This is a genomic window from Paenibacillus paridis, from assembly GCF_006345825.1.
In the GTDB taxonomy this organism is placed as follows: domain Bacteria; phylum Bacillota; class Bacilli; order Paenibacillales; family Paenibacillaceae; genus Pristimantibacillus; species Pristimantibacillus paridis.
Genome location: NZ_VCIX01000071.1, coordinates 1 through 57,671 on the forward strand (window position 1 = coordinate 1; position 57,671 = coordinate 57,671).

General features: G+C 50.2%; 39 protein-coding genes and 1 pseudogene (1 of these 40 running past the window's edge). 8 read left to right on the top strand and 32 right to left on the bottom strand.

The window, feature by feature from the left end; all coding sequences use genetic code 11:
• Positions 1-348: 348 nt before the first annotated feature.
• The 4 genes from FJQ58_RS04770 to FJQ58_RS04785 form a co-directional block, all read right to left on the bottom strand.
• Positions 349-2,541, bottom strand: a complete 2,193-nt coding sequence (locus FJQ58_RS04770) for an MMPL family transporter (RefSeq protein ID WP_139991292.1) — start codon at positions 2,539-2,541, stop codon at positions 349-351.
• Positions 2,542-2,611: 70 nt separating this feature from the next.
• On the bottom strand, positions 2,612-3,988 hold the full coding sequence (locus tag FJQ58_RS04775; RefSeq protein ID WP_139991293.1) for a sensor histidine kinase: 1,377 nt from the start codon (positions 3,986-3,988) through the stop codon (positions 2,612-2,614).
• Entirely contained in the window at positions 3,985-4,665 is a 681-nt protein-coding gene (locus FJQ58_RS04780; protein ID WP_139991294.1) for a response regulator transcription factor, read from the bottom strand. The genes FJQ58_RS04775 and FJQ58_RS04780 overlap by 4 nt, the downstream gene beginning before the upstream one ends.
• A gap of 109 nt (positions 4,666-4,774) precedes the next feature.
• Positions 4,775-5,593, bottom strand: a complete 819-nt coding sequence (locus FJQ58_RS04785; RefSeq protein ID WP_139991295.1) for a protein-glutamine gamma-glutamyltransferase — start codon at positions 5,591-5,593, stop codon at positions 4,775-4,777.
• A gap of 134 nt (positions 5,594-5,727) precedes the next feature.
• Here FJQ58_RS04785 and FJQ58_RS04790 point away from each other — a divergent pair, with 134 nt between their 5' ends.
• Both FJQ58_RS04790 and FJQ58_RS04795 read left to right on the top strand, forming a co-directional pair.
• The gene (locus FJQ58_RS04790; RefSeq protein ID WP_139991296.1) at positions 5,728-7,113 is read left to right on the top strand and encodes a copper amine oxidase; all 1,386 of its coding nucleotides are present in this window, start codon (positions 5,728-5,730) and stop codon (positions 7,111-7,113) included.
• Between the two features lie 63 nt (positions 7,114-7,176).
• On the top strand, positions 7,177-7,812 hold the full coding sequence (locus FJQ58_RS04795; RefSeq protein WP_139991297.1) for a class F sortase: 636 nt from the start codon (positions 7,177-7,179) through the stop codon (positions 7,810-7,812).
• A gap of 174 nt (positions 7,813-7,986) precedes the next feature.
• Here FJQ58_RS04795 and FJQ58_RS04800 read toward each other — a convergent pair whose 3' ends face one another.
• The 3 genes from FJQ58_RS04800 to FJQ58_RS04810 form a co-directional block, all read right to left on the bottom strand.
• A complete protein-coding gene (locus FJQ58_RS04800; RefSeq protein WP_139991298.1) occupies positions 7,987-8,370 on the bottom strand; it encodes a GNAT family N-acetyltransferase in 384 nt (127 codons plus the stop codon).
• Positions 8,371-8,451: 81 nt separating this feature from the next.
• Positions 8,452-9,729 (bottom strand): ABC transporter permease, encoded by a 1,278-nt coding sequence (locus FJQ58_RS04805; protein ID WP_139991299.1) that lies wholly within the window; start codon positions 9,727-9,729, stop codon positions 8,452-8,454.
• Positions 9,730-9,742: 13 nt separating this feature from the next.
• On the bottom strand, positions 9,743-10,477 hold the full coding sequence (locus tag FJQ58_RS04810) for an ABC transporter ATP-binding protein (RefSeq protein WP_139991300.1): 735 nt from the start codon (positions 10,475-10,477) through the stop codon (positions 9,743-9,745).
• A 170-nt stretch (positions 10,478-10,647) separates the two neighbouring features.
• Here FJQ58_RS04810 and FJQ58_RS04815 point away from each other — a divergent pair, with 170 nt between their 5' ends.
• Positions 10,648-11,328, top strand: a complete 681-nt coding sequence (locus tag FJQ58_RS04815) for a hypothetical protein (RefSeq protein WP_238403815.1) — start codon at positions 10,648-10,650, stop codon at positions 11,326-11,328.
• Between the two features lie 89 nt (positions 11,329-11,417).
• On the opposite strand, the gene FJQ58_RS04820 is transcribed toward FJQ58_RS04815, so the two are convergent.
• Positions 11,418-12,191: a Cof-type HAD-IIB family hydrolase gene (locus FJQ58_RS04820; protein WP_139991301.1), complete on the bottom strand. Its 774-nt coding sequence runs from the start codon at positions 12,189-12,191 to the stop codon at positions 11,418-11,420.
• 198 nt (positions 12,192-12,389) lie between these two features.
• A complete protein-coding gene (locus FJQ58_RS04825; RefSeq protein WP_139991302.1) occupies positions 12,390-12,839 on the bottom strand; it encodes an SRPBCC family protein in 450 nt (149 codons plus the stop codon).
• Positions 12,840-12,983: 144 nt separating this feature from the next.
• Here FJQ58_RS04825 and FJQ58_RS04830 point away from each other — a divergent pair, with 144 nt between their 5' ends.
• Both FJQ58_RS04830 and FJQ58_RS04835 read left to right on the top strand, forming a co-directional pair.
• Positions 12,984-13,781, top strand: a complete 798-nt coding sequence (locus tag FJQ58_RS04830) for a helix-turn-helix domain-containing protein (protein WP_139991303.1) — start codon at positions 12,984-12,986, stop codon at positions 13,779-13,781.
• Positions 13,782-13,955: 174 nt separating this feature from the next.
• On the top strand, positions 13,956-14,768 hold the full coding sequence (locus FJQ58_RS04835; protein ID WP_139991304.1) for a hypothetical protein: 813 nt from the start codon (positions 13,956-13,958) through the stop codon (positions 14,766-14,768).
• A 111-nt stretch (positions 14,769-14,879) separates the two neighbouring features.
• On the opposite strand, the gene FJQ58_RS04840 is transcribed toward FJQ58_RS04835, so the two are convergent.
• From FJQ58_RS04840 to FJQ58_RS04855, 4 genes are all read right to left on the bottom strand, one after another.
• On the bottom strand, positions 14,880-16,460 hold the full coding sequence (locus tag FJQ58_RS04840; protein WP_139991305.1) for an ATP-binding protein: 1,581 nt from the start codon (positions 16,458-16,460) through the stop codon (positions 14,880-14,882).
• A gap of 229 nt (positions 16,461-16,689) precedes the next feature.
• The gene (locus tag FJQ58_RS04845) at positions 16,690-17,817 is read right to left on the bottom strand and encodes a copper amine oxidase N-terminal domain-containing protein (RefSeq protein ID WP_162341308.1); all 1,128 of its coding nucleotides are present in this window, start codon (positions 17,815-17,817) and stop codon (positions 16,690-16,692) included.
• 125 nt (positions 17,818-17,942) lie between these two features.
• Positions 17,943-19,079 carry a bifunctional cystathionine gamma-lyase/homocysteine desulfhydrase gene (locus FJQ58_RS04850; RefSeq protein WP_139991307.1) on the bottom strand — a complete coding sequence of 379 codons (1,137 nt, stop codon included), beginning with the start codon at positions 19,077-19,079 and terminating at the stop codon, positions 17,943-17,945.
• Between the two features lie 13 nt (positions 19,080-19,092).
• On the bottom strand, positions 19,093-20,004 hold the full coding sequence (locus tag FJQ58_RS04855; protein ID WP_139991308.1) for a PLP-dependent cysteine synthase family protein: 912 nt from the start codon (positions 20,002-20,004) through the stop codon (positions 19,093-19,095).
• 281 nt (positions 20,005-20,285) lie between these two features.
• On the opposite strand from FJQ58_RS04855, the gene FJQ58_RS04860 reads away from it, so the two are divergent.
• Positions 20,286-21,767 carry a DHA2 family efflux MFS transporter permease subunit gene (locus FJQ58_RS04860; protein ID WP_238403817.1) on the top strand — a complete coding sequence of 494 codons (1,482 nt, stop codon included), beginning with the start codon at positions 20,286-20,288 and terminating at the stop codon, positions 21,765-21,767.
• A gap of 135 nt (positions 21,768-21,902) precedes the next feature.
• Here the strand turns inward: FJQ58_RS04860 and FJQ58_RS33380 are convergent.
• The 13 genes and pseudogenes from FJQ58_RS33380 to FJQ58_RS04925 all read right to left on the bottom strand — a co-directional run.
• Positions 21,903-22,139: pseudogene (locus FJQ58_RS33380) on the bottom strand (transposase); the annotation flags it as partial.
• A 600-nt stretch (positions 22,140-22,739) separates the two neighbouring features.
• Entirely contained in the window at positions 22,740-24,809 is a 2,070-nt protein-coding gene (locus FJQ58_RS04870) for a hypothetical protein (RefSeq protein ID WP_139991309.1), read from the bottom strand.
• A complete protein-coding gene (locus FJQ58_RS04875) occupies positions 24,796-27,021 on the bottom strand; it encodes a GH92 family glycosyl hydrolase (protein ID WP_139991310.1) in 2,226 nt (741 codons plus the stop codon). The genes FJQ58_RS04870 and FJQ58_RS04875 overlap by 14 nt, the downstream gene beginning before the upstream one ends.
• Positions 27,022-27,136: 115 nt before the next feature.
• Positions 27,137-27,790, bottom strand: coding sequence for a hypothetical protein (locus tag FJQ58_RS04880; RefSeq protein WP_139991311.1), 654 nt, complete (start codon positions 27,788-27,790; stop codon positions 27,137-27,139).
• Positions 27,791-27,867: 77 nt separating this feature from the next.
• Complete coding sequence (locus FJQ58_RS04885; RefSeq protein WP_139991312.1) at positions 27,868-29,901, bottom strand: right-handed parallel beta-helix repeat-containing protein; 2,034 nt, start codon at positions 29,899-29,901, stop codon at positions 27,868-27,870.
• Between the two features lie 339 nt (positions 29,902-30,240).
• Positions 30,241-32,403: a beta-galactosidase gene (locus tag FJQ58_RS04890; protein WP_162341310.1), complete on the bottom strand. Its 2,163-nt coding sequence runs from the start codon at positions 32,401-32,403 to the stop codon at positions 30,241-30,243.
• A gap of 204 nt (positions 32,404-32,607) precedes the next feature.
• Positions 32,608-37,242, bottom strand: a complete 4,635-nt coding sequence (locus tag FJQ58_RS04895; RefSeq protein ID WP_139991314.1) for an S-layer homology domain-containing protein — start codon at positions 37,240-37,242, stop codon at positions 32,608-32,610.
• 78 nt (positions 37,243-37,320) lie between these two features.
• Positions 37,321-38,436 carry a peptidylprolyl isomerase gene (locus FJQ58_RS04900; protein ID WP_162341312.1) on the bottom strand — a complete coding sequence of 372 codons (1,116 nt, stop codon included), beginning with the start codon at positions 38,434-38,436 and terminating at the stop codon, positions 37,321-37,323.
• 948 nt (positions 38,437-39,384) lie between these two features.
• The gene (locus FJQ58_RS04905) at positions 39,385-40,842 is read right to left on the bottom strand and encodes an ABC transporter substrate-binding protein (RefSeq protein ID WP_139991316.1); all 1,458 of its coding nucleotides are present in this window, start codon (positions 40,840-40,842) and stop codon (positions 39,385-39,387) included.
• A 147-nt stretch (positions 40,843-40,989) separates the two neighbouring features.
• Positions 40,990-41,874: a carbohydrate ABC transporter permease gene (locus tag FJQ58_RS04910; RefSeq protein ID WP_162341314.1), complete on the bottom strand. Its 885-nt coding sequence runs from the start codon at positions 41,872-41,874 to the stop codon at positions 40,990-40,992.
• Positions 41,875-41,888: 14 nt separating this feature from the next.
• On the bottom strand, positions 41,889-42,821 hold the full coding sequence (locus FJQ58_RS04915) for a carbohydrate ABC transporter permease (protein WP_202915213.1): 933 nt from the start codon (positions 42,819-42,821) through the stop codon (positions 41,889-41,891).
• A 188-nt stretch (positions 42,822-43,009) separates the two neighbouring features.
• Positions 43,010-45,640 carry a glycoside hydrolase family 2 protein gene (locus FJQ58_RS04920; protein ID WP_139991318.1) on the bottom strand — a complete coding sequence of 877 codons (2,631 nt, stop codon included), beginning with the start codon at positions 45,638-45,640 and terminating at the stop codon, positions 43,010-43,012.
• Between the two features lie 22 nt (positions 45,641-45,662).
• The gene (locus tag FJQ58_RS04925; protein WP_139991319.1) at positions 45,663-46,691 is read right to left on the bottom strand and encodes a serine hydrolase domain-containing protein; all 1,029 of its coding nucleotides are present in this window, start codon (positions 46,689-46,691) and stop codon (positions 45,663-45,665) included.
• Between the two features lie 194 nt (positions 46,692-46,885).
• Here FJQ58_RS04925 and FJQ58_RS04930 point away from each other — a divergent pair, with 194 nt between their 5' ends.
• Both FJQ58_RS04930 and FJQ58_RS04935 read left to right on the top strand, forming a co-directional pair.
• Positions 46,886-48,142, top strand: a complete 1,257-nt coding sequence (locus tag FJQ58_RS04930) for a response regulator transcription factor (protein ID WP_162341316.1) — start codon at positions 46,886-46,888, stop codon at positions 48,140-48,142.
• Positions 48,123-49,910, top strand: coding sequence for a sensor histidine kinase (locus FJQ58_RS04935; protein WP_139991321.1), 1,788 nt, complete (start codon positions 48,123-48,125; stop codon positions 49,908-49,910). Before FJQ58_RS04930 ends, FJQ58_RS04935 begins: the two co-directional genes overlap by 20 nt.
• Here FJQ58_RS04935 and FJQ58_RS04940 read toward each other — a convergent pair.
• The 6 genes from FJQ58_RS04940 to FJQ58_RS04965 all read right to left on the bottom strand — a co-directional run.
• The gene (locus FJQ58_RS04940; protein ID WP_139991322.1) at positions 49,898-50,878 is read right to left on the bottom strand and encodes a cache domain-containing protein; all 981 of its coding nucleotides are present in this window, start codon (positions 50,876-50,878) and stop codon (positions 49,898-49,900) included. The two genes, FJQ58_RS04935 and FJQ58_RS04940, sit on opposite strands and share 13 nt — an antisense overlap.
• 402 nt (positions 50,879-51,280) lie before the next feature.
• Complete coding sequence (locus tag FJQ58_RS04945; RefSeq protein WP_139991380.1) at positions 51,281-51,940, bottom strand: methionine ABC transporter permease; 660 nt, start codon at positions 51,938-51,940, stop codon at positions 51,281-51,283.
• Between the two features lie 4 nt (positions 51,941-51,944).
• Positions 51,945-52,973 (bottom strand): methionine ABC transporter ATP-binding protein, encoded by a 1,029-nt coding sequence (locus FJQ58_RS04950; RefSeq protein ID WP_139991323.1) that lies wholly within the window; start codon positions 52,971-52,973, stop codon positions 51,945-51,947.
• 74 nt (positions 52,974-53,047) lie between these two features.
• Positions 53,048-53,872, bottom strand: a complete 825-nt coding sequence (locus FJQ58_RS04955) for a MetQ/NlpA family ABC transporter substrate-binding protein (protein WP_139991324.1) — start codon at positions 53,870-53,872, stop codon at positions 53,048-53,050.
• Between the two features lie 185 nt (positions 53,873-54,057).
• Entirely contained in the window at positions 54,058-55,827 is a 1,770-nt protein-coding gene (locus FJQ58_RS04960; RefSeq protein WP_139991325.1) for a right-handed parallel beta-helix repeat-containing protein, read from the bottom strand.
• Between the two features lie 102 nt (positions 55,828-55,929).
• Positions 55,930-57,671, bottom strand: partial view of an endo-alpha-N-acetylgalactosaminidase family protein gene (locus FJQ58_RS04965; protein WP_139991326.1) — the 3' portion only. The gene runs 298 nt beyond the window's last position; only the last 1,742 of its 2,040 coding nucleotides appear in the window; the start codon falls outside the window, past its right edge — the gene reads right to left on this strand; its stop codon occupies positions 55,930-55,932.

Sequence of the window (57,671 nt, forward strand, 5' to 3'; positions counted from 1 at the left end):
TGTTGGTGTTGGTGTTGGTGTTGGTGTTGGTGTTGGTGTTGGTGTTGGTGTTGGTGTTGGTGTTGGTGTTGGTGTTGGTGTTGGTGTTGGTGTGTATGAATTCAGCAAAAACTCCCTTATCTTGTTTAAAGCAAGATAGGGGAGTTTTCAATTGTGTTTATTTGTTGCTTCACAGGCAGCCTGTTTAAGCTAAATTTACATATTTGAAGTTAAAGCGAAGCGAGAAGATTGTTCTGGAGAAACGAAGTGGTCGCCTTTGCAGTCAGATTCTTACCTTATCCTGTCTAATCAATGAATCTGGCTGCAACCGCGATCGTAAGAATGATCTACTCGCGCAGCGACCTTAACTTAAATGTTTCTTGTCTTTCCGCCCATAAACAAACTCATCAAAGCAGGAAGCAGCATGCCGCGAACGAGGAAGGTGTCCATCAGGATGCCGACAGCCATCATAAAGCCGAATAGAAACAGCTCCTGAAGCGGCTGGGTCATGAGCACGGCAAAGGTGGCTGCCAGAATAATGCCTGCCGATGAGATAACGCCGCCCGTTGATGCCACCGCACGACGTATGGCCTCTCGCCAAGGGTGACGCACTGCTTCCTCCTGCACCCGCGAGACGAGCATAATATTGTAGTCCACGCCCAAGGCCACCATAAAGACAAAGCCATACATCGGAAGCCGGTAACTGATCGTTTCATAGCCCAGCAAGCTGTGGAACACCCCCCAGCTTAATCCTAGCGCAGCCGCATACGATAGCAGTATCGTAGCCATCATGAACATCGCCAGCTTGATGCTGCCGGTTTGCCAAGCAAGCATGATCGCAATTAGCAGGGCGATTAACGCGAATACAACCAGCGTATCCTGTTTGTTCATCTCTCGTACATCCACTTGGGCAGCCGTCTGACCTGCAAACTGCAAGGAATGGAGTCCGGGATCAAAGCCACTGTCCTTCAGCCAAGCAGCACTCTCCTTCTTCCATCCTTCAACCGTATTTAAGGCTTCCGAATCGTATGGGTTTATTTTTAAAACCATTTGCAGCTTCACAGAATGCTTATCTGTAGACAATGCCTCAATCGGCCATTCCGTCCCCTCCGTCAATTCAGGGCTAACCGAAGCAACCTTGCCTTCCTTCATCATTAGCTCCGTTAATGCGCGAAGCTTATCCGTAAACGCAGGGTCTGCCTCAATGTCACTCGCACTACTCAGTATCATTGTCACGGGAGCAAGCTCGCCCGGCGGATAATGTTTCTCTAACAGCTCGAACCCTTGGCGGGAGGCTAACTTCTCAGGAAAGGAGTTCATGAGATTAAACGAAAAGCTGATGCCCAAACTATTAACCGCAGCTAGCACCAGCAGTGTGAGTAGAATACCAGCCACACGCTTTGGCTTATTTGTAACAAACGTACCAATTTTTGTCCATAACCGTTGACGACCGCCACCCGTTTGCGACGGCTGCCGCTGAAGCTTTGGCACAAACGGCCAAAATGCCTTGCGGCCCAGTAGCGCAAACACCGCTGGCACAAGCGTAAGGCCCGCCAGCAATATCACAGCGACCGCAGCCGAGAATACTGGCGCAAAGCCGCGATAAGGCTGGAACGTTGCCGCAAACAACGCCAGCATTGCAAGCAGCACCGTGCCGCCGCTGAACAGAATCGGCTCAGCAACCTGCTTCATCGCCGCTGCCATCGCCTGATGTTTGTTGTCCATCTGCAGAAGCTCCTCACGATAGCGCGAGAACACGAACAAGCAATAATCGGTAATGACCGCGAACAGCAAAATCATCATAATCGATAGGGATTGTTTATCGATGAGAAACAATCCCGCTTTGCCCGCAAGCCCGATTAGCCGGTCAACTACAGAATAAACGAGCCCTGCCGCCGCTAGAGGTATAATGGCCAGCAGCGGTGATCGATAAATAGCGACGAGCAGAACTAAGATCAACACCACCGTCGCCAGCATAAGCACAATATCCGCATTTCGAAATAGAGTAAGCGTATCGGCGGAAATGGCTGCTGGTCCAGTCAGCTCAAGCCTCACATCGGCTGTGCCGAATTGCTCCCATTTCTTCCTAATTTCATCTATTGCGGTCAGAATCTGATCCGATTCCGCATGCTCATTCACCGTTACAGCTAGGAGCAAGGTAGTGCGATCCTCCGACAGCAGTTGCTGCTGAGCCTGCATAGGCATCTGATGGAACGGCATCGCTTTATCGATTTCTGCTGGCTTAGAATCCGAGGACAACCACGCGCTGAACGCCGAGATTTCTTTCAGCTGTTCCTCCGTCATTCCTTGCTCGTGGTGGAATACGAGCAGCGCCGGCAGCCCTTCCACTGAGGGAAACTGCTCCTCCAGCAAGCGCTGCGCCTGCGCCGCTGCGTTATTCCCGCTGGCGCTGCCTTCCCCTGCGCTTACTGCATGTTCCTTGGCTCCGGGAGCTGCTATCGTTAACGCAATCGCGAGCAGCACCCAGCATACCAGCGTTATTTTCGCCCCTCTGGGGCTGCTTACATATTGAATCACCTTTTGCAATGGTTTCACGTTCATGTTCGAACCTCCTGTTCTGTCCTTCCCCTGCATTATTGAACAGGAACATGAACGAACGATGAACGGAGCATTACAATCTCGGCAGTTGCACCTTAACCGACGTGCCCGCTTCCGGGCGGCTCTCTACTTTAATGCTGCCTTGATGCAAAGAAACGAGCTTGTGCACGATAGAGAGGCCAAGCCCGCTTCCCGTAGAAGAAAGGTCACGCGTTTTGCTCGACTTATAGAAACGGTCAAAAATATAAGGGAGATCCGCTTCCGGAATGCCTATCCCCTCATCACAAATTTCAAGTACAATCATTTCTCCGCCGGTAATGGTTATGCGAATGGTCTGGCCCGAATCCGAAAATTTAATGCTATTGGCAAGGAGATTCAGCCACACCTCGTGAAGCAGCTGCTGATCCGCACAAATAACCGTATCCGGAAGCTCCAGCTCCAATTGCAGCTCTTTCTCCGTCCATTGCCATTCGAGCGTTATCAAAATTTGGCGAATTTGCTCATCGAGGCGATAGGAGGTTTTACGCAGCGGCTTCTGCTCTTTATCTAGCGCTGCCAGCGTCAGAAGCTGCTTGCTAAGGCCGGAGAGACGTTTGCTTTCCTTCTCAATTATAGTCAAATAGTTTGCTTTCTGCTCTGCTGTCGTTTCCTTATCTAGAGCAGCCCGTGCCAAGCCTTGCATGGAAGTCAGCGGCGTCTGAAATTCATGGGAGACATTGGCGACAAATTCTTGCCGCATTTGGTCAAGCTGCTTTATCGCTTGCGTCATCACGGAGAAATTACGCGCCAGCTCGCCAATCTCATCCTTTCGGGAGAGCTCTAGCCCCGCATTAAAATCACCTGCGACCATTCGCTTAGTCGCGCTCGTCAGTTGGTTCACCGGCTTGACGATCAGCCGCGACAGCACGACAATAAGCAGCAGGCTAATCATGAAGGTAAAACCGATTAAGATCGCCGCAATAATACGAATTTCACCAATCTGCTGCTGTAGATCAGGCCTAATAAACAGCGCTGCCGTGCCTTTATCTGTCTGAAGCGGCAAACCTGCTGTATTCAGCACGCTATTTTTGAAATACGAGAAAAGCGCCAGCCGCTCCTTCTGCTCCTCCATTCCGAGATAAGCATTTCCTTCCAACACGGACTGAATCTGCTGCTCGGACAGCTTTCCGTGCTTAAACGGAGAGCCGTAAGCTTGTCCTGCCTGATCAGCACGGGCCAAATAAATTTGAAAGCCTAATGCCGCAACATGGGTTAAATAGCCGTCCAAATCCATTCCGGGATTTTGCTCATACTGCTCTTTAATATTTTGCGCAATGCCAAGCATTTTCTGTTCATTGCCGGACTGCTGCTTGTCCTGGTAATAGAGTCCGGTTAAGAGCAAGCCAACAATGCCGCTAACCATCGCGACCATTACAAACGTGAAGACAATGCGGACATATAAGGACTTCATGCCTCATGCACCTCCAGCTTATAGCCCAATCCCCGAATCGTCGTAATCGTAAAATCATGCTGATAGTCGGCAAAGCGCTCGCGCAGCCTTTTGACATGGACATCAACCGTGCGGCTGTCTCCTTTAAAATCCGCGCTCCAAATCAGTTGGATCAATTGCTCCCGCGTATAAATGCGCCCCGGATGGCTTGCCAGTTGTGACAACAGCTCAAATTCCCGCAGCGGTAGCGTAAGCACGTCATTCCCTGCTTTAATTTCATAACCTCGACGGTCAATCGTAATGCTCCCCAGACGAATAACCTCGGAGGAAACGAGCCGATACCGGCGAAGCAGCGCTTTGATACGGAATAACAGCTCCTTGGGCTCAAAGGGCTTTACCATATAATCGTCAGTTCCCGCATCAAACCCTTTTTCTTTGTCCGCCATTTCCGCTCTCGCCGTCAGCATGATAACCGGAATATCATAATATCGCCTAATTTCCTCGCAAAGCTCGAAACCATCCTTGCGGGGCATCATAAGGTCGACAACGGCCAAATGAACCTGTTCCTGCTCCAGCAGCCGGGAGGCAGCCTGTCCATCGCCCGCTTCCAGCACCACATACCCTTCCTTCCGCAGCACGAAGCGCAGCAGCTCCCGAATAGCAGGATCATCATCAACAATCAGTACATGCATTCTCATTAACCTGCCCCAGTCTCATTTCGGAATAAAAGAAACACCAGTACGGCAAGCCGCGACGCTTACGCTACAGGTGCTTCTTTGCTTATGTTACTTTTTATCATAATACTTATTAGAAAAGAAAGGTACCTTCCCCTACTTTTGCCGCAATGCCATAGAACTCATTCGTCCGGTTTACTTCCTGCACACCATTCCGAACCGATAAGCTGCGCAAATATTCAAAGTCGGGATGAACGACCAGATCCTGCAAATATGCCGAAATCGTGCTTCCTGGCGTCCTCATCCGGTTGAGCGCGGCAATAATATCCTGTCCTGACTCAATGCCAATGCCATGGCCAAAATATAGGTTGTCATCCAGCATAACCACATTCTCTCCCTGCCACTCCGGCGTTTCCGGATCATGCTCAGGATTTTTGAAATAGAGGACATCCCCGGGGTAGGCTTCATTTTTATCATAGGTGGTAATAAGGCTTAAATCGCGGTCATACTGCCAATCCCTCAGAAACAGATTTTGAAAATACGCATTGAACACCGCTTCGCCTACCGTATCCAGCACCGCTTTGTACAAAATAATGATGATGGCGCCCGCGCACTCAAAACCATACAAATGCCCATTTTCAAAAATATCGTTAATGCCTACCGAAGGCAATACGCCGCCTCTCAGCTGGAACCCGCCATTTTCCGTCCTGATCCAATACTCCTCATTGCATTTCGATCCAGCAAAGGTTGCAAAGTTGGCTCCACCCGCATAAAGCGCTTTGGCCGCCTCGACAATATGCGTACGCATTTTCATCTCAAACTCCAATGCCTCGACAGAGGGGTAGCGGTAGACAACCTGACTTCTCTGCTTCGCCTGCAGTATTCTTCTTTCCAGCTCTGACAGCGTTAGCGGATTTAGCTCAAAGGTATTCGTGCCCGAAACAAGTATCACTGTCGTTCTCCTCCATGTCATCGATTTTCTATAGGTTATTGTACGTACGAAAACTTTTTTTGTGAGAAGTGATCCAAGGAAGCAAAGCATTCGTGCTACTTAACAAGAACAAAAATTAAAGGGAGTGTTCACACATGAAAATGAAAAAATATTTGGTTGCCTTGCCTCTTAGCCTTGCTCTCCTTCTTCCGACAGCCGGACTTGCAAGCGCAAGCGATCATTCGCACGGAGGAGGCACAATGACAACGACGGCGGCCGGTGCTGCTGAAGCATCCAACAAAGCGGTAGATTTGCGGGCTGCTTTGGACTCTTTGTTATCCGAGCATGCTTACTTAGCGGTGGTAGCCATGCAGAAGGGCATTGATGGAAAAGGGGATTTTGATGCTGCCGCGGGAGCTTTGCTCCAAAACGCCGATGATTTGAGCAACGCAGTAGCTTCCGTCTATGGAGAAGAAGGCGGCGCGGCTTTTAAAGAAATTTGGACCAGCCATATTGGGTACTTCGTGGATTATGTGAAGGCGACTGGCGCCAAGGATGATGCAGCGAAGAAAAAAGCGTTGGCTGATCTGGATGATTATCGCGTGAAGCAAGCTGCTTTTCTCGATACAGCCACTGGAGGCCGTTTAGTAGCAAAGGAACTAGAGGAAGGATTAAAAGTCCATATTAATCAGCTTGTTTGGGCTTTCGATAACTACGTAGCCGGAGATTTCGACAAGACGTACGACAGCCTGAGAGAGTCCATTCATCATATGTATGGTGTAGGCAAAGGATTGTCATGGGCCATAACCGATCAATTCCCTGACCAATTCGACAGCAAAACGGTGGATACCCCAGCCGCCGAGCTCCGCGCAAGCTTAAATCATTTGTTCTCCGAACATGCCGCACTAGCCATACTTGCGATGCAGAAAGGCATTGACGGCGCTAAGGACTTTAATGCTTCTGCTGCTGCTTTAAATGAAAATACCGATGAGCTTTCCGCAGCTATTGCATCAGTATACGGCAAGGAAGGCGGAGAAGCCTTCCACAAAATTTGGAGCTCACATATCGGTTACTTTGTTGACTATGTGAAAGCGACTGGCGCCAAGGATGACGCTGCCAAAGCCAAGGCAATCGCAGACCTAGATAAGTACCGTGCCGAGCAAGCAGCTTTTCTCGATACAGCAACGGAAGGCCGCTTGAAGGCAGCCGACATGGAAGCAGGCCTGAAAATCCATGTGGATGAGCTATTAAAAGCTTTCAACAGTTATACTGAAATGGACTATGCCACGACATATCCGACCGTTCGTGAGGCTTATGCGCATATGTATGAAGTCGGACTCGGCGTGACGAGCGCCATTGTGGACCAATTCCCAGACCAATTTGCCGGAAAAATGCCCACGGAAATGCCACAAACCGGCATGGGCGGCATGAGCCATTCAAAATCCTCAACATCGGATATTCTGATGATATCCCTTGTTATTATGGCATTGGCTGTGCTAATCCCGTTCTTTATCGCTCGCCGGAACGCTCCCAAATCATAATATCGAAGAGGAGGGAGCTTCCCTCCTCTTTTCCTGTCGAAAGTACCGGAGGTGTATGCCTGTATGATGAACAGAATGAAAATATGGTTCTTCCTAGTCATGGTAGGCATGATTGCCATGGCTCTCACGCTAACTTCATGCTCCAAAGAGGTTTCCCCTGCTGTAAATGATGCTCAAACCGCCGCCTCTTCCCCCTCACCCACTCCTACAAAGTCTGTACTTCAGACGCCTAGCCAGTTAAAAGAAGAGGATCTTGGCATCGTGCCCGTTTCCATTTCTATTCCTGCTATTGGCGTGGATGCGGCAATTGAAGAGGTAGGCACCATGAAAAATGGGCAAATGGGCGTCCCTCAAAATATAGACGGAGTTGGCTGGTTTGAGCCCGGCACGAAGCCTGGAGAACGAGGCAACGCCGTCATGGCTGGACATGTAGACAGTCTGACTGGGCCTGCTGTCTTTTATAAGCTAGACCGACTAAAGGCTGGGGACGAGGTTGTTTTGAAGGACAAGGACGGTGTCACCCGCGCTTTTATCGTTACGGGCACAGCGAGTTATCCCCGTAAAGATGCGCCCTTAGAAAATATCTTCGGCTTTTCCTATCAGAGGCATTTGAATTTAATTACGTGTACAGGAGAATTCAATAAGGAAGCGAAGACGCATGAGGAGCGTTTAGTTGTGTTTACCGAGCTTCAGAAGTAATTAGATGCCGGATGCGCTTAGGAGCTGAACCACGTTTCGGCTCTTTTTTCCCCTATACTATCTTCTGCAAAATGAACAATCCCGTTTGACTGCAACAAAATAACTTTATTTATTCAAGCAAAGAAGAGAGCTGCGGACGACGCGTCCGCGGCTCTCTTCTTTGCTCGTACACTGCTATTTTCGTATATTCCCACCCGCCGTGCCTGCTCCGCTTGAGCTGTACGGATCGGAATACTCCGTGTTGGTCTTCTCCCATACGTCCGCATAAGAGGGATGCCGCTTGAATTGTGCCAAGGCGTAGGAGCATGACGGTATGATTTTCCTGCCTTTTTCCCGCGCCTCATCAACGACAAAATCTAACAATTGCTTCGCCAGTTCCCGTCCTCGATATTCACCGTCCACATACGTATGGTCGATCGCCCATGTATCCACGTCCACCATCGTATACGTAATTTCACCAATCGTACCTTTCGTTGTCGTCAAAATATAGCTGTTTCCTTGCTTCTGTGCCAAAATCTCTTCATCTACTGTGCCATATAAGTCCTTATCCGTACTCATGCCTGCTTGCACCTCCTGGAAAATAGTGAACCCTCTTCCGGTCAAGCTGCGGGTCTATTCTTTCTTACCCCAATAAGCAGGTCATGAACCTTTTCGGAAAGGTTGTCCTTTGCTCTCCGTTACATTCACATCCATCTCTAGCTTGCGCTGGTCAAACAGGCTAAGCCCGATCCAGATAGCCGTGCATAATAATGTAGCGCCAATAACACCAACCGCACCGGCAAGCTTATAGCCTGCAATCGCTGACCAAATCAGCATTAGCGGCAGCAGAAGCCAGAACCGGGAAAGAACCGCTCCTCTTTTGGCAGCAGCCTTGGACCAGGGAAACTGAGCAATAAACGCTTCCGCAAACCATTGCTTCCATTGTATATGCAGCCATGACATGCCAATGACCGTTAGAGCGGCAACGAGAAATAACGCTATCGGCCCGGGAACAAGCGACACGGCATAGGTCGTGGCAGACATAAAGCCAAGCCATACCCGAATATGCGTCATGCCCCTTAGGAAAGCTTTCAGCCGCATTTCCGCCAAAATGGTTCCGCCATCCGACTTGCGGAATAGGCGCTGCGAACCCCTGAACAAATAAGGCCGTTTCACACGGACGAGCGGTTTCGATTCAATAACCTGGCTCATCAACAGCTCCGTGCTTCGCAGGCGCACCTGATTTTCCGTTTTCACCTCAGCCTCGAAATGAATCGGTGCCTTTATACTCACAAGCAACAGCAGAAGCATGACACTAGCGGCAACAGCAAGAGAAATAGCCATCAGGACAATATCGTTCTCCCAAGCGATCATCGGATATAAATAGAAAGCCCCAAAGAGCAGAAGACTAATCGTCTCTAAAGTCCCCTTGCGCCATCCCTTCAGCTTCCCATTCAACAACTGTATACCAAGGGCCAGTACCATCCCCATGACGATCGTAAAGGCGTAGGCTATCGTTAATGCCGTCCAAGTCAGCCCCTCTACCCTTATTAGAAAAGGCAGAAGCAGCAAATACGGAATGGCAATGACGAATGCTTTCATGACTAGCGTATAGGCGATCCCATGGCGCTTCAAGCTTTGCAGCCATGCCGGCCGCTGAAGCAGGAACAGCCGGTCTGCCTCCTCCACAAAAATACGTACTTGTCCTATAAATAATAGAAATAGCAACAAAATGGGATAGAGCGTGGTCCAAGGCAGCTTGATCGCCCACGCCGGCATATCGAGCAGCACCTCCCGATAAAGGCCGCCTCCAATAAACAAGCCGGGAAGAACCAAGTAAAGACATACCGTCCAGTCAAGCACGCTTCGCCAAGCGCGAAGCTGGTCCCTCTGATTGCGACTGAGCCTAATCCAAAATAATCGTCGCGGCGTGATCACTTCCGTCCACCCCCTAGGTCAATGCGTGAAAGCACTCGAACAATGTCGCGTTCTCGGCGCAGCCCGCATCGCTTCTTACCTCGTGCATGGACCCGCGCGCGACGACCGAGCCATTGTTAATAAGGACAAACCCCGTACAAATTCGCTCTGCGGTGTCCAGAACATGTGTCGACATAAGCACGCCCGCTCCGCGTTCCCGTTCCCCTTCAAGCAGCTTCAGAAAATCCGACGTTGCCCTTGGGTCTAGCCCGACAAAGGGCTCATCCACGATGTATACATCAGGTTCCAGCAGAAATGCAATGATGAGCATCAGCTTCTGCTGCATGCCCTTGGAGAAATGCGATGGGTAATGATGCTTCTCCTCTGACAATCGGAAGCGCTCCAGCAGCTCATCCGCCTTGGCCGAAAATTGCTTTTCTTCGATTTCGAAGGCCGAAGCGGCCAGATGCAAATGCTCCCATAACGTCATATATTCATAGAATACCGGTTGCTCCGGCACATAAGCATAGCGTTTATTTTTGCCGCCGAGCACGATTTCCCCATCAACATGAGCCATCAAGCCCAGAATCGTCTTGATCGTCGTGCTTTTGCCAGCGCCATTCGGCCCTATCAAGCCTACAAGCTCGCCTGGCGCAACATCAAGCCATATGTGACGAATCGTCGGCTTGTTTTCCTCATAGCCTGCTTCCTTTATCGCAACGCGAAGCACAGAGTCCTGTCCTTTAATATGCTCTATCGTTCTATTCATCCACCAGTATCCGCCTTTCATTTCCGATTCGATTGTATAATTCTACGAATGAGCGTTCCAGTTCGTGCCAAATTTTAGAGCATGACAAAGATTTAACTTGAAAAAATTGTCGTATTTGGTCATTTAATAGATTATACTAATAGGAAAAATATGCTAACCAGAGGTGCAGAATGGGTAAGAAAACATTACAATTCATGATTACGTTGGGGCTGCTTGGAAGTCTTTTGTCGGGCTGCTCTGCCGGGGATGACTCTAGCAATGAAATTGCAGAGCTGAAGAAAGAAATTACCGCTCTCAAAGAAGAGAACCAACAGCTTAAAGAAGGGCAAGAAGCCGTAAAAACAGACAGCGAGCCAGAAGAAAGCGCAGCTGCAAGCGAGCAGCCTGAGACAACTGCAGCTGTGGACGCTCCCCTTATTGCTGAGCTGAACAAAGCCGTAACAGTTGCCGATTTCGCCGAATTCACCGTAGTCAAAACCCAATTCAACAAAGTGATTAAGCCTTCGAAGCCCGGCGACTTTCACACCTACTACGAGGCGAAGGATGAAGGAAACACCTACCTTGCAGTCACGATTAAGCTGAAGAGCCTGCTCGCAGCCGGGAAAAGCGCAGACGATTTCGCCAGCTTAACGATCAAGTACAATGACAAATACGAATATCGCACCTTCTCCACCATTGAAGAACAGGGCGGGGCAGACTTTACCTATACGAGCATTACGTCTATCGAGCCATTAAAAACCGAAACGCTCGTATTTTTAGCTGAGGTGCCTAAGGAAGTAGAAACGGGTACGGGCCCCCTAAAAGCAATTATTACCATAAACGAAGCAGAGTATGATTTGATCATCCGATAATCAAACGAACAGGAGCTGTCTTCCTTGGGTTCCCCCCTGGAAAGACAGCTCCTGTTCTCGTATACAAGCGGATAGTTGCCCGCTAATCGTTACAACAATCCAGCTTTCACCAAACCATTCCGTATCCCCTGCTCATCTACGTGCGTGGTCACAAAATCGGCATACGGCAGCAGCGCGGGATTAGAATTGCCCATGGCAACGCCGAAGCCTACCGTTTCCAGCATCTCCATATCGTTCAAGCCATCGCCAAATGCAACCGCGTCCGCAGGCGTCAAGCCCAGCTTATCGAGCAATGCTTCAATGCCCTGTGCTTTGGAGCCTCCCGCAGGAAGGACATCAATGGCTTGGGGATGCCAGCGAATTAGCTTAAGCTCGGAATGCAGCCCGTCATACAAATGCTCTTCATGGCTTTCGCAGTGGAGGAATACCTGATAGATGCCGTCCGTTTTCCAAAATTCCGGGTTGTAGCCCGGCAAGTCAACCTTCAGCGAATTAACCGATTCTATAATAAAAGGATGATCCTCTTTGTCTGCAAAGAAGTTGTGCTCCCCTTCGAATACAAGCCCGTGGTTATGCTCTGCAGCGACTTTGACTAGCGCCTCCAGCCTGCTCTTCTCGATTTCCCTTTTGTACAGCGCCGTTCCTTTGTATACAACATATCCGCCGTTTAAGCATACAAAGGATTCAATGCCGAGCTGCTCGGCGAGCGGCTTAATAAAATAAGGGGCTCTCCCTGTAGCGATAACGGGCTCCACTCCGGTTGCCTTTAGCTCCGCAATAGCTTTAATTGTGTCCGCAGGTATTTCCTTTTGTTCATTAATTAACGTACCGTCGATGTCAAAAAAAACAATTTTGTAGCCCATGCTGACTTCTCTCCTATCCGTAGTCGCAGACGTATAACGCCTGTCCTTTTTTATACAGTATAAAGAAACAAAGCCGGAAAAGAAATCATTGCCGCTCCCGCATGCAGAAAAAAAAGCATCAGCGGCGGCCGATGCTCTTTTGATTTCTTCCCATGCCTCAACGGTCTAGAGCCGTTGCCAATGTTTAATTCCTTCAGCTTACCAGCCGAAATCGAGGTTTTTGCCTGTTTCAACGTAAGTTTTCAGGTTATTTAAGATCATCCACCACTGACTGTCCACCGTTTCCAGCGAGGGATGGTTTTCCGTAAATTGGTCATTGATTACAGTCAGCTTCGTAGTGGCTCCAACCTCCTCAAGCGAGAAAGCCATTCTCGATTCCAGTTCTGCATGATTTGGCCTATAGGCAGGTCCCGGATGTTCTAAAACGGTAAATATTTTATTTTCTTCATATGCTAGAATAGTACCATAGATATGAACCGTATCATCGCCATCCGTGCCAGGGCCAACGTATTGATAGGACGAGCCAACCTCAAAGTCCGAGTTGATGACACAGCCAAAAAACGTTTGCTTCGTTCCTTCTGGCAGCACAAGCGCTTCCCAAACCTTCTCAGGTGCCGCACCGATATAAAACTCATATTTGAATTCCATGACCTGCACTCCTTCTCATCATTCAAAATGGTGTAGCTATTGCAGCAGCAGTAACTTGCCTCTAACTAAACGTATTATACCGTTACCGGCATCGCCGGTATTGTAAAAACGCGACAAACCAACCCATGATGGAGGGATTCATAGATGCCAGCAACGGAAAAAAAGAGCAGTATGGGCGTTTTGCAGCTTCGCGAAGGAGAGAAGAAATTCCAGCTTGACCGCTATCCTCCGTCGGAGCAGCTGCGCCCTTTCGTCAAGCACTACTGGGTGATCACGTGGAATCTTGAAAACGAGCCTCCATACTTTCAGGATGTCGTTCCGAATCCTTGCGTCAATCTAGTTATGGAAGACAACAAAAGCGGCATATATGGCGTAGCCAGCAGGATGTATACGCAGAAGATTGAAGGCAAGGGACGGGTATTCGGCGTGAAATTCCAGCCCGGTGGCTTCTACCCTTATATTCAATCGCCGCTCTCCAAGTTTACGGATCAAGCTTCGTCACTGGAGAGCGTTTTCGGAATGGCGAGTACCGCTTATATGAAACAGATTGCGGCCCACCCCGATACAACAGATAGAATCGCCTTGACCGAAGCGCTGCTGCTTCAGCATCTGCCGCCTGTTGACCTGACGGCCTCTTTGGTCAACCAAATCATTGCCCGTATCCAAGAGGACCGCGAGCTTACCACGGTCGAGCAGCTGTGCGGGGAGTTCCGTTTGAACAAAAGAAAACTGCAGCGTTTGTTCAGCCAATATGTCGGCATTAGCCCCAAGTGGGTCATTAAGCTTTACCGGCTGCAAAACGCGGCTGAAGCGATGGACAACAGCAGCCCCACCGATTTGCTTAAATTAGCTTTGGAGCTTGGTTATTACGATCAATCCCATTTTAGTAAAGATTTCAAATCCATTATCGGCAAAACGCCCGAAGAGTATGCCCGGCCATAGGCATCTAGGTCAATACGCCCTTGACGACTGCCCAAACCATCCTGTATATTGGTAGAATTAGTTAAATAAGTATGGCTTACGATGGAAGCACCCGTAAGAGATGGCGTATGACGCCTATCTTGCAGGTGCTTTTTTTGCGTTGTAACGCCGTACCCTAAGGAGGCTTTATTATTGATGAAACTAGGTTCAAAGTTAACCGCAATCGGGCTAGCCCTCATTCTCGCGTTTACCAGCCCAGCCGTAATTGCAGCATCATCCTTCGAATTCAGCGCGACCGCCAAGACTGCTTTTGACAAAATGAAAGGCGCCGCTGACAAATCGACCGCCGCGAAGCTCACCTCGCATTATGCGGACCTGCAAGCGGTACAGAAGCATACGATCGAATGGGATACCAAAATCGATAAGCTTCATTATCAAAATGAGGAGGCCGTGCTCGCTACCCGCAAGCGCATTAAAGAAGTCGACGCAGATAAGCTGCAAAAGCTGGAGGCAGCCGTCGTTCAAGCCAAGAAGAAATACGAGCCTTTATTCACGCTTTATGATTCATTAAACCAGCAGCTTAGTATCGCTAAGTCATACAAGAACAAGACGTTAGCCAATTCGCTCAAACCCCAAGTAGAGACGACCAAAGCAGCCGTACAGATCGCCAAGCTGGATATACGCAGCAAGGAAGCTGCCCTTAAGACCGCAAAGGCCAATACGGCAAAAACGATAAAAAAGCTGCGGGACACGCTCAGCGAAATCGATCCGATTAAAATTAAGATCAAAGCTGCCAAAAGCTCGATCAGCAGCATGAAGAAGCAATTTACAACCGAGACATCCCTATTAAATCAAGCCGTCAAAAAAGGGGATTCCTCTGCTTCGTTAAGCTCTCTCGCCAGAATGCTGGCAAGCGTCAAGCAAATCAATGAGCATAAGCAGAAGACGCTCACTTACGAGCAGCAAACGTCGGCCATTATCGCCAAAGTAGATGCGCAGCTCAAATAAAGGAATGCACGAAGGAGGAGGGCGCTTGGGTTCACGAGACGCCCTCCTCCTTCAACAAAAAAAATCGATCATCCCTCGGCAGCCCGCCGTAAATGATCGTTTAAAAGAATTTTATAGAGATGGAAACCTGACCTCCACCGACGTGCCTATGCCTAATTGGCTCGAAACCGACAGCTTGCCATCATGCGAGGACATAATTTTATCTACAATCATCATCCCAAGTCCGTTTCCGTCTCGCCTTGTCGTATGAAATGGCTGGCCGATTCGCTGTAATACTTCATCCGTCATGCCAACGCCATTATCGGTAAAGCGAATGCGCTGATACCCGTCCATGGCATCCAGCAGGATACCAATCTCTCCGCCAAAGGGCAATGCCTCCATCGCATTTTTCAAAATGTTCAAGAACACTTGCTTTACTTGATCTCGGTCGCACCTGATGCTCATGCTTTCACCGCATTCATAGTGCACCTTAATTCCGTTCATCTCTAATTGCAGTTCAAACACAGACAATACCTCTTCAAGAATAAGATGGCATTGCTCTTCTTTGTACTGAATCGCTTGGGGCCTACCGAGAATGAGAAACTCGCCCACAATCGCATTCATCCGTTCAAGCTCTGACATCATCAGATTATAGTAATCGGGATTGGTCGTTTTGCTCGTCATCTGCAGCATGCCTTTTACCGTGGTCATTGGATTCCGGATTTCATGGGCGATGCTAACCGCAATTTGGCCCGCAAAACCAAGCTTTTCTGTATTGCGCAGCAATTCCTCTGCGATCTTCATTTCGGTAATATCCCGCAAGCTGCCAACGACCCTCGTTAGCTGCTGCTCGTTATCGTAAATAGGCACCACATCGAGCATAAAATATTGCGGCTCCACGCCGCTCAAGAGCGCGACCTCGACGCCAACGCAGGATTCCCTATCCTTAATCACCCGTTCAAAGTAAGGACCGATCCTATTCACTTCAAACACGCTGCGTCCGAGGCAGCAGCTGCCGCTTTCTTCTATGGTTTTTAGAATAGCCGTGCTTTTATCATTCATCTCTACAATTGTGCCTAGCGCATCCGTAATGATGATTCCATAATAGTTGGTATCCATCAGAACCTGATTGAGAATTTGCAGCTGAGTATTGTTTTTGCGCAGCAGCAGCTCGCGCTCGATAGAATCTACGATCGTACATAGCAGGGCTAGCAGGTGAGGGTGTGCGAACTGGGTAGCGGTCATGATCGAAAGGGAACCGAGCAATTGGCCAGAGTCTTCCATATGGAACGGAGCCGTATAACAAGCAAGCTGGTGCAGCGCTTTATGAAAATGATCTTCTCCAATAAGCTGAACAGGCTGGTGATGGCGCAAGCATAAATCAACAGAGTTAGTGCCAATTTCCTCAGAGAAGCGAAGACCTTCTTCAATACCTAGCTGCCTGACCTGACTAATAATCGAGTTGTCGCCTTTAAATTCGAGGAGATAGCCTTTTTCATCTGAGATGGCTACAAAAAAAGGATCGCCGGCAACAGAGGATAAAAATTTATCAACAAAAAAACCGATAACCTCAATGATCTCTTTATATTTAAGTCTTCGAGCTTCAAGCTCAGCGGAAGTAAAGCGTTCGGTATAAATAGGGAGCCCATCCGGATTGAGGCCTTGCTGTTCGCATTTTTTGTGGGATTCAATAAGCAAATGGTTTTTCATCATGTTGTTTTACCAATTAACCTTTCCAGGACGGCTAGCTTCCATATTGTTGGACATTAACCAATATTCTAGCTATACCACTCACAATCCTTCCCAATTTTATTAAAATTCGTTTATATTGTGCAAGTTTATTTTTCCATTCCTTCTAACAGACTACCGCCATGCGCTCACGCAAACGAAAAACGATTCCTTAACGGATGGAAACCGTCAAAGAATCGCTTTACTTGTATATTTAGCCCTGCGGCAATAGCTTAACCTTAAGATCATCGAGGTAAAGAGTGGTCAGCCCTTCATAACCGGAGTCGCTGCCAACAATGACATAAAGCTCGCCCTTCTCATTCGTTTTCAACGTCGCTGCGTGCTCCATCGCTACCGGCTGGAAGCCAGTGAGCGTATCGTCAGGCTGTACCATGTTGCCCACGATCTTCATATCCTTGCCTTCTGTGGATTGATTGCCTTTATCGAGATTCATCCGGTAATGCGCGTGACCCTCGTCCGTCGACTCTATCGCCTTCGGCTCCTTGTTTACAAAGCCTGCTTTAATGCTGACGGCTTCTCCAGGCGCTCCGCCAACTCCCATCATGCCGCCCGATTGATCTGTATACAGCTTGAACGACAAGGAAGCTTGGTACTCCGTATTCGGCTCCAAACCGTCGATTTTTTTCGTCACGTACATGAATAAATCGTCGCTGCGGTTCATGCCGCTGAGCTTAAGTCCATAGTTTGTTTTGTTGTTTGCCGTAGGAAGCAGCTCACGCGCGTAAGAGAGATTATAAATAGAAGGATCATAGTCCACAGGCAGGTCAGCGAATGCGCCGCTCCAGCCTTCTTCGCTTTGATCAAAGGAGTAGTTCAGCAAAAGTCCCGCATCGCTCGCCTGAATGACGATCTTTTTCTGCTTCGCATCCCATTTCGTCTGTGCCCCAAGCAGCTGTGCTACGACCTTAGCCGGTACGAACGTGTTGCCCTTCACGACGGCTGTTTTCGCCGGCAGCTTCACATTTTTGATATAAGTGCCTGTTACGGCGTCGCTGTTCTGCGTCAGGTGAACCGTAAGGCCATCCCGGCTTAATTGAATTCCTTTTGTTTTGGCGTCCCACACAAGCGTTGCCTGCAGGCCATCCGCCAGAGCTCTTACCGGAACCATTGTAATGCCGTTAACCACATAAGGTGCAGCTGCAAGTGTATGCTCGCCGCGATAATCTACGGCTTTGTTGCTGCCGATTTGAAATTGTAGAGGTACAGGCGCGTTTGCAGAAGCACCGTTAACCGTCCCCCCTGCGGCTACCGTGCTAAGAAGTACTGCCGCCGTTACGGATGCTATTGCTATATTTCTATTCCATAATTGTTTAAAGGCCATTTCATCTACCATCCTTTGTTGTTAGAATTCCACGTGTATCCTCCTAACGAACAAAGGACAGAATAAGTTGCGACCATCCGGTGGATTCACCCGTTCTTAACAAAGGGAGTTACTGGTTATCTCCATTAGGCCTGCAAGCTCTGCTCCAAATCCTCAACTAAGTCCTCGGCGTCCTCTATTCCTACTGATATGCGAATGAGCCCATCTGTAATGCCTAGCTGCTGCCGTCTTGCAGCCGGAATCGAGGCATGGGTCATGCGAGCCGGCACCGAAATTAAACTTTCCACCGCACCTAGACTTTCGGCTAAAGTAAAGTATTTCAGTCTTTGAATGACTGCGGCCGCTTGCTGCGCACTTCCGACATCAAAGGATATGATGCCGCCAAAACCGCGCGCCTGCCGCTTGGCCAGTTCATGCTGCGGGTGGCTCGGCAGCCCCGGATAATGAATGCCATGAACCGCGGGCAGGGCTGACAAGCTGGCGACAATTGCCCTGGCATTCTCCTCGTGGGCTTCCATACGGAGACCGAGTGTCTTCAAGCCCCGCATAAGCAGCCACGAATCCTGAGGGCCAAGCACGCCGCCCGTTGCGTTTTGCACAAAATGCAGCTCCTCGCCCAGCGCCTCGTTATTTACAACAGCCAAGCCCGCAACCACATCGCTATGCCCACCGATATATTTGGTTGCCGAATGCACCACGATATCCGCCCCAAGCGCAAGGGGTGTCTGCCAATAAGGGGTGCTGAACGTATTATCCACGATTAACAGCAGCCGCTTTGACTTGGTCCATTCCGCTAATTTGGCGATATCCGTTACTTTAAGCAGCGGGTTCGTAGGCGTTTCCACAAACAGCGCTTTCGTATGGGGCAGCAGCGCCTTGTCAATTTCTTCTTGTTTGGTCGTATCCACAAATGTTGCTTCAATCCCGAGGCGGTTTAGCACTTTTGTTGCAATGCGGTACGTTCCCCCATATACATCATCGGTCAAAATGATATGGTCACCCGCGCTTAGCAAGGAAAACACGGCATGAATTGCCGCCATGCCAGAGCTGAAAGCAAATCCCCGGCTCCCTTCCTCCAAATCGGCAATGTACTGTTCAAGCGCATGGCGCGTCGGATTTCCGGTCCGGGAATACTCGTACCCCTTATGAACGCCAATCTCCTCCTGCTTGTAGGTGCTGACCTGATAAATCGGAACACTCACCGCACCCGTATGCGGATCAAATGGCGTTCCCCCATGAATGAGCTTTGTTTTCCTTCTCAGCTAAAACGCCTCCCTAATAGATCTGTTTGCTCAAATAGCGTTCGCTGCCATCTGGAAAAATCGTAACGATATGGCTGCCCGGCGCAGCTGCCTGTGCTTCAAGCAGGGCTGCATGCAGTGCGGCTCCAGAAGAGCTGCCCGTCAACATACCTTCCAGCTGGGCCAGTTCCTTCACTCTCGCAAAGGCATCCTCATCGCTAATAGTATGAATGGCATCGAAATACGTGCTGTCCATGAACGGAGCCAGCTTCTCAATGCCAATGCCTTCCGTCCGATGCGGACCGGGAGCACCGCCGCCTAGAATGGAGCCCTCCGGCTCGACAATGACGGTCTTTAATTGAGCATTCTGCTCCTTCAAGTAAATCGCTGTACCCATAAAGGTACCGCCAGAGCCTGCTCCGGCAACAAAAATGTCTATTTGGCCATCCAAATCCCGCCATAGCTCGGGACCAAGCGTTTTATAATAGGTTAGCGGATTAACGGGATTGGTAAATTGTCTTGGAGAATATGCACCCGGAATCTCCCGCACAAGCTCCTCTGCCTTAGTCACGGCGCCGAGGATGCCCAGCTCTGATGGCGTATTCACAATTCGCCCGCCAAGCGCCCGCATGAGCTGCTGCTTCTCTATGCTGAACTTCTCCGGCACGACAAAGATTGTCGAAATTCCTCGTCCGATTGCCGCCAGCGCAAGCCCGATTCCCGTATTTCCCGCCGTGGCTTCGATGACCGTTCCTCCAGGCTGCAGTTGACCGCTTGCGAACGCGTCATTTAGAAGCTCTACGCCAAGCCGATCCTTGACACTGCCTCCCGGATTCTTATATTCCAGCTTTGCATAAAGCTTTACTCCATTCGGCAGTGCATAACCTTTTAGTTCGACCAGCGGCGTGTTGCCAATAAGCTCGTGGATATGTTGAAACCTAGCCATCTGCAGTCCCTCCCACGATATGCGATTCTTTTAACGCATTTCCATAATGGGTCCATACCCTGCATTATATGAAGAAGCTCCGCTTTGTGCTTGCGCCTGATGCTTTCTGAGGAAACGAATACATCGCCTTTTCCCGTCTCCAAAGTGGGCGTAACCACAAATCGTTCTATCGCTTTATACAAAATTTCAATAATAAGCCATTATTCCGATGTGTTACACTGGTTTTATATCTATACCATATTCCCAAACCTATACGAATGTGAAAATCAGGAGGTGTGCGGTTGTCAGCAGGACTAACCGAAAAGCTCAATAAACCGTTCATTGCCAAACCATCGTTTTGGCCTGCCTTAGCGACACTCTTCTTTGGTTCATTTGTAGGCATGTATCATGTTGTTTCACTAAATGTATCGCTGCCGGGCTTTATCGGCATTTTCCATACGGATTTAGGAAAGGTACAGTGGATTATCACCGGGTTTTCGCTCGCTTGCGGCGTTATTGCTCCGGCCGGCGGCTATGCAGGAGATCGTTTCGGAGGAAAACAAGTCTTTCTATTTTGCCTAGCCGGTATTACGGTGACTTCGGTGCTTTGCGCCTTCTCGTGGAATATTCACGCGCTTATTGCCTTTCGAATTTTGCAAGGGGTGTTCTGCGGCCTGATTCAGCCGGTCTCGCTGGCACTCATCTACCGGACCGTTCCCGCTGACAAGCAGCCTCTTGCAGTTAGCGTTTGGTCGTTCTCCACGATTCTTGGCACGGCGCTTGCCCCATCGGTCAGCGGCTGGCTGCAAGGCTATGACTGGCATTTGATCTTTCTCGTAACGGTGCCTGTCGGCATTCTAGCGCTTGTAATCGGCAGCCGAATTCTCCCAACCAATCCCGTAAACAAGGAAACCAAACTGGATCGCATCGGGCTTGCGCTTGCAGCTTCAGGCAGCCTGTCACTGCTGCTTTTATTTGGTAATATATACGCCTGGGGCTGGAAATCTTCTGCTTTTTGGGTGTGCTTAATCGTCGGGGTCGGCAGCGCGGTTTGGTTCGTTATTCACCAGCTAAGAACGAAGACGCCCTTGCTGCAGCTGCGCTTGTTCCGCAACCGCACGTTCACGATCAGCTTAGTTGTTTCCCTAATCCTTTCCGTTGCCCTTTACTCAGGCATTTATTTTGTTCCGCTGTATCTATCGGAAATCCACGGGCTCAGTTCTTTTCATATCGGGCTGTTGTTTTTGCCGGGAGCTGCATGCTTAACTTGCGCCACCTTCTTCTCCGGGCGGTATTATCATAAATTCGGACCGGCTATGCTCGCCATCGTCGGAACCTCCATCCTTATTGCCACGACATACTTGTTCAGCAGGCTTCAAGTGAGTACGAGTCTGCTGGCCATTATGATCATTATCGCGATCCGCAATACGGGAACCGGCCTAGCCCTAACGCCTGTGACCAACGCCGGCATGATGGCCATTCCCAAGGAGCTCTCCGGCCACGCCTCGGCCCTCATCAACTGGCTGCGGCAAATATTCAGCGCGATGGCGCTAGGCTTGTTCACTTCGCTATTTTATGCCCGGCTGGCGGTTCATCAAGAGCAGCTCGGAAAAAGCGATGAAGCCTACCCCTCTGCTTACACGTTAAGCATAAACGATGCTTTCTTATTTTCCGCGATCATTATATTGTCTGCGCTGCCGCTTGCCTTGCTGCTTCGCAAGCCAAAAGATATCAGCCGTGCCGGAGCTTCCGCCACAGACGCCATTGGGACGAGGCGATCATGAAAATGCCACGCAAACAGCCAGATAGGATACCTTCTCCTGTCCGGCTGTTTTCATTCCATTAGCTATAAAATTTCGGACTACCCTCTTTGCGTTTCAGTCGCTGCGCAGGTAGATCATGCTTACGGTCGCTGCGCACCTAGGGATTTGCAAGGTAATGCTGCCCACGCGTGTCATAAGGCTTGGTGAGTAACTTCCATTTCGTTGTCCTAGCCGGTCAGGTGTCCGCTCCTACTTGGAAGCTGGTAATCACTCTGTCGCTTGGGCTTTCAACACTTGATTTAAAATGGTCTCGAGCAACGTAGCTACACTCGCATCTCGATATTCTAAGGCAAACAGCTGGTTTATATTTCGTGTATCCTGATATGAAGCCATGTTTAAATATTCTTCTCTGGAATGGTCTGGTTAACTCTTCTAGATGAGTATTTACTTCATGGCTTACATTTTAGGAATTCATCATTTTACATAATAATTGGTCTCATCCGCATAAAGGTTATAGCCCTTGACTTACATGGAATTTCTCCCGCTAATTTAATGAATTTCAGCTTTCCACGTCGTTTAACGGGAGTTTCTCCTGCTAATTCCAAGAAAAAAGCAGGAAACCAATACAAACGCTTAAATTAACGGTATAAATTCCTTCTAATTCCCCTCTCAGGCGAATGCGCTTAATTTAGCAGGATGAATTCCATCTAAATAAAAGGACTTCAAGAAAGAATCGATGCAGATTCTAGAAAACAAAAGGAGTCTATAATAAAGAATCAATTTGCTGCCACTAGAAAACAAAAAGAGTCTAATAAAGAGTCAATTTGCTGCCACTAGAAAACGAAAGGACTTCAAGAAAGAATCGATGCAGCCGCTAGAAATCAAATGGACTCCAAGAAAGAACCTATTAGCAGCCACTAGTCAACAAAAGCCGCATTTATATCAGCATTTTAACAGAACATAAGCTGAACTTGGTCCAAACTTGGTCCAAACTCAAGCCTCGCTTAATCCCCAGCCAATCGCATGCTTCATCGTTCGCTCCAGCCATTCATCATTTGCTAAATGGGGAACGTCCGCAATAACCTCAAGCGTAGCCGGTTCTATAATGCCGGGCTGTGGCGCATGCATGGCAGGTCTCTCCCACGTATCCTCATTGCTTCTCCTTACCTCTAGATCATACACGTATATACCAGGAACTAGCTGGTCAGGAACGGGTTGCACGCTTTTCACATAAGAGAAGCCTTCTCTGCCGCCCGCAACTACCGGCATCGTCCCTTCCAACATGACAATCGGCTCTATTGTAATCGGTTCTATCGCATTCTGCTCCCATGAAGGCTGCAGTGCCAATCGATATTCCATTCCCGGCTCTCCGTAAAGGATAAGCAGCATCGGCAAGCCTGCTATGGCAAACTTCGGGCCTTCCAAAAAAATCGGCTGACGGGCAGGCTCGAACAGCTCGGATTCCTCCCAAGCTTCCGGCACTTCGCTGGCTCTGCGGTAATGCCAGTTGCCTTCCATCGGCAGCTCTTGTCCTGTCAGTAGAGAGACCAAGCAAAGCTTGGCGCTATCGAAAGGGTTGGTGCAGTTGTTATGTCCGTAGCGATAGCCAATTTCATGCCTCACCTGAACGCCGTGCCGACGTGCCCGGTCTGCCCATTCAAAGGATAGCCAGCTTGAGGTATATGCATCATGCGTGCCGTGAGTCAGCCATACCTTCGTTCCTTTTGACTTCAAAGCAAGGATGATGGCGTCCGAGGCTGGACCAGGCCCGCTTGCAATACGGACCGAATCACTCGTTCCAAGCAGCGTAGCCAGAAAGAGATCAACGGCGCTGCGTCCCTCCCCGTCCTTCCAGCCTGGCTGCCAAGCATTCTTGTAGCCAATATCCTCGCAAACTGCGCGCCAGCACACCGGGCATGTCGGGTTCAGCATATCCCTAAACGGCTCGCCAAACGCCAGCGGTACATTGTAACAAACCGCATACCGTACAGAATAGACGGTACTGCCTGGGTTTCCTGCAGCCATCAGGCTCGAAATGCCGCCGCGCGAGCCGCCCACGGTGACGACTTCATGACCGTTAACGCCATACTGCTCGATGGCGATTCGGAATACATCGTCCAAATTCTCATAGATGGAGGCCTGCATCGTTCTCGTGCCAAAGGAGCCGCCTCCGTTCCAGATGATCCCGACTGCGCCTTTCCCCGTCTCCAGAAACGCCTGTCCAAGCCCCTTTAGCAAAGGTGGACCCATCGTCGAAAACACATTTTCATTCTGGTCGTAAAAGCCGCTAAACAACGCTGGATAATGTTCTTTCAGCGATGTGCTCCAAAGCGGAGGCAAAATGTAGCTTACCATGCTTTCATGCTCACCTTGGCCCGCAATTCGCCCATGCACAAGCTGAAAGGCTGGCATGCCCTCAAGCTGCTCCGGCGCAGCAGTCGGCACCCGGAAAATAATCGGATACCCCGTAAGCTCACGGATCTCGTCCGACAGCTTTAAAGCAGCCTCATCCGTTACGCGCAGCACGCTGTACGTCTCGCCAATATAGCGCTCATAAGCGGGTGTCCTGAAGGACTCGCCTTCCTTTTCGCCCGCGAACAAAGCATACGTGTCCGTTTGATAATAGTAGGGACTTGACGGGTCCTCGTCACGCAGCTGCAAATCGACCTCGCGCTCTCCCGTTTCCGCATGAAGCCGCAGCACGCCGATGCCATCCGCTGCACCTGCCTGCGGTCCGCCCCTTCCCCCATTCAAGGCTGCATTCCAATTCGTAACAATTGGAAAATCGTTCCGCAGCCGCTCCGATACCAGAGTGTAAATGCCTGCTTCCCGCGGCTCTATACGAACCAATCCGCTACTCAAATCGACATGCTGCACATCAAAATATGTCACCATTTCATTCGCATAACAAGCCGCTAATATACGACCTTTACTGCTCGCAATATAAGCCAGGAGGTCCGATTGAACCTCAATGTCAACCAAGCCCAAACCCGGATTAAGTCGAATAAAACCGCTCACCGGCACATAGCTGCCCGGCGCAAAAAAAAGCTTATTCGAACTCATGGTCAGCCTCATTTCTCATCGAGTAAGGTAAAGCATTACTTTGTAACACTCGATCCGATGGCTCGTTTTCCATATGAAATTGAAGATGTGCTCCCGCTGCAAGCTGATCATGGCTGACCGCAAGCTTCTGCCATGGCTGACCGTCCAAGCTTAAGCGATTCCAATATACCTGATCGGCCCCTTGATTTTCCGCTTCGATAACGAGCTCCTTGCCGTTTTCCAAACGGATCGTCGCTTTACGGAACAATGGGCTGCCAAGCATATACTCCGGCACGCCCGGCGTGAACGGATACAAGCCAAGCGCTCCCCAAATATACCAGCCGCTTAGGCTGCCATTGTCCTCGTCACCGGGCAGGCCGTCCGGCTTGCTGCTGAACAATTCCCTCATCGTCTTTCTAACCCAATATTGCGTGCGGGAAGGCTTGCCAAGCGCGGTGTAGATATAAGGAATATGGAAGCTCGGCTGGTTGCTGATTGCAAATTGGCCAAAATCGATTGCCGCCATTTCGGACATTTCATGAATTTCCGTGCTGTATGTTCCGGTTTTAAAGGATGGCGGCATCGTCATGAGCTCATCCAGCCGCTCGACGAACGCCTCATTTCCGCCCATGAGATCAGCTAGCCCCGTCATATCATGCGGGACGGACCAGCTGCACTGCCAAGCGCCACCCTCGCAGAACGGGTCCCCCCACGCAAGCGGGTCAAGGTTAGCCTGCCACGCTCCTTGTTCGTTTCGTCCTCTCATAAAGCCTGTTCCCGCATCAAATAATTGGCTGTAGTTGGCCGCTCTCTGCCTAAAGAAACGGTAATCGCCCTCTTTGCCTAGTCCTTTAGCCATCTGCGCGATGCAGAAGTCGCCATAATAATAGTCCAAGGCGTTGCTGACGCTCTCATGGAACTGGTTGTCGGGCAAGTATCCGTGCTCGATATACGCATTCAACCCTGTCCGCCCATGCGTACCGTCATCCGCAGCAAGCGTCGCATGCTTGCGCAAGCCCTCGTATGCAGCCTCTACGTCAAAGCCTTTAATGCCTTTGACATAGGCATCGGCAATTGCCGCGTCAATGAGCGTGCCCGGCATGGCGCTGCGTTCCGCAGGTGAAATCCACTTGGGCATCCAGCCGCTTTCCTTATAAATATTGACCCAAGCCTCCGTCATCTCACCAAGCAGCGTCGGGAATAAAAGGCTATAAAGCGGAAGGCTCGTGCGGTAGATATCCCAGAAGCCGATATCCATATACATAGGCCCCGGGTGAACTTTGCCATCATAAGCGCTAAAATGAAGCTGCTCCCCCAAGGGGCTATATTCATGCCAAGTACGGGGAAACAGACAGGCACGGTACAGACAGGTGTAAAAGGTACGCTTCTCTTCCTCGTCTTCGCCTTCTACGCGAATTGTGCCGAGCCGCTGCTCCCAGTCCTGCTCCGCCTGCTGCTTTAATTGCTCAAAAGTGAGATCGCCAAGCTCCTGCTCCATATTCCACTCAGCCTGCTCCAGACTAATAAAGGAGGTTCCGAGCCGTACGTTAACGATGCCCGATTCCGGTACTTCGACGCCTGCATAGGCGCCGACCCGGTTTCCGATCTGTTCCAGACTGCTGCTTGGAACAAAAGCCGAATCAAACGTGCTGCTTTGCCCCTCTTGAAGCGCGCAATCAAATTCCATAATGAAATACATCGCAAAATTCTCATGCGTCTCGCCGTGATGCGCGCGTGTAAAGCCGGTTACCCTGCGCTTTGCCCCGTCAATCGTAACCGAGGATTCCCCTTCAAAAGGGGATACGATCACTCGGCAATCCTCTTTCCGGTCAAAGGTAAAACGAAGGCGGGTACTTCTCATGGCAGGCACCAGCTCCAGCTTTGCCTCATAACGCGGGAGCCGAATGCCGAAATAATGCGGCTGCACGATCATTTCCTCCGCTCTGTACGAGGACGCCCATGCATCCGATTTCAAGTAAACCGGACCGCTCTGCGGCATAATAACCAAGTGCCCATAATCTCTCATCCAGGGACTCGGCTGATGCGTCAGCCGAATGCCTTGAAACCGACGATGCGACGGGTGGAAAAACCAGCCGACCCCCTCTTCATTCGATTGCGGGCTCCACGAGGTAGTGCCCCACGGCCTTGAAATGAGCGGCAGCGTATTGCCATTCGAAAACGTATAGACAGAATCCGTTCCTTGCAGCGGATTCACATAGGGCAAATAGTTCATGAGTCTGTACCTCCAGGTCATGGCTAATGATGGTCGAGCAAGCCATTTTGTCTCTTATGATAACGCTTTATTTAAGCAGCGGACAGGAGGCAACCCTGCGAAATCGTTTGCTGGACTACGGAGTTTCGATTCGATTGTAGACCTCCCATTCCGTTGCTTTCGCAGCGGAGCCCAGTCCCTTCGTGACCTGCTCTTCATACCTGCGCTCCCCCTCCGCAACCGAGAGGCCATCGCGCTCCCTAAGCATTTCCTTGAACTGAAGCACCATATTGCTGAACAAATAATCATAATAAGTATTTTCCTCATACTGCAATGGGCCGTATAGAAGCTCCTTCTTTTCCGCTGCCTTCAGGCGTCGCTCATTTTCCTTCTGCCAGTCCTCCCGAAACGCTGTATAATCAATGCGCTCAACGATCCCCTCGTCTTTGGCGATTATTTGCTGAACCTTGATGCGGACAGCCTCCTCAAGCGCTGCCGCTTTAAGCCAATCAATCGGTCTTTCCCCCTCGTGGTCAGTGGTCCAATATTCAGCACTATCCTCCGCTTGATAGGTGTCAAAAAAATACCGGATCGTTTCGCTTCGCTTACGTGCCATGAGCAGCGCAAGCTCGCCGAAGCGAATGGGCTCCCCATTCACCTTGGCGACAATTTCATCCGCCTGTACGTTAGAGGCTATACTTTCCTTGCCGCCATCGTTATGAACCGCACAGCTCCCAAGAATGGCGGCAAGCAAACATGCGAGAATAACCACAAGCTTTTTTTTGATCATAAGGTCACGCCTTTCTTTAAGAAGCGCGCGGGGGCAGCCGTCATGCTGCCCTTCACGCGCCAAATGGTTCATTCCTGCTATTTAGAAATTACGATACGGCCAAGCTGAGTCCCCCATGCGGAAGTTGTATCCGAGAACTCTACCTTTAAGTAATTTGTGCCAGCAGGCAGATTCGCGGTCGGCGTATATTGCGTAGCAGCCCACCCCGCTGCCGTTGCCACAGGTGTCGTATTGGAGCTGGATACCAGCGTCCAGGTTGTGCCGTTTGGCGAGGAATAAAACTTCACCTTAGTTAGATTAATGTTAAATTCATAAATGCCCGCGGTAAACTGCAGCATGTCGGCATAGTTATAAATCACATAGCCCGTAGCCGTAGAGCTGCGCTTGATCCGTGAAGCATCCCCGTTAAAATAAGCCGGATTCGTCGTATCAAACTCCATATTTGTGGAATGGGAGCTGGATACGCTCCAGTCAGAAGCCTCGTCAATCAGCTGGGTTGGTGCGGTGAACGTTCCGGCTTCATGGAAGCCTCTGCTCGGCGCGGCGGTATTGGATAGGATATTGCCAAAATAATCTTTTCCGCCATTGCCTGCGATAAGCAGCCCGCTTCCTGCTGCGGGAGATCCGCTCGCCAGCTTGTAGCCATCCGCCGTGCTAAGTCCCGGCGCGCTGCTGCCTGCGCTCACAAACAGCGGATTCGAAGTCAGCTTATGGGCATCTGCCGGCTCGCTTGCCGGATGATTGCCATAGAACAAGTTGTAGTCAAAGGTAGCGCCTACGCTTGGATACGAATAGGTTCCGCTGCCCATGTTGTAGATCACGTTATTTTTGAAGCTCCAGTTTCCTGGCGTGCTGGCATCGCAACCGTCGCAATAGATCGGATTTTTGAGCCCCGAGCCAATATAGATCGTGTTGTTATAAATATTGGTGCCCTCCGGCACGCCCCATGAGAAGGTAAAAACGCCTTTCTCCCCGCCATAAGCATCGTTAACGCTGAGATTGTAACGGATCGTACTCGTGTTGGTATAGGGACCCATCAAAAGGATAAAACCGCCCTCATTATCATGGCTATAATTGTGCTGGAGGATGGCGCCGTAATGGCCCAAATCGATATCAAAGCCCTGTCCGTCCGTATCCGTCGTTCGAGTGCCATACGCTTCGTTGTACTGTACAATCGTTCCGATAGAACGGGTTGGCCAAATGCCCGCACTGGCATTCATGTTGAAGCCGGCAATCATTTTTTGCCCTGCGCCATTAGCGACGTTGTATTGAATAATGGAATCCTTGAAGCCAAAAACCAAAATCCCGTCACCATCCGTATAGGAAACGCTATTATTTTGCACCTTCAGGCCGGTGCTGAGCTGCGAAGCGATAACGACCGTTTGGTCGCCCGTATGATAGCTGGCATCCCAAATGTTAATGCCGTTCCGTCCGACATGATCGACGGTATTGTTCTCCACGATGACATCGTTGAAGCCGTCGTACGCGCCGCCAGCGAACATGCTGATGCCGCCGTTCGTATGCGGCGCAACGGCTCCACAGTTAAAGCAGCCATTTACGTCATGAACGTAGTTATTAGCGATTCGGAAATAATTGAGCTTCCCGCCGCCGTTCGACTCGATATAAATTCCGTGCCGCGGAACGCCGCCCACCGTAGCCGTTCCCGAATTGTCTGAGCCTGAATGGTTGGTGATCTCCAAATTTTGAATGACCCAATACTGCTGGTTGACCAAATAAACGGCCGCACCGGAAGCGATGCTTCCGCCGTTAATAAGCGGACGGCTCCCCGTACCGTAGGCATCAATCGTAATCGGATTGCCCGCGCTGCCGGAGCCAAGCGGATGCAGCTGCCCATTCCAGCTGCCCCCTTTTTTGAACAAAATTTTGTCGCCGGGCTGGAACGTGACCGCATTTACTTTCGTTAGTGTTTTCCATGCTGTACTTGTGCTAGTGCCACTCGCAGAGTCGCTGCCAGCTGCTGAATCGACGTAGTAGGTCGTGTTTGCCGCGTAAGCCTTGTCGCTTGAGCCCGGTAATCCTAACGTCGATACGAGCAAAATTGCGATGATAGCCAGCATGCCCCATTTTCGTGCAAGAGTCATCCTAAACATTTCGTTGCCTCCCCATAATGAGATATAAAAACGCTTGCCCCGTTCCTCCTTTCCCAGGTCATGGGCGTTCCGAGGGCTGCCTTGCACTCGTACGCACCTCAAATGTAAGCGATTGCATCAGTTTTGATTAGGGGGCAATACTGCGAAATGGTTGAAGAATCGGTTCAAATGTGCCCTATTTGCCGCTCTAGCAGCGGCTATCCTCCACATATACATCCCAACAGCTCGCTTACTACGCATTTTGAACAAAAAAGGGTACCTACGTTGTATGGTCTACAACATAAGTACCCGCGAGCTCAACAATTAATGCATTTACTAACAGGAGAGCGATAGAGCAAATTAAACAAGCCGATACACTTGAATATCTCCCGCTTCCAGCTGAATGTTCAGAAGTTCGGTGGCAGCAACAGACTTGGAAACAGCGGCGGAGCCGTCTTCAAACCAAGGCAGCGCCTGCCCGAAAGCTGCAGGGAGCTGTACCGTTCCGTAGGTTGCTTCTGCTCCCCAGTTATGAACGAATAGCAGGCGCTCTAGCGTGCCTTCATGCTCCCGCTCCAATAGATCGGCTCTCAGCGTGCCGCTTTGGACTTCAACGTACGGCTGCAACGCCAGCTCTTCCTTGAGCAGGCTGCCGATTATTTGCAACGTGCCTGTGCTTCCGTTTTGCCAATAGGCCGCGGCGAGCAAGGTACCGATCCAGACGGCTTTGCCTTTGCCGTAGCTTGAGCTGGTCATCGCCGCCGATTGGTCTTCCGCAAAATGAGCCAAAACCGTTACGCCGTCTTGCAGCTCAATATCGGATTTATAATAGGAGCCAGCTCCGGCCACAGGCGTCCCATCGGCATTTGCGGCTGTACGGCTGACCAGCGGAATCGTCGTTGTGGATTGAATTGTTACGTTGTGGTAGCTGTGATCCAGATGCTCAACGGAATGAATCCACGTCTCGCGGACGCCAAATACTTCGTCGAAGCCGTAGCCGGGAACCTGGTAGCTGTGGCTGCCATTCTCCGCCATAAGCGCTCCGAAGGAGCATTCCGAGATCAGCGTTCCGCCATTTGCTACCCACTCCCGAATAACGCCGCATAGCTGCGCATTCAAATAAAGCGGATACGGCATCCATAAGCATCGGAATTTAGCCAGTTCTTCCTGGGTGACATCTTTCTCATGAATGAATTCTACCTTATAGTTCAGATCATGCAGCAGCTTATGGGCGCCCTGCACGGAATCGTTATAGGTGTCTAAATGCGTGTACACAGAGAAATTGGCAATCTGATTCTCTGGGCTGTACAAGATGGCAATTCCGTCCGATGGCCGGGCCGCCGTCTCCAGCAGTTCCCGGTTCGTTTGAATGGTCTGGTTCAAATCCGCCATATCTCTAAGCCAAGGCGTTTCGCTGCCATCCAAATAGGTGCTTCCCCATGCCGGTGCTTCATGGCCAAGCACTTCCGGCCTGTACTGCCAGAAGAGGAAGCCGCTGATGCCCCGCGCCAGCGGGATCAGAATATGCTGCTTTAATTCCCGGAATTCTAGCTTCTTCGGCTTCATGGCCGTATGGCCCGGAAGCGCATGGATTTCCGAATTGATCATTTTTTTGCCTTTGGCTGCCGAAATAAGCAAATCCGCCGACCAGGCGGAGGAGCCTAGGCTGTTGCCGAACAGATCGCACGGCTCTGCCAGCTTAAAATCATCCGAGCCCGCGGTCATCATGTTGAAGATCGGGGCAGGAACCGTATGCACCATGACCGGATTAGTCCGATCATGCGATTTCACAACCGTTACTCTGCGTTTAAGATCATCGGTTAGCGCATTGGACATGAATAGGCGCCAATCGACAAGATCATTAAATACCGCCTGCCCTCTCGGCGGCTCTGCTTCCGACCAATCCGTATAGGTACGCTGCCATTTTTCGTTAAAATGGTCGATCGTTACGTACTTCTCCTTCAACCAATCTCCAAACGCTTCTTGGGAGCGTTCGCAATAACAAACCTGATTTTCATAGGCTAACGTTCGCTTGATGCCCGTCGTCAGCTCTGGTTCATTCCACAAATCCCAAACCCATAGAGCCGGATGGTCTTTAAAAGCAAGCACGGCCGCCTCAAGGAAACGGTCCTTCTCTTCTTGGGCAGGTCCATGATGATAGCAAGGGCCCGGCGCTCCGCCGATTTGCCGATAGCTCAGCGCCCTTGGCTCAATTATGGTTCCGTCCGCCGTCACCATTTTGGACTCAGGGTATTTCTTATAGAACCAGGCTGGAGCTACGTCAAAAATCACGTTCAAAACAACCTTCAAATGATACTTTGCCGCTAAGTCCATAAGCTCCTGGATATCATCGAACTGAAAAACGTTCTCCCTAGGAGCACTCGCGCGCCACTGTACCCAATATTTCACGCAGTTGAAACCCATATCCGATATTCGTTTAAGATCCTGCTCCCATTGATCCCGGTAAGGGGTGGGAGACCTATAATATTGAAAGCCGAATGGTATGAAAGAATCTTGCTGCAACGACCGACACCCCGCAATGTTTGACTGATTTAACCCGCTTATTAATGCGCTTACATGTAGGTTATCCCTTAATGATAGCACTCGCCCAATTGGCTGCGACAGGAGGCAAGCCTGCGAAATCGTTTGCGAATTAGCCTTTTTTTGCAAAAAAAAGAAGATGCCCCATCCGGCATAAACCGAATGAAACACCTTCCTTCTTTGCTGTTACAGACCTAGCAATCGGTAAATAATAGCCGAGGCTTCCGCTCGCGTCGTTAGACCCTTGGGTTTGTAGGAGCCGTCAGCGTATCCGTTAATAATGCCCTCTTGCCGCAGAGCAGCAATGCTTTCAAGGGCAAAGCCGCTAATTGTGTTTTGATCTTTAAAAGGCTCCGCTTCGCTTGGTGTAGATGGCTCGCCTAGAGCTGTTCCCCAAGCACGGAAAGTGATGACTGCCATCTCCTCGCGCGTAATGACATCTGAAGCTCCGAACATGCCATTTCCTTTGCCATTTACGATGCCAAGCGCCTGCGCTGTCGAAACCGCCGGATAGTACCAAGCGTCCGCCTTAATATCTGCGAAGCCAGTTGATTTCGCAGCATCTGCCGTTAGGCCAAGTGCGTTTACAAGCAGCTGCACGAATTCGGCGCGGGTAATGCTGCGGCTAGACTCAAACCTCCCGTCGCCCACACCCTTCACGATCTCGCGTGCTGCCAAAGCTTCAATCATCACTTTCGATGCCGAAGACGTATCGGTAAAATGAACATCCGCATAGGCCGCTCCATAGAAGCTTAAATGTTTAGGCTCGAACGTAAGCGTGCCTGACGCCGTATCATATTTTACCTGCTTAACAGCTTCCATCCGGCCATCTGCGCCAATGAAATAGGCTACAACCTGATGAGCTTCTTCTTTCTGCTTCAGCTCGTATTTTACGGTTGCCGTCAAAGCCGGTTTGCCGTTAAATGCTTGAATCGCGATCCCGTCAATCTTCACTTTAAAATCGTAGACCGGGTTGCTTTTCCACTTTGCTTGCAAACCTAGCGGAAGCGCCGTATTCTCTACCTCAGCAATCACAATTTCCACTTCCTTGGAAGAGGAAGAAAGCTGGCTTAAGAGATCTTCCACTGGAACTGCAATGGAAGCTCCGTTAACCTTAACGACTACGGACTTCGCCTTGGTTCCCCATTCTTTAATGCTTGCTAGCGGAATATGAACGGACGCCCCTTTTAATGCCTCTCCGGACGCAATAACGTCAACCGTCACTCGACCGTCTTGTGCGCCTTCAAGCGCTTTCGCAAGCTCTGCCTCTGTCACATTCACTTTGGCAATACCTTGCTCGGCGCTCGCCGGTTTGGCCGTTATGATTCCTTTGTCCACGGTATTTGAGCTGCTGCCACTTCCAGTGCCGCTGCCAGTATCCGTGCCTCCGCCCGGTGTTGGCGGTTGGTCTGTTCCTGGCGCGAGCAATTGGAACGTACGGAAGAGCAACGGATCCTTGGCTCCGCCAATGCCAGAGCCCCACTCGATATAGCCCTTGCGTCCCGCACCGTCATTATCGTTGACTAGCATGGAGAAGCTTAAAGAGTCGCCTGCTGCCATCTTCATCGGATAAAGCTCGCTCCAAGGCAGCGCAAGCTCATAAGTAGTCGTCTTCTGCTCCTCATTGCGAGTAACGTTGAGCTTTCCATTCGTTACCGCTCCCGTCGGTTTCCCTTGCATCGTCAACCAGCGGTAGATTTGCGGGCCATCCGGAGTCTGCGATATTCCATACTCATACCAAGACTGGCTTTCTCCCGGTACGCCTGGCGCCACGCTAAACTGAATGCCGTCATTTTGCCAAATGTTCGCACCAGAAGCTGCATGATTGAACACATCGTCTTTCATGTCAGCCATAAGATAGAAATTAGTCTCATCCCAACGAAGCTTTACCTTGCCGCTAAGATCATCGTCGCCTTTAAATCCGTTGATCATATTTTCACCCTGTGCCAAATCAATCGTGACAGGCTCGCGCTTGTCCGTTTGATGGAGGATTCGGTTGAAATCAATCTCTCTGGTGATGTGTATGCTCTCATAACCCGCAATTTCCACCGTCAGATCAAGCGGATAAAGGACGCCCTCGGACAAGCCTGGGAGAGGAATCACGTAGGTTGATTGCAAGCCCGGTGAAACCGCAGGCACCTTCGTGTCCGTTCCGCTTATCGCGTTGGAACCGGCATCTGCGCCTACCTCCCATGAGATTTTGCCAATGCTTAAGCTGTCTACCGTAGAGCTGTTCGTAAATTGAAGGCGAAGCGATTTGCTTCCTTTGCCATCGTCAGTAATGCTCGGCATTACTTTCAGGCCTTGATAATAAAGCCTTAAATCATCCTCGGGAGGCTCAGGCAGCGTTGCCGGATCAAGTCCCGCCCCACTGTATGCGCCGATATTCGGAGCTTCCGATTGAGAAACCGGATTACCCCAGTAGTCCATGCCACCATTGCCTGCAATCAGCTTGCCTGCACCAAGTGCAGGCGAACCTTCCCGCAATCGGTAACCGTCAACGGTACCCCAGCCCGTACCGCCGCCGCCCTGGTGGACCAGCATCGGGTTAGCCGTAATTTTATTCGCATCGGCCGGTTCGTTAAGCGGATGGTTGCCATAGAACAAGTTATGATTAAACTGTCCATTTACTCCAGGCAAATAGTAATCGCCCGTCCCAAGATTGTAGACCAGATTGTTCGTAAAGGAATACGGCGCATTCAAATCTCCCGCCTCATCCCACTCATGATCAATGACTCTCGTATTTTGACCCGTGCCAATGTAGATGCTGTTGTTGTAGATTTGCGTACCCGGCGTAACGCCGCCCGCAAAGTTGAACGTGTGCGTCAGGTCGTTCTGGCTAATGTTATACCTTACGATATTGTCCGATGATCCCGTTAGCACCCCAGGCGTCAGACGCGCATCCACGAATAAGATGAACCCGCCCTTATTGTTGTGGCTGTAGTTGTATTGTACGATGCTGTCCTTTGTGTCAATATCCAGGTTGAATCCTTGTCCATCGCCTTCCGGCTTGTTTGTGTTAAAGGATTCATTGTACTGTACGACATTGTTTTTGCCCCGCGTTGGCCAAATTGCAGCTGAGCCGTTAAACTCCCCAACCTCGGAGTAGTTCCCGCCGCCTTCAGCTACGTTATGCTCGATTAAAGCGCCATCCACGCCAAACGTTAGGATGCCGTCACTGTCTGCTTGCGTGACATGGTTTTGGCGGATGATCACGTTTGTCGATGCAAAATCCTGCCCGTTCCACCGCTGATCCCACACGACGATACCCGTCCGTCCGATCCGCTCTACCAAATTGCCTTGGATGAGAACATCGTCGAATTTATCCGTTGCCGTCGTTCCGCCTACATAAACCGATATTCCGCCGAACGCATGCGGGCCGCCTTCTGCCCCGGAGGTTGTCGGGTATCTAAAGCTGCTCGAAACGTCATGCACATAGTTGTTTAAAATTTTAATATTGCTAAGCGTGCCTGCATTTGCATTTTCAACCAAAATACCTTCGCGGTAAGTGGTGCCACGCTCTGCCGCGTAATTGGTTACCTCTAAATTTTGAATAATAACGTTGGAGGAATTACGCAAATATACAGCGCCGCCCGCCATGCCGCCTCCGTTAATAATCGGCTTACTGCCGCTGCCGTACGAGTCGATAACGATTGGCGCTTCGCTTGAACCGCTGCCCTTTGGATACAGCCGTTCGTTCCAAACCCCGCCTTTCTTGAGCAAAATTCGGTCGCCTGCCGCAAAGGTCGTGTTGTTGACGTTTGCAAAGGTCTTCCATGCTGTGCTTTGCGATTTGCCGTCATTGCTGTCGCTGCCCGCTGCTGCGTCGACAAAATAGTCGCCCTCGCCTCCGGTGCCGCCTTCGCTGCCCGGAACGGTATTCGCAATCGCAACCGATCCAAGCTGCATCAGCCAATTGGCCGCATCACCCGATAATTCTACTTTTAAATAATCAATATTGGCTGGAAGCGGACCGGCAGGCGTATACGTAGCCCCGGACCACGCTCCATCCCCAGTAGACACCGGCGTATCATGCACGGACGGAATTTCCGTCCAAGCCGCTGCATCCGAGGAACCGTAGAACTTTAGGTTTCCTGTCGATCCCGCAAAGGAATGAAGTCGGGCCGAAAAATGCTGAATGCCGTGCAAATGGTAAACGACGGACTCATCCGAGACAGCCGTTCTTACGATTCTGGAGGCGTCTCCCCCGAAAAAGGCCGGATTCGTGTCGTCCACCGACCAATTAACAGTGTGCGAGAAAAGCTTGGACACGTCATTCAACTCGTCGATGATCGTCTGTGGAGCTGTCGAAATATTGGATACTGTAACCGAACCAAGCTGCATCAGCCACGTGTCAACGTCACCGCTTACTTCGATTTTCAAATAATTAATGCTGCCAGGCAGCGCTCCCGCTGGCGTATAAACCGTTCCGTACCAACCATCTCCAGTTCCCGCCGGATCCGAATAGTTGGATGGAAGCTCTGTCCAAGCCTCAGCATCGGAGGAGCCGTAAAATTTCACGACAGCCGTTGAGCCGGAGAAATAATAGGCTTGAAGAGAAAAGGACTGAATGCCGGTTAGCTCATAGATGGCATACTCCGTCGTTGTTGACGTTCTAACCAGTCTGGACTCGTCCCCGCCAAAAAATTGCGGGTTCGTGTTGTCTAGGCTCCAGTTCTCGGAGGCCTCATAAATCTTGGAATTATCCGTTAACGCATCGTGAATCGATGCCGATTCATGCGCGGATACCACTGCGGCTGGCAGCGCCAGCATACAGAATAGGGTGAAGACCAGCGCTATATTGGTACATTTTTTCAGCATGGTGTATGACTCCTTCTCGTTAAAATTATAGATATGCTTCTTAATGAAGCGCTTTCCTCAAGCTGCGAAGCTGCGCTTCTACTGGCCTAGCCAAGCGAGGGCCGCTTTTTCTGCAGACTTGCCGTTCCACACCACGACTGCCTCTTCCTGCGCCTGCTCTACCGTTTGCTTAAATTGATCCGATCGCAATTGGCTTGCGATGGCGTCCTTTGCTTCTTCATAGGGCAGTATCAAATTATCCCCCCGTGAGATGCAATAGAGGAGATGAAGCGCATCATTTTCTTCGAAAATATCGCCAAGCTGACCGGTTTGCAGCTTCTCTGCGCTTTGCAGCACAGCAGGATTCTCTAACGCAGCGGTTCGGCGGGTGGCCTTCGTGACGCTCGCGTCCAGCACTTCGATGCCCAGGCCGCTGGCGGCTTCGTCAAAAGCGGCCGGATCGGCAGCTTTATCCCTCAACTTCTGCATTATGCCAAGCGCCTCGTTCTTGTCGGTAAGCGGTGTGCCTTCTCCGTAAGAAAGTGCTGCCCATTTAAGCTTGATTTCCCCCGCTTGCGTATATTTAGCTTGCTTGTTCGCTTCATATTCGCGCTTGATTTGCTCCTCCGAAATGGAGAGGCTGCCGCTCTTTTGCAGCGCTTCAGTTGTGGCGATTTCGAGATTGCTCATGTAATAGCTGAAGTAAGACGCCAGCTCAAAGGATGTTGTGCCATAAACGACTTCACCCGCTGCAACGGCATTTCTTCGCCTGGCGTTCTCGGCTTCCATCCCGCTAAGGAGTGACTCATAGCTTGTATCCGCAGCAATTCCAACCTTCTCGGCTAACTGCTGCAGTACTTTGGCCTTAATCAGCCTGGACCTCGCTTCCTCCACCAGCATTCGAAGCGGCGTTTCGCCGGAGAAGGAGTCTGTCCAAAAGCGGTCGCTGTAATCAGCGGCGTAAACTTGCTTGAAATGATCAGCCACGAGCGCTTTGCTCATATCCAGATATAAACCAAATTCGGCTGCCGAAACACGCTGGCCATTCACGACAATGAAATCAGCGGCCGTGCCCGTTTTCTTCTGCATTGCTCCAGATAATAGCAGACTCGCCGTAAGCGCTATCAATATGAAAATAAACAAGGCCAGCTTTCTTTTCCCACGCCGACGCTGCTCTTTATGCTTAACCGTTGCCTCATCCTGCCACTTCCTCATGTCCATCCTCCTTCCCAAGCGTACCCCAACCAAAATGCCTCCATAATGCTGCCCCAGAGCCATTTAGATCTAAAAAGTAGACCTATTTCTCCCAAACTAGCTACATTTCTCATAATAGGTCTAAAAACTAGATCTATCCCAGCCTTAACCCACCCAATTGCCGCTAAAACGCCACTCCAGAACCATTTAGATCTAAAAAGTAGACCTATTTCTCCCAAACTAGCTGCTTTGCTCGAAATAGGTCTAAAAAATAGATCTATCCCAGCCTTAACCCACCCAATTGCCGCTAAAACGCCACTCCAGAGCCAATTAGATCTAAAAAGTAGACCTATTTCTCCCAAACTGGCTGCTTTGCTCGAAATAGGTCTAAAAACTAGATCTATCTTAGTCTCTACCCACCCAGTTGCCGCTAAAACGCCATTCCAGAGCCATTTAGATCTAAAAAGTAGACCTATTTCTCCCAAACTAGCTGCATTTCTCATAATAGGTCTAAAAACTAGATCTATCCCAGCCTTTACCTACCAAATTGCCGCTAAAACGCCACTCCAGAGCCATTTAGATCTAAAAAATAGATCTATTTCTCCCAAACTGGCTACTTTACTCGAAATAGGTCTAAAAAGTAGACCTACCCCACTTAATTAGTTAGTTTCGAAGAAAGTCACGTTAGGCGGGATACAAATGACCTTATTGAGCATGGAGTTAGCCCAGAAGTTAACTCAGTCCAGTTAGAAATTCCAGTCAGGAATGCTCTTATCGGATAAGAAACCATACATAAAAATAAAAAGTCACCAAAAGGTGACTAGGGACGTGGCGTCCCCCTGCTAGACCTTTTTCAATAAGGAAAGAGCGATCTTGTTAAAGAAAAGGCTGCCCTTCAGCATCGAACACCTACTTTCAGGACAGCCGCTTTTGATCCTAGTCCAACCTTCATTTCATTTGCAGCAAAACTTATTGCACTTTATCCAGGTAATCCTTCTGGAAGTCAGCCGCTGCTTTCTCCAGCAATTGAGCCGGATCAGCGTTTTTGTTCGTTAGTACCGCTTGGATAACAACGTCCAGCGTTTTGTAAAGCTCTTGCGCATTGACTGGTACCTCCGGGCGCAAGCCTGCGGAACCATTATTCATGTAGTCATCGAACATCGCCATGTTTACGTTAGTGTATTTGTCGAGAATCGCTTGCTCAGCATTGATACGCTCCTCGTTCACCCATACGCGAAGGCCATGCGGACCTACAATTAGGTTTTGCTCATTAGCCGTTTTGGATTGTGTTTCTAGCCCATTCAGTGCTTCTTCTGATGTTTGCGGTGAGAAGCCTCTCACATCCAGCCATTTGAATGCGGAATCCAATTGGTCAGGCGTCGCATCAGGTGCGAACATGTAAAGTCCTCCGCCAAGCAGCGTCGCGTTTCCTTTTGGTCCTGTCGGAAGCGCCGACATCGCCAGGTTATCCTTAGGCATCTTCAGGTTTTGAACGATTGCGTTGCCCCAGTCCGAAATACCGAAGCTCATCGCTACTTGCTCCGTTCCGAACATTTGGAACAAATCCGTGCCTACATCAACAAGATTATTCGCTGGCAGCACATCGTATTTCCATTTCAGGTCCTTCACGTATTGGAGAGCAGCAGCCGCTTCCGGCGTGTTGAACACAGCTTTCCACTTGCCATCAACCTGCTCTTCAAATTCCGCGCCGTAAGCCCAGGCGATGTTCATGAACATCCAGCCGCCTTGGTTGTTTTTCGTCGGGAAGAAGAAGCCGGACTTGCCTGTTTTCTCTTTAATCGTTTGAGCCGTTACCGCAAGCTCCTCGTAGGTTTTCGGGAACTTCGGCACGCCTTGATCATCCAGAAGGCCCGCTTGCTTAAACAGGTTCACGTTGTACATCAAGCCCATAACGTAGCCGTCTTTTGGAATGCCGTAATATTTGCCGTCTTTTTGGACGAGCTTAAGCAGCTCAGGGTTAATCGACTTATCAAACTCGTTTTTGGTCATGATATCCGTAATATCAGCGGCGTAGTTCGCCTTGATAATTTTGTCCGCTTCAGTAAAGAACGTCTCATACACGGTAGGAAGCTCACCGCTTGCCGCTTTCGGCAGGAACGAGCTTACATCGTAGCCCCACTCGTCTTTATCCACCGTAATGAATGGATATTTCTCTTTCATCTTGTTAAGGTATTCTTCATACATCGCTACCTGAGCTTCTTCGTTAGGCTTCGGCCAGTTGCTGACTTTTATGGTCGTAGGCTTATCGCCAGCTGGCTCTTCGGTCGCTGTGTTCGTTCCGCCACTGTTCGTTGCGGTCGGCTCCACATTGTTATTGCTGTTTTTGCCGCAGCCTGAAATAACAAGAGCAAGCACGCACAACATCATGCAGGCAAGCTGCCAAGTGTTTCTTTTTTTCAAATTCATTGGTAATCCCCCAGCTTTCGATTTGGAATGATGATTATGAAATTCTTGAAGCGCTTTCTTTTTGCCGGCAACTAAATGCTATCACACTCGTGATTGCATTCAGTAGGGCACAATTCTGCGAAACGGTTTAATATACTGCGCTATTCCTTAGCCTTTGATGCTTCCCGCAATCGAATACCCTTGCATAATATAGCGCTGGAATACTAGGAACAACAGCACCGGAGGCACGATCGCATACGTCAGTCCAATGAACTGGATATCCGCGGGCAGCGTGGCTTTCAGGTTATAGATGGCGACGATTACGGTCCATTGCGATTGATCCTTCAAGATCATATAAGGCCAGAAGAAATCATTCCATACCCCATTAATCGTCAAAATCGAGATCGTAATCAGCACCGGAATGCTGAGCGGCAAAATAATGCGCAGGAAGATGCCAAGCTTCGTCGCGCCGTCGATATGCGCAGATTCGACCAGCGAGGCCGGAATCGTATCGAAAAAGTTTTTGAAAATAAGGATAACGACCGGATTAACCGCGGCCAAAAACCATAAAGGCCAATACGTATTCGTAAAATTAATATGGAACAACGGAAAGTCTACGATGTTTCCGAACAGCGGAACAATGCCGACTGTGCTCGGCAAGAGAACCGTCCACAAAATCAACAGGAAGAAAAATGCGCTTCCCTTAGGCTTCAGCTTGGAGAAGAAGTAACCCGCCAAGCCGTTAAAGAACACGGTAAACGCAAGCGTACCGATCGTCACATAGAAGGTATTGATATAATAACGCATAAACTTGAACTCGTTCCACGTTTCCCACAGCTTCTCGATATGGAAGGTCCGCGGAATAATCGTCGGCGGAATTTCATAGAACTCTTTCACATCCTTGAAGCTGGACAGAATGACCCATACCGGTGGCAATATGCAAACGAGTGAAATAATGATCATAATCGTAAAGAACAGCCAATAAATAAGTTTAACCCGCGGTAGCTTATATTCCAAATCTCCGATAATGCCTGATGTTTTAGCCGCTTTCATGTGCTCACTCCTTGCTACATGTCCCATTTTTTCTGTAATTTGAAATAATACACGGTCATCACCATCAAAATTATAAACGTAATCACTCCGAGTGCTACCGAGTGCCCTGCTTCAAAGTAACGGAACGCATAGAAATAGCTTTGCAGCTGCAAGGTCATCGATGCGTTGTTCGGTCCGCCTTCTGTCAGCACGAGCGGTTCGTTGAAAATTTGGAATACGCCGCTTACTTGCAAAATTAATGTTAAACCGATAAGTGGGGCAATCTGCGGAAGCGTAATGTTCCAAAATTTGCGCCAAATGCCCGCTCCATCAATCGAAGCGGCTTCATACAGCTCATTGTTGACGCCTTGCAAGCTCGCTAGGAACAGCAGCGTAGTTGCTCCGAAGCTTCTCCAAGTAATCGTCAATACGATCGTAATGATCGTCATGTTCGGATCTTGGAGCCACCCCTGCGGATGGATGCCGATGAAGCCAATGATTTTATTGACCAAGCCATTCTCGCTCGGTTCAAAGAGGAACATCCACAGCAAGGATGCTGCAATTCCCGGAATCATGCTCGGAAAGAAAGAAGCAAACCGGAAGAAAGAGCTCCAATGCCTCATTTCGTTAATCATCACCGCAACAAAAATAGGGATGACAAATCCGATGACAAGGGACCAAAAAACGTACATAAACGTATTAATCAAGGTTTGCTGGAATACCGAGTTGGTAATGACATCGATATAGTTTTGGAATCCGATAAAGGATTCTGCTTTAAAGCCCTTCGTCTTAAAAAAGGACAACCAGATCCCGGACAATAAAGGCTGCCATGAGAAAAAGAAGAAAAATAGCAGCGTTGGAATAATAAGAAGCCACGAGGACCATTCCTTCATCCAATACAGTAAGAACGTCGTTTTCTTCTGTTTGGGTGTGTACGTGGGCGTGGGTGTACCTGCGTTTGCGCTCATGTTGGTATCCTTTCCTGTTGATGTATTTATTTAAAATGATAACGCTTCCCTGCTCAGAGCAACATCCTTCAACCCTGCGAAATGGTTTGTCATGGCATGAAAAAAACCTCTGCGAAGCAGCCATCGGCTGCTTTTTTCGCAAAGGCTCATTTCACCTCACGGTCAGATCGCATAAACAACGATTCGAATTACGAAACAGGAAACACAAGGTTAGGGAATGAACGGAGCAGCAGCACGGGACGCACGGCCGAAGAAGCGCCTACAGCCGTATCTTCCTTCAAAAACCCGCCGCCGGCTTTCTCCAAGCATCGGATCGCTACCTTTCTCGTCTCGCCCGGAAACAGCGTGAAGTATTGGTCATCGCTTTCCAGCCAGAAGCCGTTCGTTTGCTCCTCCAGATGAACATGAAGCGCAACTTCCTCTCCGGTATTTGTAATGCTCGCTTCATTCTCCAGCATGCCTTCCTGCGCTGAAGGCTGCCATTCCTGCAATAAATCCACCGCTAGCTTGGCCTGGTTCAGCGAAAGCGCAGCCTGATAAAGCGGCCCCTCGCTTGCCGAGAACACGTAGGGATGGCTTTGCCCGCTGCCAAGCTCCGAACGGTAAGTCAACCGTATAAAAAGCAAACCATTAGCCGTTGAAGGAGCACTGAATTTCAGCTGTCCCACGCATAGCGCGGTATCTTCTGCCGTTACGCCAATAAGCTCGGCTTGATGATGAACAGCGCCAGTGGAATCAAGTACCTGGGCAGTCACTTCTACGCTTAAGCCGGCCTGATGGGCATGAACATAGATATCCGATTGAACAGCTTCGCCAGCTACCGCATTAAGCTTTCGATAATCCAGAGAAACATGCACGGGAGCAAATGCCTGCTTTGCCCAATAATAAGCCATTTTTGTTTCGCCAAAATAGTCAATAAGATTCGTGCAGGAAACATTCGGCCAAGGCTCATTTAACTGCCAGATAATGCTGCCGCTGTTCCTGAACTTACGGCGCCGGTTGGCCTCTAGAATAAAGCGCAGACCTTCTGCCTGCACCCATTGGCTGCTTTCGGAGAAGATAGCCAAATTCTCCATCGTTCCAAATAAGGCTTCGTCACGCGAGAGCGTATCCCACCATTCCCCATGATGACGCCATACCATGCTGTCCTGCATGGAGACGGGCGTCCTGTGCGTCTCGCTCAAAAACTTACGTAGGCTCTTCACTCTGCTCACGCCGTCGACGCCAAACTCGCTATGAAATAAATTGTCGTTCTCGCCGTACAAGCGGTAATGCTCCGGATTGTTCATATATTTCCAATGGCCGTGCACATCATGCCCGAGACCTTTCTCATCGGTAATATATTCGACGGGCCCGGATGCCGAGGTTGGAAGAAACAGTCTGTGAGGATCTAGCTGCCTTACCAGCTCCTTCAGCATTGCAAGGTTCTCATCGCTATCATTCGAAGGCTTGTTGGGCGCGCTCATCAGCTCATTGCCGCCGCTCCAGACGGTCAGCGACACATGGTTTCGCCGATCCGCCAGCGCCGCTCTCGCTGTCTGCTCCAGCAAAGCCAGAAACTCCGGCCGCTTGGACGGTATATTGTCTACGCCGGAGCTCGACTGAATAAACTCCTGCCAGACCATAATGCCGTTTGCGTCGCAAAGCTCGTAGAAGGCTGTTTTTTCAATGACGCCTCCGCCCCAGATACGCACCATATTCATATTGCCCTGCCGCATAAGCCGAACCATCCAGCCGTATTGCTCGTCCGTAACATTCCCGTACAGATGATCGAGCGGAGTCATATTGACGCCGCGAATATAGATCCGCTTGTTGTTGATAACAACCGTATACGGCAGAGCGTCATCCGGACTTTCGTCGTTCTGGGCATAGCTAAGCTTGCGAAGTCCCGTTTTGTACGTTTTCTCGTCATATTCCGTACCGTCTGCCGTGTGCAAGACGACCTTCACCTGATAGAGCGGCTGGCTTCCATAGCCGTTGGGATACCAAAGCTCAGGCTCGCCAATCCGCAGCTCAACCTCTGCCTGACCACCCTCAAGGCGGCTTGCAGATTGGCTTGCGACAAGTCGGCCTTCTGGATCGAAGCAGCTAACACTGACGAGCAGATGTTCACCTTCCCCTTCGGCGGCTGCGCGTTCCAACACGCTCGCCTTCAGCCCAATAATGCCCACTGCTTCCTTGGCAGAACCGGAATTCAGACCCTCAATATCCGTATGCAAATAAACCTCGCCCAAGCTGTGGGCTTGCTGAACACGGAGAACGACTTCATCCCATATGCCAATATTGACTAGGCGCGTCGAGAAATCCCATTTGTAGTTAAAGCGGCTTTTCTGCGTAAACGTCTCTGACGTTTTCCCGATTTGCGCCATTTCGTCCGGCGCATGCCGAAGCAGCACTGACAGCTCCACGCGCTCGTTCTGCTTCAGCAGCTCAGTCATGTCATAAACCGCCTCGTGAAACATGCCTTTATGCTCCCCGAGCAGTACTTGATTGGCATAGATGGCCGCTTCGTAATCCAGCCCCTTGAACACAAGCTCGACGCGTTCGCCCCGATCATTCGGCCGTTCAATGGTTGTTTTATACATCCACCAACGGTTCTCGACCCACTCACAGTGCGTGCTATTCAAATCTGTGTACGGATGTGTAATCAAGCCCGCACGGTACAAGTCATAATGGACGCCGCCGGGGACGGTGGCAGGCAGCCAATCGGTCACCCCCATCAGCTCCTGCCCCAGCTCCATGCTCGTTCCCTTAATCGGAACCCACGGCCAGAAGCCCTTCACCTTCCAGTTCAATGATTCGAGTCTAATTTCATGCATGTAAAATGCTCCTTCGCTACGCTTATTTATGTTCTGACAAGCTGCCAATCGCTATATTCCAAAGCCTGCGGTAGTTTGACCAATCGGCATGAAGCTTTTGACTGGCTGTAACCAGCACTCCGGCGAATGAAATCGACGGGTCAAGCACCAGCATGCATCCGCTAAATCCAGGATGGCCCATAGCGAAAGGCGACAGCAGGTCGCCAAAGCAGCCATAGAGGTCCTGCTCCCCCTTCACCCACATGGTCGGCGTCTTGTTGAAGCGTCCTTGCGATACCTCCGAATTCATTAGCCTTGCGGCAGCCGGAGAAAAGACCTGCTTCTCCCCGTACTGACCGCCCGAGATCAGCATGACAGCAAAGCGGAGCAGATCCGAAGCAGTGGAATACAGCCCGCTATCGCCGGTAACTGCCAACCCCTCCAGTTCCTTAACGGGACCCGCGTTTATGCCGTCATAAGGCAGCGTATACGTACCCGGTGTCCAGCCGCTGATCTCAAAGGTGGTGTCTGTCATGCCAAGCGGCTGAAAAAGATACTTATGGCCAAGCTGCTCCAGACTCATTCCGCTGGCTTCCTCTGCAATCTCCATCAGAACCGTGTAGCCCTGCGTATAGTACTCCGCTCGCTGGTCGGCAGCTGTCGTCGCGGGATGGTTATAGATTTTTGCTTTAAATGGCTCCAGCTGCTCAGGAACCGGCCAAGAGAGACCCTCCGGCGGAGCAAAGCCCGCGGTATGAAGCATCAGTTGCCGGATCGTATGCGGATACCGATAGGCCGGAATAAAGGCTGACACCTTGTCATCCAGTGATAGCTGCCCTTTCTCTGCCAGCTTGACCACTAGCGAAGCGGTAATGATTTTGGTAACCGAGCCTATATTAAAGGGAGTATTCGGCTGCACGGCAATAGCCGCGCCTGTAGATGAACGAACGCTGCCCTTATGGGCCTCGTACGTATTGCCTTCGTAATAAAGTGCCAAGGAATAACTATCGGTTATCCCGTTTTGAATGAGCGCGTCCAGATGCTGGACGATTGCCTTCGGGCATTCCAACACGCTGCTTCCACCCCGTTTTCATTAGAATCATTTCTCTTGCTCATGGTAGCATAGGCCAAAGAGGCGCAAGTAGGTTGCTATCCTGCGAAAGAGTGGAGTATTCTGTCGGAACCTTCCATCGCGCTGACGGATGGCACCCGTTATACTATAATGAATAGGATCGACAACAATAGGTTATGGGGGAGTCGGACACCATGTTGAAAGCGCTTATCGTCGATGACGAATACCTGGTTAGGACCGGCATTCGCGAGACCATCGAATGGGCCGAATACGGCGTAGAGATTGTTGGGGACGCCAGCAACGGCTTGGAAGGACTTGAGCTCGCTCTGCTCCACCAGCCTGATGTCATTGTTACAGACGTACGTATGCCGTATATGAACGGCTTGGAGTTTTTGGAGAAAATTAAAGAACATAACCTGCAGTGCGGCGTAATCGTGCTCAGCGGATACGATGAATTTCAATATGCGCAGGAGGCGCTGCGCCACGGGGCGGCGAGCTATCTGCTCAAGCCGGTTAATATTGAGGAATTGGCGGAAACCGTTCAGCAGATCGGCCGTCAAACGTTGGAGAAAAAAACGAGCAGTATGCAGTTTCAAAAATATAAGCAAGAAGAAAATGCGATCTCCTCGCAATTTTGGCTGGACTTATTCTTTGGCCGGCTCGCCGACCCCGCCTTGATTCAAGAGAAGTACGATTGGCTCCACATTGCGATACCGCCGGAAAACAAGCTGATCGTTGCGGTCGTCTCTATTGTGCCGGACTCGGTCACCGCCCAGGATTACGATGACAAGGCCAAATGGACCTCCATCGAGGAGCGACTCAAGCATTACCTGCAAGAGTATACTATTTCGGCCATCTCCATGATAAGAAGCGCAACGACCGAATGGACCTTGATTGCTACAACCCATCAGCCGCTCGCCGATTTTGTAGCCGTCATGTATTCTTTTGGTTACGCTGTCATCAAAGCGGCCGAGGAGACGGCTGGCTTCCGGGTAACGGTAGGTTTTGCGGAAGCGTGTGACCGGTATGCAGGCATTCATGCGGCCTTTGTCAAATCGCGCGAGGCTGCTCGCAAGTCTATCTCGGGTCTTGGCGGCGTGCTGTTCGAGTCGGAGGACGAGCGTTCGGGTTCCCGACGCGAGGTGCGGGACGCGCTCGCCTATATCCGGCTTCATTATGCCGATAACATCACAGCCGATATGGTCGCTGACAAAGTACATGTCAGCTCCACCCATCTCATGCATTTGTTCCGGAAGGATCTCAACAAAACCTTCTATGAATGCCTGACGGAATACCGCATTGATGAAGCCAAGCGGCTGCTGCGCTATTCCTCTTACCGTGTGTATGAGGTAGGCTTGCAGGTTGGGTTCGGGGATTCCAAATATTTCAGCCAAATTTTCCGCAAAATGACCGGAATGTCGCCGAGCGAATATGCCAAACATCATCAATAAGCAGGATCGCAGCGACAAGTCGTCCTCTATTTTGCGAAAATTTAAGATTCGAACCCGAATCGTATTCGTCATCGTTGCCGGATTAGCTCTGCACCTGACGCTCATGCTGGGCGTGTTCAACATTTACGCGCACACCTATCTCAAAAACAATCTGTACAACCATATCGGCAATATCCAGAAGGAAATCGGCCTGAGCCTGGAGCTGATCGTGGATGACATCCAAATGCTCTCGCTTCGTTTCCTGGTTAATACCGATATCTATCGGATCATTGGCGATGCTTCGCTGGCGGAGGACGAGAAGAAAACAAAGGTTCGCTCGCTCATGGAAGGCATCGTCGCCAAAAACGAGCTGATTGGCGATGTTGTCATCATTACGAGCGAAGGCACCCGCTACCGTTACGTCGCGGATACGGAAATTTTCGAGGACCCTGATGATTTGCTCATTTCCAATATCGAGCAATCGACGCTGCCCGTCGTTGGCAAGGTGAAGCATGACGCCGAAGGGAAAGCCTATATTGTGTTCGGGCAAAAATACCGCAATTTCAATACCGGGCAAAGCATTGGCATCATTTTGGTTTACGTGCGAGAATCCTCGCTGTTTAATTTGTATAAGCCTGCCTTTGAAGGCATGGGCTATTCCTATATCGCCTCGGCGAATAACGAGGTCATCTCGCATCCGGATAAACGTGTCGTCGGCAACACCCTTCTGGAATCCGACGCGTTTCATCCCGCCGACAAGGCGGGTTATCGCAACGTATCCTCCGGCCACGATAATTATGTGCTAAGCACTTATCCGCTGAGCGAGCGCCTCAACCGATTCGGCGTAAGCTGGAAACTGGTTTCCGTCGTGTCACGCCCGCAGTTATTCGGTGCTATTAATGAAGGAAACCGAAATGCGCTGTTTTTCGCCTTGCTGGCGTTCATCGGCCTGTTCATTCTATCCTTCTACCTGGCATCCAAAATTACGGAGCCCGTATTTAATTTGACAAGAAAGCTGAGCAACATCGGCAAATCAGGCCTGCAGCTGATGAATGACCGAAAAAAACCGAGCGACGAAATCAGCGAGCTGGAAAACAGCTATTACTCAATGATCGACCGGATCAATAACCTCATTCATGAGAACAACGAGGAGAAGGAGAAGCAGCGGGTTATGGAGCTCACTGCGCTGCAATCGCAAATCAATCCTCACTTCCTGTACAACACGCTGGATGCAATTACGTGGACGGCAAGACTGAAGAAGCAGCCGGAGATCGAGCGCATGATTTCCGCTTTGGCGACGTTTTTCCGAATCAGCCTTCATAAAGGGGATAAGCATATCCCTATCGAGGAGGAAATCCGGCTCGTGCAAAGCTTCGTGACCGTGGAGCTGATGCGCTTTCCGGACAAATATGACGTGACCTACGATATCCCGGAGCCGCTGCGGAAAATTCGGATTCTAAAGCTGATTCTTCAGCCACTGGTGGAAAATGCCATCAAGCACGGCATGAGCGAGAAGCAGGGAAAAGGTCTGGTCGAGGTAAAAAGCTGGCGGGACGAGGCTTATCTTTATTTTGAAGTCAAGGATGACGGGGTTGGCTTTAAGAGCCATGCCAACGTTCAAAGCACGGACAAAAACATCTTATTTCAAAGCGGGTATGGCCTAAGAAACGTGGACGAGCGCATTAAGCTCGAATATGGCGCAGAATCGGGTTTAAGCATTACAAGCGAACCCGGCAAAGGCACAACGGCCCTGATCCGAATTCGCTTGCGTGCGGATTATATCTCGTGATGCCTGCGCATTTTTTTGTACAAATCCTTTAACGGCGCAAGTATGCTCCGGGATAACCGCTGGATTAAGACAAAAAACAAAGCCAATATGAAAATGCCGACTCCGATTAGCGTATTTCTTAGCAATCGGAGTTCGCTTTTGATGGGCTCCCCCGATATGAGAATGCCCATCCGATCCTCCGAGTGATACAAGCGGTACAGCAGCACGATCCCCTGGTCCGTCCGATTAATGGTCATTTCCTGATCGGGCAGCGTCTCATGCAGGCTCCCCTCCATCCACTGATCCGGCTCCTGCTGCAATCCATTAGCGTCGACAACCGACTGGTCATGCGTCAAGATAAACGTCGGATACCCTCCATAAAGCTCGGGATCATCCGTATGATAAAAGCTGTTCATTTTTTTCAGATCCACGGTCATCAGCAGCAAACCCACGCTTAGCCCATGCTTATCTATAATTTTGGCCGTATAAACAAGCCTTCTGCGCGGATCGGAATTTTTGTAAACAAGAGAGCTTGGCGACTGAATCATCCACTCCGAGGTCAGGTCAGAGCCCAGAAACTTCGCATATTCGGTTACCTGCTTGATTTCATGGAACGGACGGATCGCAGAGACGTTGCTTGATGCGTAGACGCTTCCGCTATTGCCGTATAGAACCATGTCCAAAATATAGAGGTTCGATGAAATCATCCCGTCCAAAATAGGCGGGATCGTATTATCGTAATCGCTGCTCGACAAGGATTCATGGACAACCGTATTGTTCGTAACCAGGCTAGCCATTTCCTCCATCCACTTCATGAACAGTTGGGCGTTTTTGTGCTGCTGGCCCGTATATTGAAGGGAAAGCTGGCGCTGCATTTCCGAGCTTCTGTTCTCGATCGTTCGGAATACAAGGATACTGGACAATACGACATACAATAGAATGACTGATAATAATATGATTTTCATCTTCTTATCCAGTGATCGGAACAACCCCATCCCTCTTTTCCCTGCTGCCTTGTTGTTGTCTATCCCTATTGTACCGCAACTGTCATTTAAGCGCTTTCTTTTATCGCCTGTCGATATTACCATGGAAGGCGTGCGATAGACACCCCGCTAACCTGCGAAATGGTTTGTTAAAGCATGATTTTCCCTACATTATATAAGTTGAACTGAAGTTTCTCGTTTTGGTCGCTGCGCGAGTAAATCATTCTTACGATCGCGGTTCCAGCTAGATTCTTGATTTCAATAGATATGACAAGGTAAGAATCTAACTGCAAAGGCGAACACTTCGTTTCTCCAGAACGATCTTCTCGCTTCACTTAAACTGTATTTCTTTCGTTCAACCTATATAGATGGACTAGAACTCACACTTTGTCAATGATCGTTAATCTTCTAATGCTTGCGCAGCTTCTTCGATATCTGGTTCCCGGCTGTCTGGATCAATTGCACGAGCAAGATCAGGATGATGACGCACACGTACATGACGTCGGGCTGCCAGCGCTGATAGCCATAACGGATCGCCACATCGCCAAGCCCTCCCGCACCAAGCACGCCGGCCATTGCCGTAGCGCCAATCAGGCCAATGGTCGCAATCGTCAAGCCTAGCACGATTCCCGGCCTTGCCTCCTTCAGCAGCACCTTCCAAATAATCTGCCGTCTAGAAGCGCCCATCGCCTGAAAGGCCTCAATGACGCCGGGGTTCACCTCCAGCAAAGCAGACTCAATCAGCCTCGCAATATATGGCGCGGTGTAGAAGACGAGCGGCACGATGGCCCCTTTCACGCCAATGGTCGTATGCACAATCCATTTTGTAATCGGGATGATGGCAATGAGTATGATGATGAAGGGGACAGAGCGCAGCACGTTGATGACCGCATTCAAGACCGGATAAAGCACCTTGTTCGCATAGATATGGTTAGGTCGCAGAACCACTAGGCAAACGCCTAGAAATAGGCCGATAAGCGTGGAGAAAAAAAGCGAATAAACGACCATTGCCGCCGTTTCCCCAAGCGACTCCAGATACAAATCATAATTAGCTATGAAACTGTTCATAAAGCTATTCAGCATGCTCCAGCACCTCCACCTGTATGCCGTTTTGTTCCATGTAGGCCATGCCTTCCTGAATGACAGACGGCTCGCCGGGCAGGCTAATAACGAGAAAACCAAATACGCTATCCTTGATTTTCGTTATATTCCCGTACAAAATGCTGGGCCGCAGCTGATAACGCAGCGTCAAATCAGCCAAGATAGGCTCGCTTACCATTTCGCCTACGAATGAAATACGCAGCAATCGCCTTGATGCGGCCTCGTTCGCGGCCCGCTGCAGCAGCTCGTTAGGCAAGTCGGCGTCAAACACGCTTTTGATAAATTTCCTCGTTGTTTCCGTCTTCGGCTTCGTAAACAGCTCCAGCACCGTACCCTGCTCTACGATGGCACCGCCCTCCATCACCGCCACACGATCGCATATCTTCTTGACGACATACATTTCATGGGTAATGAGCACGACCGTGATGCCGTAGGAGCGATGAATATCGAGCAGCAATTGCAAAATGGAATCGGTCGTTTGCGGATCGAGCGCGGACGTCGCCTCATCGCATAATAAGATTTCCGGCTCGTTGGCCAGCGCCCTGGCAATAGCTACGCGCTGCTTCTGGCCACCCGACAATTGAGCGGGATACGCGTCCTTCTTGTCCTCCAGCCCAACAAGCGAAAGCAGCTCGCCGACCCTCGCCTGAATCTGCTGCTTCGCTGCGCCAGCCAGCGCCAGCGGCGCGGCAATATTTTGATAGACGGTACTCGACATTAGCAAATTGAAGTTTTGAAAAATCATGCCGATCTTGCGCCGCATCATCCGAAGCTGGTGCTCGCTAAGGCCGGCGAGCTCCGTATCTTGGATTCGTACGCGGCCCGACGTCGGCCTCTCCAAATAGTTGATGCAGCGAAGCAGCGAGCTCTTGCCCGCTCCGCTGTAACCAATAATGCCGAAGATTTCCCCTTTGCGGATATGCAGGCTGGCATCTTTTACGGCATGGATTTCCTGCTTGCCTTGCTGAAACGTCTTGCTAACCTTCTCCATCCAAATCACGATACTTCCTCCGCCTCCATTGAAATGGTAAAAGGTCTCTTCCACTAAGAAGAGACCCGGGCTTTCTGCAACGACTACCAGGATGCTACGATATAAGTGCCGTATTTTTCTTCGACAAATTTCTTTACTTGATCGGAGTGATAAGCCTTAATCAGTCGTTGGAACACCGGTTTATCCTTATCCTCCGTTCTTACGGCGATGATGTTCACCCAAGGCGAATCCTTCGGCTCGATAAAAATTGCATCCTTCGTTGGCACGAAGCCCGCTTCCACCGCATAGTTCGTATTAATCACCGCTGCCGTCAAATCGCCAAGCGCTTTTGGAATAAAGGCCGCGTCCAGCTCCTCGAACTTCAGGTTCAGCTTGTTCTCGGCAATATCGCGCACGGTTGCCGTAATCCCCACGCCCTCTTTGAGCTTGATCAGACCCGCGTTTTCAAACAAAATCAACGCACGCGCGCCATTGGTCGGATCATTCGGCAAGCCGATTACGTCACCGTCCTTGATTTCGGAAACGTCTTTGATCTTCTCGGAATAGAAGCCGATCGGGAAGTTAAGCGTGTTGGCAATTTTCACGATATCCAAATTGTTATCCTTCTTGAATTGATCGAGATAAGGCTCATGCTGGAATGCGTTCGCATCTAGCTCCCCTTCAGCAAGCACTTTATTCGGCTGTACATAGTCATTGAATACCACCAGCTCAATCTCTAGATTGTCCTTGGCTGCAACCTCCTGTACTTGCTTCCAGATCTCCTCCTCGACACCTGCCGATATGCCAACCTTCAGCTTCGCCTTATCGTCATTGCCCTCTGCCCCATTGGAGTCCGACTTGCTGCCGCAAGCAGCAAGCGCCGCTGTTAATACCAGAGTCAGCACAACCATTACGATTTTCTGCTTCATTCATGTTTCCCCCTGCTCCGATTTGTTTTCAGGTGAATCAAGCGCCCAGAAAAAACAGAAAAGCTCTTATTCCAACGCATACGGCTGCTTCTGCCGTTGCGTGAAATAAGAGCTTTTAGTCTTCTAATCAGCTCAATTTCTTATTATTCCGATGAATTTACTATAGATTACGATCCAGCTTATTGTCAATGCTTTTTTGTAATTAAAAAGCTAGCTTTTCCATTTATGACCATACGCATGGCCCCATCACCGATCCATTCATTTGCAGAAATCGTTTCATCACTGCAAGCCGTCAGCGCAATGAGCTCCTGGCCCCCATCTTGCTCACCCTCACATGCCAGAACATTGATTTCGTTGTTGCTGAAAAGGAGCGATCGGGTGCTTTTGGCATGGAGGACCGCTTCTTTGCCCGTCCAGAAACGGTTGTTTTCTATTCGAATATTCTGATGAACAGGCTTATTGGCATCGCATTCCGAATTCTCGGGGGCGATCAGAATGGCCGGCTGCCCATTTCCCCAACCGCACTCGCGGAATTGATTGCCGCGAATGGTCAGGTCCTGCACTGCACCTGACTCATACCAGCTTTCGGCATCATTCGCCACCAAAACTCCGCTCATCGCCAGCCGATCAAACACATTATGCTCGATTACAGCCTTACGGCGCGTCGTAACCAGAATGCCCCTAGTCGGTATTCGGGCAAAATAATTGCCGGAAATGACGACCTCGGGCGTCCAAGTCACGTTCTCGATAACGTCGCCGATTCTCGTTTCTTCCGGCACTGGCTCCGCCAAGGTAAGCACGATCTCCCGGGGGCTGAACCAATCCACCGATAGAATGCTGCCAGTGCCATAAATGCCAAGGGTAGCGGCTCTGACCAATGCGATAGCGTCTCCGGGAAAGAAGGCCTGAAAGCCGTAGCTTTGCGGATGCATGAACCGGACTAGCAGGCGGTTCGGCGCGGGGATGTCCATAATTCGCAAATGCGTGCCATGCACATTGATTGGATCATCATGTCCGCCGACAAATTGGCTATTGGTGATTCTGATCACCCCTCTGCAGCCCGACACATGAATAAAATCCGCAAAGGCGGCCACGGTCCGCCCGGTTTCGGCGCGCGGCGACAAATTCATTTCCTCAAAGCAAAGGTCCTCGCTGTACTGGCATACAATACCGAGTCCATGCATGAAATGCATGCCCACTCGTTGCCACCGAATATTCCGGCTCCTCAGGATGAACGCCCCTACCTGGTCCCGCAGCCCGTCACGCGCTTGAAGGACCCTTCCGGCAGCCATGTCTATGGAATAATCGAAGAACAGCCTTAGCCGCATTGGCTCCAGCTCCTCGACATGAACGGCTTGCGCAATCAAGTTATCTATACGCCAGGTCGTGTTGCGTTCAGGATCGTATTCCTGCATGGGGCCTTCGCGGAAGCGCCAGCCCTCTCCTATCCAGAATAACTTTCCGTCTTCCAGCTCATACCTCGAATCAGGATGGACGCGCACGTCGAAGCAGCAGCCATGGCTCCTCTCCACACTCATCTCCACAACGGTAGGCCGTTCATAATCCATATTCAAATTCCTTACTTCCATATTGAAGCAATCATCCATGACGAGCATGGTTTGCTTGCCATGGAATACGAACAAGGAGCCATTTCCTTCGAGAATAAGCTCACTCATCCCTTTAAACCAAAGGGCTACCGTCTTCGTTACGTCCGAATTTTCTTCCTCGCTAGCTGTATTGGTGACGTAATACGGCGTTCTGACCGCTTCCTCGGGATAAAAATCGTAGCGCCCGTGCGGGCAGTCCAAAATAATCGCGCCGGAATGGCTTGCAGCAGCCTCTATGGCGAGTCTCATAGCACGCTGGGCATCCTTTCCCGAATTGGGCTTTGCCCCATAATCCGTTAAACGAATAACCGTTGGAATAGCAACCTCTTCTTGACCGGTTTTCAACATAATCATCCCCTTTACTAATAGTTAGTTAGACCTTAATAAATAAAAAAACACCCGCCGTATCCGGCTAGTTAACTAACCGGAGTTCGACGGGCTTCAAACCTTTTATATTTTCTCCAATAAGACAGGAACATGCGGCTCTAGCTTGATTTGTATCGATCCATCAGCCCGCTGATAAGAATCAATCCGTTGTTTGCCGTTGCCAGATAAGCGATAAGCACGAAACTCGGCTTTATTCCAGTCTTCAGGCAGTGTCCACGCACGGTCGGTCCCGCCGCGGCTGTACATATAAATATGGTTATCCATTGGAATAAAACGATTGTCGTTGTCAGCAATTGTCACGGAGCCCCACTGTACGGCCAACTGCTCCGTGGCTTTCACGATGTTTACCGTCACGCCATCCCCGTACCTGATATCGACCCGCTCCTCGTTCTCCCGCCACTCGACCATTTCTCTGGAGAGGTAGAAGCGATACAGCATGGAACCGAGATAAAGAATATCGACGATTTGGTTCCATTTCGATTTGAAATCATTGGACAGAAAATGCTCCCCGGGCAGCCTTGACGGTTCACCCCTGTATAAAATATCCGAGTCAAAGGACGCTCCCTTGCCCCAAGTAATGGCATCCATGTCTACACTGCCGCCCCCGGCAATCTTGCCATGATACATGAGCGAAGGCGAGTAATGCCAATAGGCGCTGAATAGGCCTCCATCCTCGATTGGCATGCCGTTCTGGCCTTCCGTAGTCACGTCGATGCCTCTTTCATTGAAGTAGGCAATGATGGGCTTCATCCCGCAGACCAGCTCTTCCACAGGACCGATGTAGCCATCCTCCTCCCAGCTGGCATTCGTGTTGCGGAACGCGTCGATATGAACGGTACGATGCACGGGAACGGTCTGCAAAAACTGGTCAATACGCTCGAATACCTTGCCGCTCTCCACATCCTTGGTATGGCTGATATGGTAGGCGCGATGCCCTTCCTTCGTATCAATCCAGATCCGCTTCGCTCCATCAGGATCGTGGCTAATGATATCCGGGCTCCAGTCCGGCGTATCGCGATAGGCATCGTCAAGGTTGATATGATAGCTAACGATGCAATTGTACTCTTCCCGAGCACGGCGGACCAATTCAAGGAGCTCCTCCTGCGCTCTGTCCGGATTCTCGGCCAGCTTCGGATTCACGCGGTTAATCGAAGGGTAACCTGTATCGTGGCCATCGAACTGCCAGCCCGTCATATAGGCGATTTGGGGCATCCCGCCGGTAATATGATGAATTTGACGAATAATCTCCAGCATTTCCTTAAAGCTTGTCAGTACGCCGCGTTTTTTCTCCGCATTGAATACCTTGTACCAGATCGCCTCTTTGTACATCGGATGGGCATCCGGGAACTGACGGTTCATCCACAGCTGGTAATCGCATTCGTCCGCAATGCCGTCACCGTTTAGATCTGTTTGAAAAACAATCTTCAGCTCCAGTGGCTCCATTGCCTTGCTGCGCACCCGGTACTGATACGTATTCAGGCTGATCCTGTACTTCGACCCGCGTCCAGGATAACGCTCATCGCCTGCAATCTCGCTCAGCAGCGGGATTACCGGATAATTCGTATGAACAAAGCAGCATAACTGCCCATCAAACACACAGGTATGCATCGTTGGTACGGAAGCATGATCCGGAATGGCATCGCTAATTTTCTCCAGCGCGTGCTTTCTGTCATATAACCCTCTTCCACCACCCGGAATGAGCTTCCAGCTTTTCTGATGAACCTCGGTGCGTGCAAAGCTGAAATCGGGTTGCTCGCAAGCAAGCAGCGGCTGGTTCAGCCAATCTAAGCGCTCCAGGCTACCGG

What these genes read in the sequence shown, in the direction of transcription:
- FJQ58_RS04845 (WP_162341308.1), bottom strand. Translation starts at nt 17,817, where the DNA reads ATGGCCTTTAAACAATTATGGAATAGAAATATAGCAATAGCATCCGTA.
- FJQ58_RS04815 (WP_238403815.1), top strand. Translation starts at nt 10,648, where the DNA reads ATGGGTAAGAAAACATTACAATTCATGATTACGTTGGGGCTGCTTGGA.
- FJQ58_RS04820 (WP_139991301.1), bottom strand. Translation starts at nt 12,191, where the DNA reads ATGGGCTACAAAATTGTTTTTTTTGACATCGACGGTACGTTAATTAAT.
- FJQ58_RS04855 (WP_139991308.1), bottom strand. Translation starts at nt 20,004, where the DNA reads ATGGCTAGGTTTCAACATATCCACGAGCTTATTGGCAACACGCCGCTG.
- FJQ58_RS04870 (WP_139991309.1), bottom strand. Translation starts at nt 24,809, where the DNA reads ATGAGTTCGAATAAGCTTTTTTTTGCGCCGGGCAGCTATGTGCCGGTG.
- FJQ58_RS04825 (WP_139991302.1), bottom strand. Translation starts at nt 12,839, where the DNA reads ATGGAATTCAAATATGAGTTTTATATCGGTGCGGCACCTGAGAAGGTT.
- FJQ58_RS04810 (WP_139991300.1), bottom strand. Translation starts at nt 10,477, where the DNA reads ATGAATAGAACGATAGAGCATATTAAAGGACAGGACTCTGTGCTTCGC.
- FJQ58_RS04800 (WP_139991298.1), bottom strand. Translation starts at nt 8,370, where the DNA reads ATGAGTACGGATAAGGACTTATATGGCACAGTAGATGAAGAGATTTTG.
- FJQ58_RS04930 (WP_162341316.1), top strand. Translation starts at nt 46,886, where the DNA reads ATGTTGAAAGCGCTTATCGTCGATGACGAATACCTGGTTAGGACCGGC.
- FJQ58_RS04840 (WP_139991305.1), bottom strand. Translation starts at nt 16,460, where the DNA reads ATGATGAAAAACCATTTGCTTATTGAATCCCACAAAAAATGCGAACAG.
- FJQ58_RS04960 (WP_139991325.1), bottom strand. Translation starts at nt 55,827, where the DNA reads ATGTTGAAAACCGGTCAAGAAGAGGTTGCTATTCCAACGGTTATTCGT.
- FJQ58_RS04875 (WP_139991310.1), bottom strand. Translation starts at nt 27,021, where the DNA reads ATGAACTATTTGCCCTATGTGAATCCGCTGCAAGGAACGGATTCTGTC.
- FJQ58_RS04900 (WP_162341312.1), bottom strand. Translation starts at nt 38,436, where the DNA reads ATGAGGAAGTGGCAGGATGAGGCAACGGTTAAGCATAAAGAGCAGCGT.
- FJQ58_RS04770 (WP_139991292.1), bottom strand. Translation starts at nt 2,541, where the DNA reads ATGAACGTGAAACCATTGCAAAAGGTGATTCAATATGTAAGCAGCCCC.
- FJQ58_RS04955 (WP_139991324.1), bottom strand. Translation starts at nt 53,872, where the DNA reads ATGAAGCAGAAAATCGTAATGGTTGTGCTGACTCTGGTATTAACAGCG.
- FJQ58_RS04910 (WP_162341314.1), bottom strand. Translation starts at nt 41,874, where the DNA reads ATGAAAGCGGCTAAAACATCAGGCATTATCGGAGATTTGGAATATAAG.
- FJQ58_RS04905 (WP_139991316.1), bottom strand. Translation starts at nt 40,842, where the DNA reads ATGAATTTGAAAAAAAGAAACACTTGGCAGCTTGCCTGCATGATGTTG.
- FJQ58_RS04935 (WP_139991321.1), top strand. Translation starts at nt 48,123, where the DNA reads ATGCCAAACATCATCAATAAGCAGGATCGCAGCGACAAGTCGTCCTCT.
- FJQ58_RS04790 (WP_139991296.1), top strand. Translation starts at nt 5,728, where the DNA reads ATGAAAATGAAAAAATATTTGGTTGCCTTGCCTCTTAGCCTTGCTCTC.
- FJQ58_RS04830 (WP_139991303.1), top strand. Translation starts at nt 12,984, where the DNA reads ATGCCAGCAACGGAAAAAAAGAGCAGTATGGGCGTTTTGCAGCTTCGC.
- FJQ58_RS04835 (WP_139991304.1), top strand. Translation starts at nt 13,956, where the DNA reads ATGAAACTAGGTTCAAAGTTAACCGCAATCGGGCTAGCCCTCATTCTC.
- FJQ58_RS04945 (WP_139991380.1), bottom strand. Translation starts at nt 51,940, where the DNA reads ATGAACAGTTTCATAGCTAATTATGATTTGTATCTGGAGTCGCTTGGG.
- FJQ58_RS04920 (WP_139991318.1), bottom strand. Translation starts at nt 45,640, where the DNA reads ATGCATGAAATTAGACTCGAATCATTGAACTGGAAGGTGAAGGGCTTC.
- FJQ58_RS04775 (WP_139991293.1), bottom strand. Translation starts at nt 3,988, where the DNA reads ATGAAGTCCTTATATGTCCGCATTGTCTTCACGTTTGTAATGGTCGCG.
- FJQ58_RS04880 (WP_139991311.1), bottom strand. Translation starts at nt 27,790, where the DNA reads ATGATCAAAAAAAAGCTTGTGGTTATTCTCGCATGTTTGCTTGCCGCC.
- FJQ58_RS04795 (WP_139991297.1), top strand. Translation starts at nt 7,177, where the DNA reads ATGATGAACAGAATGAAAATATGGTTCTTCCTAGTCATGGTAGGCATG.
- FJQ58_RS04915 (WP_202915213.1), bottom strand. Translation starts at nt 42,821, where the DNA reads ATGAGCGCAAACGCAGGTACACCCACGCCCACGTACACACCCAAACAG.
- FJQ58_RS04780 (WP_139991294.1), bottom strand. Translation starts at nt 4,665, where the DNA reads ATGAGAATGCATGTACTGATTGTTGATGATGATCCTGCTATTCGGGAG.
- FJQ58_RS04885 (WP_139991312.1), bottom strand. Translation starts at nt 29,901, where the DNA reads ATGTTTAGGATGACTCTTGCACGAAAATGGGGCATGCTGGCTATCATC.
- FJQ58_RS04895 (WP_139991314.1), bottom strand. Translation starts at nt 37,242, where the DNA reads ATGCTGAAAAAATGTACCAATATAGCGCTGGTCTTCACCCTATTCTGT.